Raw genomic sequence first — 57,671 nt, 5'->3', positions numbered from 1 at the left:
TCGCGCTGAGATGCCTGAGTGTCGTGCCGGCGCGCGCGAACGGGGTGCGGACTCCCTCGATGATCGCGACGCGGCGGCCGTTTCCGAAGCTGGCCATAGACCATTGAAGTTAGGCGGCGTTTTCCACCGTGGCTATCGGGGGTTAGAGCAGGCTCATTGCCCTAACCCGGATTTTTCACCACGGAGACACAGAGGACTGCTTGAGGGCCACGGAGAACTACTACAACTGGGGGTAACGACATCGCGCCACGCAGACTATCGCGTGGCGCTCGCGTTCCCCCAAGAAGTTGCAGTTCCTCCGTGGCCCTCAGGCAGTTCTCCGTGTCTCCGTGGTGAAAAAGTCCAGCGCAGGCACCGCCTTACGGCCCAAGCATCGACGCGGTAGACTCGGCAGAGATGCCGTCCACCCCTCCCCCCGCCCTCACGCGCACGGCGCAGTTCGTGCGGCTCGGTCAGCGTCGGTTCGACGTGCTCGTTGTCGGCGGCGGGATCACCGGCGCGGGCATCGCGCGCGAGGCCGCCCGGCGGGGTCTCGACGTCGCCCTCGTCGAGCGCGATGACTTCGCCAGTGGCACCTCGAGCCGGTCGTCGCGGCTCGTGCACGGCGGCGTCCGGTATCTCGAGCACGGGCACCTGCGCCTCGTCTTCGAGGCCTGCCACGAACGGCGCGTGCTCCTCCGCATTGCCCCGCATCTCGTGCGCCCGCTGCGCTTCACGTGGCCGGTGTACGAGGGCTCGCGCCTGCCGCGCTGGAAACTGCGCGCCGGCTTGCTGCTCTACGACCTGCTCGCGCTCTTCCGGAACGTAGCCCCGCACCGCGGACTCTCGGCGCGCGGCATCACGGACGCCGAGCCGATGCTGGCCCGCGATGGTCTCACGGGCGGCATGCAGTACTTCGACGCCGCCACCGACGACGCGCGACTGACGCTGTCCACCATTCTTGACGCCGCCATCGCCGGCGCCACGGTGCTGAACCACGCCGAGGTCAGCGCGCTGCTGTGGACCGAGGGCCGCGTCAGCGGCGCGCGCGTCACCGACCGGCTGGGCGGACGCTCGTTCGACATCGCCGCCGCGTGCGTCATCAACGCGACGGGACCCTGGACCGACGTGTTGCGTCGGCTGGAGAACCCGGCCGCGCAGCCGGCGGTGCTCGGCAGCAAGGGGGCCCACATCGCCGTGCCAGCCGAGCGCGTCGGTAATCATGGCGCGATCACCCTGCTCGCGCCGGATGGACGGGTGATGTTCGTCCTGCCGGCCGGCCCGTGCACGCTGATAGGCACCACGGAGACCGAGGGACGCGATTCGCCGGATGAGGTGCGGGCCACGCGCGCCGACGTCGCCTACCTACTCGGCGCGGCCAACCGCGTCTTCCCCCAGGCGGCGCTTACCAGCGATGACGTCATCGCCGCCTGGGCGGGTATCCGGCCGCTTGCCGCCGCGGCGCATTCGGGCGACGCCAACTCCGCCTCACGCGAACACCTGGTGGAGCGCGGCCCGGGAGGCATCATCACGGTGACCGGCGGCAAGCTGACCACCTATCGCGTCATCGCCCGCGACACGGTCAACGCTGCATTCCAGGCGCTGAAGCGCCGCCCGCCCCGCCTGCATCGCGATCGCCTTCCGCTCGCCGGCGGCGACGTGCGCGACCTCGACGCGGAGATCGCGGCCGCGCGCGCGGCGGCCGGCGCCGACGACATCGCGGCCTGGCTCGTGCGCGCCTACGGCGGCGCCTGGCACCACGTCTGGTCGCGGGCGCAGGACGACCCGACGCTCGCCACGCGACTCGCGCCGGATCTTCCGTATGTCGCGGCCGAAGTGGTCCATGCGGTCGAAGCCGAGCATGCATGCACCGTCGCCGACGTCCTGGTGCGACGCCTCCATCTCGCGTTCGAGACGCGTGACCACGGGCTTGCGACGGCCCCGCGCGTCGCGGCGCTCATGGCGCCACGCCTCGGCTGGACCGACCGCGGCATCGACCTCGCGCTCGCCGACTACGCCGCCACCGCCGCTCGTATCTTCACTATCGATCCCTAGCCGCCGCTTCGCCTCCACGCCTGCCGCCCCCCACATGACCAGTCTACGATTCCACCCACTGCTCCTCGCGACGCTCGTGTTGAGCGTCGCATGCCGTGACACGAGTCCCCACCTTGGCGCGCCCGTGCTCGCCGCCGAAAGCACACCAACGACCGGCACCGATGCCTCCACACCGTTTCTCACGGCGTCGGCCGACGGCACTCTCTGGATGAGTTGGATGGAGCGGAGCCAGGACTCCGTGTGGACCATGCGGGTCGCGCACCGCCTCGGTGAGGGCCACTGGTCGGAACCGCGGACCGTCGTGCGCGACAGCCTGCTTTTCGCCAACTGGGCCGACTTTCCATCGGTCGTGGTTGATGCGAAGGGACGCCTCGTCGCGCACTTCCTCCGGCGCTCGGCACCCGGCAAGTACTCGTATCACGTGTGGGTCACGTCGAGCGCCGACCAGGGCGCCACGTGGAGCGCGCCGCAGCGCCTGCACCGCGACACCAGCGCCAGCGAACATGGTTTCGTCGCGCTCGTGCCGCAGGGCGACGGCGCGACGCTCGCCGCCTGGCTCGACGGTCACGCCACCGGCGGCGAGAGCGGGGCGATGAGCCTGGCCTTTGGCGTGCTCGACGCGTCGCAGCGCGTCCGGCGCGACACGATGCTCGATACCCGCACCTGCGATTGCTGCCAGGTGGCGGGCGCCCGCACCCCGGACGGCGCGCTGTTCGCTTACCGCGACCGGTCGGCGGACGAGGTACGCGACATTGCCGTGGTGCGTCTCGCCCAGGGGCGCTGGCATGCGCCCGCCATCGTGCACACCGATGGATGGGTGACCAAGGCCTGCCCCGTCAACGGTCCGGCGCTCGCCGCGCGCGCGAACGACGTGGCGCTCGCCTGGTTCACCAACGCCCGCGACACCGCCAAGGTGCAGGTGGCATTCAGCAGCGATGCCGGTGCCACGTGGAGTGCGCCATTCCGCGTGGATGACGGGGCACCCCTCGGCCGGGTGGATGTCGAATGGCTCGCCGACAGCAGCGCGTTCGTCACGTGGATGGAGCACACCGGCAAGGGGGCCGCCGAGATCCGCGCACGCCGGCTCTGGCGCGACGGACGCGCCTCGGCGGCACTCGTGGTCCATCGCGGAAGCGACGCACGGCAAGCCGGCTTTCCGCGTCTGGCCACCCTCGACGGACGGAAAGTCTTCGTCACCTGGCGCGACATCGCCGCCCCGGCGCGGCTGCGCCTGGCGCGCATCGAGCTCGATGGACGCCGCTAGACGTCGTGGATCGTCTGGAGTTCGACCACCTTCAGCTTGCGCGTGCGGGTCGGCAGCTTGAGCGTCACGAGGTCGCCCACCGCCTTCCCCAGCAGCGAACGGCCAATGGGCGACATCATCGTCACGTGGCCATCCTCGAATTCCTCGGAATCGCCGAAGACCAGATGATAGGTCTCGTGCACCTGGGTTTCCTGGCACTGCACCACGACCTTCGATCCCAACCCGGCCTTGTCGGTCGGGATCTGGCTGGGATCGATGGTCGAAAGCTTCGACAGGCGTGAACTCAACTGGCCCAGGCGCGCCTGCACGAACTGCTGCCGTTCCAGCGCCGACTTGTACTCGCTGTTCTCGCGGAGGTCGCCCATCTCGACCGCGCGGCGAATTTCCGCCGGGAGCGTGACGTTCAGCTCATACCGGAGCTTCTCGGCCTCGGCGCCAAGCTTCGCTTTGAGGGCTTCGATCATCGGGGGACACCCTGGAAAAGACAAAAGGATTGCGCCCGGCCGTTTTCGGGCCGGGCGCTCGATGCGTACGCAATCGGTCTGCATGGAAATTACTCCGTGTTGACCCTCGGGGCAATCGGGGGCCGGCAACCTTATAGATGCAGGCATCATGTGTCAGTTGTCGCCTGGATGTAGGCCACCATGGGCGCCATCGACGCGCATCGCCCGTGGCGAGAGTGATGTGGAAATCGCGCGCCGTGCTCGGTGACGCAACGGCGTAGCTTCGCGCGGCGCACCTGCGAGGCCGCGAATCGCGGGCCGACCCTCGGCATTGATGTCTCAGGTACTTCGAACTTTGCCAGGGCCTTGTTGTAAACGGATGATTCGATGCATCGCCGCCGGCCACGCCGCTCGACGTCGGCGCAGTCCTTGCGCACGCGCCGGGAATCGTGACATTCCGTAGTCCATTATGGAGGAATCAGTACTGTGAAGCGGATCCAGCTGCTCGCCACCATCGCGGGCGTGTCACTTGCCGTGCTGGGGAGCGCAACGCCGTCCCGGGGTGTCACGCCCGATGACGCGGCGATCCTCGCGCGCTTCGATGACTTTGTCACCGCCGACCTCGCGTGCGCGCAACTCGCCGCCGAGCGCGGACACGCCAAGGAAGTGCGCGACTTCGCCAAGACCCTGGTCAGCGAACACGGGATGGCGCACCAGCTGGCCCGCGACGTCGCGGCGCTGATCAACACCACGCTGAAGACCTCCTCGGACAGTCCGCGCGCCGCCGAGCACGCGAAGATCCTCAAGGCGCTGCGCGAGCGGCCCGACATCGCGTTCGACGTGCTGTTCGTGCGGCACGAAGTCGAGTATCACAAGGACCTCGTGGCCTTCATCAACAAGGAGTGGATCCCGGCCGCGAAGAGCGCGGACCTGAGCTCACTCCTCACGCAGGCCGGGCCGGCGTTCGAGAATCATCTCGCCATGGCCACCGAACTGCAGAAGACGCGCATCCCGTAACACGCGTTGCGGGCGGGACGACAGAGGGGAGGCCATCACGGCCTCCCCTCGCGCATTGCCACCGCTCCGCTACCGGTTCGCCCGGTCGAACTCCGCCTTCAGGCGCGCCATCAGCTTCTCGCGCTTGTCGTAGAGCCGCTTCAGCTTCCGCGGCCGGCGCTTGGCCAGCGCGTAGCTCGTGAGCACCGGCAGCGCGATCGTCGAGTCAACGTAGCAGACCACGGCATCCGGCAGCCGGTCGGGGTCGATCTTCCCCCAGCTCACCGCTTCGGCCGGCGTGGCGCCGGACAGTCCCCCCGTGTCGGGGCGCGCGTCGGTGACCTGCAGGAAGAAGTCGTGCCCGCGTTCATCGATGCCGAGCACTTCCTGGATCTGCGGCTCCGTCTGGAGCGCGAAATTCTTGGGGCTGCCGCCGCCCATGATCACGAGAGCGCTCTTGCCGCCCGACCGCTTGGCGTGGAGCACGAGGCTCGCCGTCTCGTTCACGTCGCGGCTCGGGTCGATGACGCACCCGTACCCCTCGAGCTGCAGCGCGGCGACGTTCATCCCGATCGAGCTGTCGCCCGGCGAGCTGGTGTAGACCGGCACGCCGCAGGCATAAGCGGCACTTAGTAGCGATTTGTTACCAATTCCCAGCGCCCGTTCGCGCCCGGCGATGTACTTGCCGCACAGCCAGTGGAACTCGGCGCTCGACATCGGCCGCTGGAACTCCGGCGCCCGGAGGATCTTCCGGAAGAACGCGTCGGTGCTGAGCAGGACGTCGTAATCGAAGAAGATGTCGTAGATGCGCACGACCCCCTGCTCGCGCAGCAGCGTGTCGCTCGTGTTCGGCGTCCCGCGATGCATGGCGAGGCCGAGCCCGAAGTGCGCGTCGTGATACAGGTTGGCGCCCGTGCTGATGATCCAGTCCACGAAGCCGGCTTCGATGAGCGGAATCAGCGCGCTCATCCCCAGCCCCGCCGGCGTCAGCGCGCCGGTGAGCGTGAGCCCCACGGTCACGTCCTTCTTCAGCATCTTCTCGGTGAAGAGCTGGCACGCCTCGCGCAGACGCCCGCTGTTGTAGGCCTGGAACGTCCCCTCGACGAGCTGCACCACCGTCTCGGTGCCGTCGAGCACGCGCGGATTGATCCGTGCCCCCCGCAGGAACGGATTCCGCATCCGCGCCGGGGCTTGCGGCGCGCCCTTCGCCTCACGGCGGTCGGCGGCCTTCTTCTGCTTCGACTTGTCACCCGCCGGATTCGGCGTGTGTCCGTGTCGGCTGGCCTTGAAGCCGCCGCGATCCCGCTTATGCATGATTGGTCACTGGTCGTCGTTAAATGCCGCGGCGCGCCATCGCCGCCAGCCGCTTCGCTTCCCTCTCCATGCGCTCGACCTGATCCGCCAGGGCCACGCGTGCCGCGCCGGCGGCCTCCTCCAGTTGCGCGTCCCACGCCGCCTTGATCACGTCGGCCGCTTCCGTGGGATCGTCCGTGATCACCAGCAGGTTGAGGTCACTCGGCGAGATCTTCTTCTCGCCCAGCACGCGCGCCTGCATCCAGCGCACCAGCCCCGCCCAATAGTGCGTGCCGAAGAGCACCACCGGGAACTGCGAGATCTTGCCGGTCTGGATGAGCGTCAACGCCTCGAACAGCTCGTCGAGCGTGCCGAAGCCACCGGGAAAGATAACGTACCCGATGCTGTACTTGATGAACATCGTCTTGCGGACGAAGAAATACCGGAATTGCACGAGCGTGTCGACGTACGGGTTGGACCCCTGTTCGAACGGCAATTCGATGTTGCACCCGACCGAGTGACCGCCCCCCTCCTGCGCCCCCTTGTTGGCGGCCTCCATGATGCCGGGCCCGGCGCCGGTGATGATGGAGAAGCCCTGCGACGCGAGGAGCCGCGCCGTCTCGTTGGCGGCGAGGTACTGGGGATCATCCGGCGCCGTGCGCGCCGACCCGAAGAACGTCACCCCCCGCTCCACCTTGGCGAGCGTGTCAAACCCCTCGATGACCTCGCCCATGATGCGCATCACGCGCCACGGATCGGTGCGCGTGAAGTCGTCGCTGGCCCGCGGGGCAAAGTTCAGCAGCTTCTGGTCCTCGGTCACCAGCGGCCGCGCGTCGCGGATGGCGTCGTCGATGTTGAGGCGCCGCGCCTCGGCGGCCGTCACTACCGGGGCCCCCGGCGGCATTCGCCCCGCGGCCAGATGACCCAGCTGATGCCGTTCGCGCACCCCGGCCAGCGCCTCGTGTTCGGCCGTGCGACGCACGCTCGGGTCCACCGGCTTCCCGCGCGCGTTGCGCGGTGTCGTCTTCTTCTTTGGTTTCGCCATGGATTGCAGTTTACTTTCCGCCGTGATCCGCCGCGACCCGTCCCACCCGAGCGTTGTCGTCCTCGTGGCCGATGGTGCCCGCCCCGACACCCTGCGAAACGCCCTGGACGCCGGCGCCCTGCCGGCGCTCGCCCGGTTGCGCGCCGAGGGCGGGCTGCACACGGTCACCACGACCTTTCCATCGGTCACCGGCCCCGCGTATGCCCCCTTCCTGCTCGGGATCTTCCCCGGCACGGCGGGCCTGCCTGGCATTCGTTGGTGGGATCGCGCGCGGACAACGGGGAACTGGCCGCACTTCGCGCGCAGTTACGTCGGCATCCAGGCCCGGCATTCCGACCGCGACCTGACGCCGCATCATCGCACGTTGTTTGAGCACGTCCCCGATGCCCTCGGCTCGCTGACACCCATCGGCCGCGGGCTCACGAGCACGCGGCGTCTTGGCTTCGGCTGGGCGTTCGCGGCGCGCGCGGCCTGGACACATTTCCGCGGCGACCTGCCCGGCTGGCTGGTGATCGACCGCGAGATCGGCGCCATGGTGGCGGCGCGCATTCGACGCGAGCAGCCGCGCTTCGCGCTCTGCGCACACCCCGGCATCGACAAGGCCTCGCACGCCGTGGGTCATGCGCATGCCGACGTGCTCGCCGCCATGCGCATCGTGGACGATACCGCGGCGGCGATCCGCGCCGACGCCGTGCGCGACGGCCGGTGGGCGACGATGCACCTCTGGGTGGTCAGCGACCACGGGCACTCGCCGGTGGCGTGCCACGACGATCTCGCAGGGCTGTTCGCCGAGTGGGGGTTCGGCGTGCTCTCCCATCCATGGACCGTCGGCGGCGGACGGGATGTGGCGGTGATGGTCAGCGGCAACGCCATGAGCCACGTCTATCTCGAGTTGAGCCGGCGCGCGCGGCCGTTCTGGCGGGAGCTGTCGGCGCGATGGGAGCCCGTTGCCAGTCGGCTGCTGGACCGCGCGTCGGTGGACCTCCTGGTCCTTCCGCACAGCCCATGCGCGCTCGAAGTGCGTGCGCGGGCGCGCCGCGGGCGGGCGATGGTGCGCCGGACCGGAGATCGGTTCGCGTACGTCCCCGTCGACGGGGGCGATCCGCTGGGGCTTGGCGGACCCATCGAGGCCGCATCACCCGAGGCGGCGCACGCCGCATGCGCCGGCACGGACTATCCCGACGCACTCGTGCAGCTCCTCCAGCTCGCAAACTCGTCACGCGCGGGAGAGATGATCCTCTCGGCGTCGCGCGGCTGGGATTTTCGCGGACGCTATGAACCCATTCCGCATGTCTCGTCGCACGGCGCACTGCACCGCGAGCACATGGACGTGCCGCTCCTGCTCAATCGCCCCGTGGCCGGCACGCCGCGGCGCACGACGGACGTGATGCCGAGCGCGCTGGCGGCGCTCGGATTGCCGGTGCCGGCGGGACTGGACGGGGTGTCGTTCCTGTAGTGCCTCTACTGTAGCCCCAGCTCGAGCAGCTCGTTCAGATGCGCCGCGATCATCGCTTGCCGTTCGCGCATGCGCCGGAGGCGCCGGCGATGCAGGTGGCGCACGAAGAAGCGGCGCACGGTGAGCCAGCGTAGCCGGCGGCGCTCGGCCACCACCGCCGCGCCGGTCATGGTGGTCGGCAGCAGCACCAACGCGGCCAGCGCGCCCAGCCAGCCGAAGGTCCATGCCGCCACGCCACAGAGCAGCATCGTCCAGATGGTGCTCAGCAGCGCGAGCGCGAGGACATGGTAGGTGGATTGCGAATCCGGTCCTTCCTTGTTGTGTTTCGCGAACCAGCGCGCCCCGGCCAGCGGTGGCCAGTACAGCAGCAGCGCCAGCGAGGCCAGCGGAATCAGCCCGATCAGCGGCAGCCGCTTGAGCGTCCACAGCAGCGCCGACGGCGCACTCACATCTTCCTTGAGCGCCTGCGGCGACAGTCCCATGCGCTGCAGCATCCGCGCGTGCGCGCGCAGTTCGCGCGCGGTGGAGAGCCACTCGGCGTCGCCGCGCGACCGGAAGCGCTGCAGCACGTTCGCGATGAGGGCGAGTCGCGATACTGTCGCCTCGGAATCACGCGGCGAGGCGTGCTCGGCGGCCCAGATCTGCTCGGCCACGTGCGCCAAGGCCGCGTCTTCCCAGGAATCGAGGTTCAGCGTGACCCGGCGCATGGCGACGTCAATGCGCGCGGTCAGTTCGCGCACCGCGAACTTCTCCTCACTGCGCGCGGCGAGGTCGCTCCAGTCGAAGGCGTCGCCGACGACGACGCGCGCCTCGCTGCGCACGCTGTTGCGATCGCGGAAGACGAGTCCAATCGGAATGATCGGAAACGCGCCACCGATGCGCCGCGCCGCGCCCAGCGCGATGCGTGCGGCACCGGTCTTGAGCGGCGAAAGGCGCGACCCCGAGTGGCTCGTCCCCTCTGGGAAGATGCCGACCGCCGCGCCGTCGGCGAGGGCCGCATGCACGGCTACGAAGATGTCGCGGTTCTGCCCGAGGAGCTTCGGGTCGTCCTGGGCACGATAGACCGGAATGGAGCCCACCAGCTTCACCAGCCAGCCAATCTGCGGATGCGTGAAGAGCGTCGACTTGGCGAGAAAGCGCACCTCACGACCGGCCGCCACGGTCACGAAGGCCGGGTCCATCAGGCTGTTGTTGTGGTTCGCGACGATCAGCACTGGCCCATCCGCGGGAACGCGCGCGCCGCCTACCGAGAAGCGGTAGTAGCCGCGCGTCGCGAGGCGCGAGATGAAGGGCATCAGGCCGCGGATGGCCATGTGTCAGAGGTAGTGATGGCGGACGGCGGAAGGCAGATGGCGGAGGCGAACGATGGACGTTACGGGCGCGGCGGAGCGGCAGGAAGTGCCTCCCTACGCGGCGGAACCGATTCGGCCATCGGCCATCTGCCATCTGCCATCTCCCAGCCGCCCGCACCATCTTTCCCTTCATGGCATGGCTCCGTCTGCTCCTCGCCCTCAAGCTCCGCGCGCTCGCCAACCCGCGCGTGGCGGCTGACTTGACGGTGCTGTGGTGGCGCTATCGCCGGCGGCGGTGGTGGGCGCGGTTCCCGTTCATCCCGTGGCCCGACCGCGAGTACCTGCGCTGGCGGATGTACACGGCCTACGGAAATGAGGACGCCATTCCGCCGGTCGCGGACATCCTGCGCTACGCTCGCTGGGCGCGGCGCTTTCCGTGAGCCAGCCGGTTCCCGCCGGCTTCGAAGACCGCCTCAAGACGCAGGCCCGCGCGGCGGGCTTTGATCTCGCCGGCATCACCCGGTTGGGGACGCCCCACACGGTCGCGCATTTCGACGCGTGGCTCGCGGCAGGATACCACGGCGAGATGGGATATCTCGAGCGTGGCGCCGAGTTGCGCCGCGACGCCCGGCGCCCGGTGGATGGCATGATCAGTGCGCTCGTCGTTGCGCTGAACTACGGCGGCACACAGCCCGACGGTCCCATTGCCCGCTACGCGCGGTTTGCCGACTACCATCGCGTGATGTGGGACAAGCTCGACGCGCTGCTCGAGTGGGTGCGTACTGAGCTACCCGATGTGAAGGGCCGGTCGTTTGTGGACAGCGGCCCCGTGCTGGAGCGCGACCTCGCACGCCGCGCCGGACTGGGCTGGTTCGGCAAGAATACGCTGCTCATCCACCCCAAACTCGGCTCCTTCTTTTTCATCGGCGCGCTCCTCCTCGACGTGCCGCTCACGGCAGACCAGCCGTTCGCGACCGATCATTGCGGCACGTGCACTCGCTGCCTCGATGCGTGCCCGACGCAGGCGTTCGCGGAGCCCCGTGTGCTCGACGCGCGACGGTGCATCTCGTACCTGACCATCGAACTCAAGGGGCCCCATACGCCCGAGCAGTCGGCGATGGTGGGCGAGCACCTGTTTGGGTGCGATGTGTGCCAGGAGGTGTGTCCGTATAACCGTAAGTTCTCCGCCGGGGCGACCGAATCGGCCTTTTCTCCCCTGGAGCGGCTGGTTTCGCCCGACGCCCGGGAATTGGCGCGCGCGTTCCTGGCGATGACCCCGGCCGAGTTCACGGCGGAACTCAAGCACACCCCCCTGTCGCGCGCCAAGCTGTCCGGGCTCAAGCGCAACGCCTGTGCGGTGCTCGCAAACGCGGGTACTGCGGCCGATGTATCGGCGCTCACAGTTGCCCAGGAAGACGACGAACCGCTGGTCCGTTTCGCGGCCGTCGACGCCCTGGCCAGGCTGTCCTCACCGGATGACCTCGCCGCTATTCGCCGCCGCCGTGGAGTTCCCAAAGACTAGCAGGCGTCTGGGCGGCGTTAGTCCTATGGAACTGCAGATCACATCGGGCGGATGCCACCGAGGTGGCTATGACCACGATTTCCTTGGTTCCATCTCCTGGACGCTGCATCCGCAACTCCACGTAAGTGGAACTCCCGATTTCCCGAGGGTATTTATCGGATTAGATAACGTGCGTCCCCCTGAGAGTTATTCTCATGTACGGTTATCTCGCTAACTGTAAGTAGCAATGGAGCTTATGTCATCTTCACGGGCCTGTGCTCGAACATTCTTCCGCCTCGCCGGAACGATTGCCTGTCTTGCCCTGGCACCGTGGACGCCGAATCTCCTTGCTCAAACTGGCCTCATTCGCGGAATGGTGGTCGCGGGCAGCGCCCAGGAGCGATTCGGGCTTCTCGTCTCCCTCGCTGGCACGGACTACCAGACCACCACGGACAGCGGGGGACGGTTCGCGCTGACGCATGTTCCTGCCAGCCGCTACAGCCTGCGCCTGCAGGTGCCGGGACGGGCCGCACTTCAGCGTGAGGTGACCGTCGTGGCGGACTCGGCGGTGAGCATCGTGTTCGCACTCGACGAAGGCCCGACGCGCCTCGCGGCGGTGCGGATTGCGGCCGCACGCCCGTTGCACGTCATTGGGCACCTGCCCTACGTGCACGACGGAGTGATCCTGTCCGGCAAGAAGTCCGAGGTGATCGTGATGGACAGCCTGCACGCCAACCTCGCGCAGGATGTGGAACGCCAGATCCTCGGGCGCATTCCGGGGGCGCATTTCTCCGAGACGCAGGGCGCGGGCTTTCCGTCGAACGGCATCGGCTTCCGCGGCCTCAATCCCACGCAGTCGCAGGAAGTGAACACGAGGCAGAATGGCGTGAGCATTGCCGCTGACCTGTTCGGTTATCCCGAGACGTACTATACGCCTCCCGCCGAGGCGCTCGACCGCATCGAAGTCATTCGGGGGGCGGCGTCGCTGTCCCACGGGCCCCAGTTCGGCGGCGTCGTGAACTACGTGACGAAGCGCGGCACCGCGGGCGCGGCGCCGACCTTCGTGTTCGGACAGACCGCCGGCGGCGCTGGATTCCTCAACTCGTTCAACTCGGTCGCTGGCGGCACGCGGCGCTGGGCGTACTATGGCTTCCTGCACGGACGCGTCGATGCCGGCTGGCGCCCCAACTCCGACGTGCGGCAGACAACCGGGTTCCTCGGCGCGACGTACCGGGCATCGGACCGCGTGTCCATGGATCTCGAACTCACGGCATCGCGCAACCGCATTCACATGCCCGGGGGACTGTCGGATGAACAGTTCGCCGAGGGGCCGAGGCAGTCGTTCCGTGCGCGCAACTGGCTCGCCAGTCCATGGAACGTCGCCGCGATCAAGTTGCGCTACGAGCCGACGTCGGACGTCGGACTCGAGACCACGCTCTCCGTTCAGTCGAGCGATCGGCATCTGGTCTGGCGCAACGAGGACGGCGGGGCGGCGGCGGCGGACGCGATCGACCCGGCAACCGGCTCGTTCGTTCCCCGCGAGGCCGAGCGTGAGCGCTTTGCGAACGTTGCGCTCGAGTCGCGACTGCACGTGAACCACGCGACGTTTGGTCCGCACCAGACACTCGCGATGGGCGTGCGCTTCGGCGCCAACAGCCTGCGGCGCTTCGAGGGCGGCCCCGCGTCGACGGGCAGCGATTTCGACATGCGGCTCTACGGCGGCACGTGGGAACGCGCCCTGCGGTTCCGGTCGGTGAACGCGGCGGTGTACGCCGAGGATCTCGTGCATCTGTCGGCGCGCCTGTCGGTGACTCCCGGCGTGCGCCTCGAATACCTCCGATCAAGCGCGGAGGGCTACACGGAGGTCGCCTCGACATTCACGCCGCGTACCATCGCGTACCCGCTCGTGGGCGCGGGGGCAGAGTACCTCATCGGCTCGTCCACTTCGGCGTACGCGAATGTCAGCGAAGCGTATCGCCCGATTCTCTACGCGTCGCAGACGCCATTTGGGAGCATCGCGACGGTCGATCCCGGGCTGCGGTCATCGCGTGGGTACAATGCCGACCTTGGATGGCGCGGCACGGCGGGGCCGTCGTTCAAGTTCGACGTCTCGGGCTTCTACCTGCAGTACCGAGACCGCGCCGGGACGCGATCCGTGGGCAGTGGTCCCGATGCGTCGCTCGAAATCGCGAACATCGGCAACAGTCGGCACCAGGGCGTCGAATCGTACGTCGAGATTGACCTGCTGACTTTGCTCGCGCCGCGATTCCGTGCAGCGCTTGGCACGATTGACCTGTTCAACTCATTCGCGTACGTCGACGCGAGGTATCTCACCGGCGAGTTCCGCGGGAATCGCGTCGAGCAGGCGCCGCGGGTGGTCGAGCGGCTTGGTGTGAGCTGGGCCCGCGGTCCGCTGGCGATGACGGTGCAGGCCAGCCACACGGGCGATTCGTTTGGCGACGCGAACAACTCGGTGGCGTCGTCGGTGGAGGATGGCGCAACGGGATTCGTGCCCGCGTACACAGTGCTTGATCTTTCGTTGCGGTGGCGGCTTGCGCCGCGGATTGTCCTGACCGGCGGCGTCAACAACCTCGCGAACCTGCACTACTTCACGAAGCGCACGGCGGAGTACCCGGGTCCGGGCCTGCTCCCGGGCCTTGGCCGAAGCATCTATCTCGGCGTCACGACGCGGGTGGGACCTGGCAAGTGAGTGGTTCGTTCGCCCTTTCCTCGCCAGGCGTACCACGCAGTCGCGTGTTCTTGATGATGCAGAAGCGGTGCGGAACGACCGCGGCGCACCCTGACGGCGCGCCGCGACCCTTCCGTCACTTCGCGAGCGTCGCGCTGTCGATCACGAAGCGGTACTTCACGTCGCTCTTCAGCATCCGCTCGTAGGCCTCGTTGAGCTGCTGCGCGGGGATGAGTTCGATGTCCGAGACGATCCCGCGCGCCGCGCAGAAGTCGAGCATCTCCTGCGTCTCGGCGATGCCGCCGATCAGCGACCCGGCAAGTGCGCGGCGCTTCATCACGAGGGACGTGTAGTTTGGCGTCGGGTGCGGACGCGCCGGCCCACCCACCAGCACGAGCGTTCCATCGCGCTTGAGCAGGCTGATGTACGTGTCGAGCGAATGACTCGCCGAGACCGTGTCGATGATGAGGTCGAAGCTCCCGGCGTGCGTTGCCAGTTCGGCGGCGTTCGTCGAGACGACCACCTCGTCAGCTCCCAGCGCCTTGCCGGCGTCGCGCTTGCGGTCGCTTGACGTGAAGGCCACGGTGTGCGCCCCCATCGCGTGCGCGAGCTTCACGCCCATGTGCCCCAGCCCGCCGATGCCAACGATTCCCACCTTCCTGCCCGGACCGGCCTTCCAGTGGCGCAGCGGCGAGAAGGTGGTGATGCCGGCGCAGAGGAGCGGGGCCACTGCGGCCAGCTGCTCGGGCGCGTGCGTGATGCGCAGCACGAAATCGTCCTTCACCACGATGCGCTGCGAGTACCCGCCCAGCGTGTGCCCGGGCGCGTCGGGCGTCGGGCCGTTGTAGGTGCCGACCATGCCGCTCTCGCAGAACTGCTCGAGTCCCTCCTTGCAGGAGCCGCAGTGCCCGCAGCTGTCCACCATGCATCCAACGCCGACCGTCTCGCCAACCTTGAAACGGGTCACCTTCGCGCCGACGGCGCTCACGTGCCCCACGATTTCGTGACCGGGAACGCAGGGATAGAGGGTGCCGGGCCACTCCGCGCGCACGGTGTGGAGGTCCGAGTGGCAGATGCCGCAGTACGCGATGTCGATCTGGACGTCGTGCGCGCCGGGGATGCGGCGCTCGATGTTGAGCGCTTCGAGTGGCTTGTCGGCGGCGTGGGCGCCGTAGGCCTTGATGGTCATTGTCTGCTCCGGGTAGATGGACGAAGAATAACTCCTGTCATCTCGTCCAGGCCGGCCCGCTCGCCCGCTCGATCGCTCGCCTGGTACTCTTGTCGCCCGGATCGATGGCGCTCGCCGAGCGCCACTCGGCCCACGCCTTGTCCGTCATGCCAAGCGCATAGTAGATGTCGCCCTTGAAGCTGTGCTGCGTCGCCTGATACCGGCGCTCCACGCTGTCGGCCATGGCCGCGGCCGCCGACGGTGTGGCTCCCTGGTTGGTCAGCAGCGGCGCGACGCTCGTTCGCATTGCCTGGAAGACGGTCAGATTGCCGAGCCCGTATCGCTGGCCGAGGAAGAATGACCAGGCCGGCGTGAACTCGAGGTACGGACGGTTGTCCGTGTTCAGTTTCGCGCTGCCCACGTACCGCCGCAGGTCGGCTTCGCCCATCACGAAGCCCGACAGGAAATCGAGCGGCTCCGTTGCGTCCACCGTGGCCATCTCCTGCCGGACCCCCGGCCGCTGCAGCTTGCGCCGCAGGGCCTGCACATCGATCTGCAGCGGCTTGCGCGAACCCACGAGCAGGCCGTGGAACTTGAGCGGCGACAGCCATAGCGTCGTGTGCGGGAAGACCTGCATGAAGGTCTGCGCCGTCATCTTCATCTCGGCGTCCGACAGCAGGTGGAACGGCAGCCACTGCACGGCCACGCCATCCTCCGACAGGCGCCTCTCCAGCAGCTGATAGAACTCCAGCGTGTAGAGGCTCCCGTTGCCGGCCATCTTGGGCGACGTGGCATCCACCGAGATGACATCGTACCGCTGGTCCGTCATCAGGGCGTAATTCCGCCCGTCGTTCATGATGAGGCGGTACTCAGGTCGTTGCACGACGTCGTGATTCACCTCGGCAAACCAGGGCGACGCGTCGATGACGCCCTGCACCAGTTCCACGCAGTCCACCGCCGACACGTCGTACTGCAGCGCCTCCCACGACGCGCCGCCGGCCCCGAAACCAATCAGGTTCACGCGCGGCGACGGCACCGCGCTGAGCAGCATCGGGTAATTGCCCAGCGTCTCCTGCGCGTCGCGCATCCCCGGTGTCGTCCCGGCGACCGGGAAGCCGTCGATGCTCAGCACCTTGTCGCCTCGCTTGTCGCGAAAGACCTTCACCGTCGAGCCGATCCCCTCCTGATAGAACAGGACTCCGGTCCCGTCGGCTCGCTCGCGATACGAAGCCAGGACCAGGCGGTGCGCGCTCAGTTGGGAGAGCACGACGAAGACGAGCCCGCCCCCCGCGCCGATCATCGCGCGCGCACGGCGCCGGCCCTGCACGACGGGGTCGGCCAGCAGCACCACGAGACCCAGTGCCGTGCTCGCCGTCGCGACGGCGAAGATTCCGCCACTCACGCCGAGCATGGGAATGAGCACGAAACCCGCGACGACCGACCCGATGACTCCACCAATGGTGTTGGCGGAGTACACGCGGCCAAGTGATCCGCCGAGGCGGGACAGGTGCGCGGCGAGGATCTTCACGACGAGCGGCACCGTCATGCCCATGAGCACGGTGGGCACCAGCATGACCGCCAGGCTGCGAACGAATCGTAGCCCGCTCCATTTCCACCAGAGCATGGCGTCCACGGCCTGTCCTTCCATGCCCGTGAGCACGGGGGTGGACGCGGCCAGGATGGGAATGGCGAGCAGGGCCGTGATGCCGATCAGCAGCTCCACGACGCCAAACACCATGATCGGGCGCAGCCGCCGATCCGCGAACTGCGCCACCACCGCGCTGCCGAGCGCGATGCCCAGCAGGAACGCCGTCAACACCGTGGTGAACGCGTGCGTGGAGTTGTCCAGGTAATAGACCAGCGCCCGCGTCCACAGCACCTCGAGCGCCAGCGCGGCGGCCCCGGAGACGCCGATGGACCAGAGCAGGAGGCGAGCCAGCGACGGTGAGAGTCCCTGGCTGGCGACGTCGTGAACCGTCCGCGTCACCGACGGCTCATCGCCCGGCGACGGTGTGACGGATGACGAAGTCATCTCACGACTGAGGGTGAAGGCAATGCCGGCGACGAGCAGGTTCACCACACCGGCGAGGTACGCGGTTTCGCGGACGCCGAGCAGCAGGATGAGGAAGAATCCGCTCGCGAGCGCGCCGACGACGCCGCCCAGCGTGTTGAGGGCATAGAGCCGGCCGACGTCGAGTCCCAGCCGATCCATGCTCCGCGCGAGGCACTTCACGATCACCGGGAGCGTCCCGCCCATCAGCGTCGCGGGAACGATGAGCACCGCCGTTGACAGGACGAGTCGCACCAGGCTCAGCGGATAGAAGCTCAGGTCGACGCGGCGTGCCAGCGCGACGTAGGCAGCTGTGACACCGGTGAGCAGGAGCGGCATCAGAACGGCGAAGAGCCCGACCCCGGCCTCCAGGGCCGCGTAGAGCGCCAGCGGGTTGCGGCTCCGGTCGGCGGCCTTGCCGAACAGGAAGCTGCCGAGGGCCAGCCCGGCGAAGAACACGGCGAGAATGACGCTCGTGGCCAGCGCGGTGGCGCCAAACACGAGCGTGAGCATCCGCATCCAGACGATTTCGTACACCAGGCCGCACGCGCCCGACAGGAAGAACAGCGTCAGGACGATCGGGCGGATGCCGCGCTCAGTCGAGAGTCCCAAGTCGCCTCACCGGTACATTCGGGATGGAAATCGGTTCGCGGCCGCAGGGAACATGCGCCGCGCCGCGAAGCACAGCAACCGATCGCGTCGCGCGGTGCAAGCCGCCCAGATGCACGCCTCCCCTCGCGCGGAAGGCTGCACGAGGGGAGGCGCGACCGCTCCGGTCAGCGCCGGTTCAAGGGGTTGTCCGTCCGCGCAGGTTCGGGTTGGTCTGGAGTTCGTTCAGGCTGATCGGGATGCACTTGTCCCGGCTATCCAGGAACGTGTTCTTCGCCGGACCGGTTTCCGCATTCCAGCGCCGCAGGTCACCCAGGCGTCGCCCCTCAAGCCAGAGCACGGCTCCCTTCTCCTTCTCCAGCGTCGTCCACGCGGTCGCCACGTCGGCCGGAGCGGTGAGCGGCGCGAGCGCGTAGACGGCCCGCTGCTGGTTGATGAAGCCGAACGCACCGGCAATGTCGCCGCCGCGCAGCGCATTCTCGGCGCGGATCATCAGCATCTCGGCCCCCTTGGTGATCGGGATGTCGGAGCCGAGGTCCTTGTACTTCGCCTGCCGGAAGAACGGGGTGAGCCCGTCCTGCGCCTTCTGGATCGACCCGGAGGACGTCTTGATGGTATCCCACGGCACGCGCGGATCCTTGAACACCTGCGCCCACTGCGAGCCGTAGACGGAGAACTCGCGTCGCACGTAGGTCTCCTGCACCAGCGAATTGTTCTCGCGCGTCGAGCCGGTGGAGTAGTACGCCAGGTACACGAAGTTCGACGGCACGAGCGCCGCGTCGGCCACGGCGCCGCTCCAGTTCCCCTGCGACACGCGCACGGCGGCGCGGCCCGCGTACGAGGCGTTCAGCACGTCCGTCGCGCTCGCTCCCGCCGCCTGGGCAATGCGAATCGCCTCGGTGAAGTACGTCTCGGCGCGCGCGAAGAAGGTCTTGTAGTCCTGCGCCGGCCCGTTGTCGAACACCGCCTCGCACGAGGTCTCTCCGAGCTGCCGGTTGGCGAACCCCGCAAACATGTTGGCGCGCGCGGACAGCGCGCTGTTGTCGTAGCTGAAGCCCGTCATCGCCTTGATGCGGGCCACGCCTGATTCGGATTCGAACCGGACCTGGTGCATCCCTGCCCAGAGGCCGTTCACGTCCTCGGGCCGGATCACGCCTTTCACCCAGATCTGTTCCGACGTGTAGCTGCCGCCGTGTCCGCTCTCGTCGCCCGCGATCGACGTGATGCGGGTGATCTCGTCGAGGATATTGGAGTAGTCCGACGACATGCCGACCACGAGGCTCGGCACGGCGTCCGGCGTATAGAGGGCCGAGTCGTTGATCGGACCCGGATTGGTCACTTCCAGGAACCCGTTGCACCCAACCGACGAAAGCACGCCGGCGAGGGCAACCAGGAGAACTCTCTTGGTCTTCATCGTGATATCCTCGCGGTAGGTCAGAAGGTGAGGCGAAGGGTCGCCAGGAAGGTCCTGAACGGAGGCAACTGGTAGTACTCGCGACGACCCAGCCCTGCCCCCGCGTCACTCGCGTCGTTGGCCTCGGGATCTGCCCCATCGTACTTGGTGCTCGTCCACAGGTTGCGCCCGGACAGCGTGAACGTCGCCCCCTTCGCCGTGCCGCGCAGATAGCGCGCGGGAATCTGGTACGAGAGCGAAACCGAGCGCAGCTTGAAGAAATCGGTCTTCGACACCCAGAAATCGGAGCTGCGAACCGTTGGGTCGATCGCGCAGCGCCCCCGATCGCGTGCCGTCACGCCGGCGAGCGCATCCAGCACGTCATCGGCCGTTCCCTTCTTTCCATCCACGCCGTTGTAGGCACGAAGTTTCGCCTGCACGGCGTAGCACGGCTGCCAGATGTTGCGCACGATGCCCTGGTAGCCGATGAAGTTCGTCAGGTGTCCGCCAGCCTGGAACTCGCCGAGCACATCCAGCGTCAGGTTCTGCCAGAACGTGAGGGTCGTGCCGATGCTCGTGATGTGCGTCGGGTAGAGCGCCCCGAGGTACTGGTCCGGCTTGATGACCGGGTCGGCGATGGCGTCGGGATTCATGATCTTGTAGCCGAACAGCCCGGGCACCGGGTAACCGGCGCGAACGTAACTGCCCAGTCCGGTCGAGATCGGCACGCCGCCCACGTTGACGGTGTTGCTCGCCAGCGACGTGATGCTGACGCGCCCAGACCAATTGACGCGCGTAGTCTGGAGGATCTCCCCGTTGACCTGCACCTCCAGGCCCTTGTTCTCGAGCGTGCCAACGTTGGTGAGCTGGGTTCGCGAGAAGCCTTCCGAGGGCGGATAGACCACGCCGATCAGCGCGCCAAGCGTGCGCGCGTGGAATCCCGTCACCTCCAGCGACAGCCGGTTGTCGAAGGCCGCGGCGTCAAAACCGACCTCGGTCTCGCGCGTGCGCTCGGGGCCGAGATCGGGATTGCCGCGCTGCTGCACCACCACGCCCGGCTTGCCTTCATCGCCCGACACCGGGTCCCACGTGCGCACGGCGTCGAACGCGCCCGGCGCCTTGCCCGACTCGCCGACCGCGGCGCGCAGCTTCAACGTCTGCACCCACCGGGACGGCCACCACTTCTCCTCGGAGAGCACGTAGGCGGCGCTGATCTTCGGGTACGTCTGCAGCCCGAAGGCCGAGCCGAACGCGCTGTTGCCGTCCACGCGCAGGCCGCCCGTGACGAACAGGCGATCGTTCCAGCCCACCATCTCCTGTACGAAGAAGCCGGCGTTGACCACCCGCGGCTGGGTGGCGACCCCGAGCGTCCGTATCGCGAACGATTCGAGCGTCGGCTCGCCCGGACCCGACAGCCCGGTGCCCGTCATCGTCGTGTACCGCTCGCGGTCGTCGAACAGCTGTCCGCCCCACGAGAACGTCGACGCATACTGCTTGAACAGCGTGTTCTGGAACGACCCCGCGTAGTCGAGCGACAGCTTCGTGTGGTTCCACATCGTGCTGTTGAGCGAACCGGTGGGGAGGTTCAGGAACCCGAACGGCTGGAGGTAGCTGTTGTTGCTGTTGTTGTAGTCGAAGCCGACGTTGAACCGGTTGCTCAACCCATTCAACGGATTCCACGAGATCGACGCGCCGGTGATGAAGTGGTCGGCGTCGTTCGTGATGTTCTCGTCCAGGATGTACTTGTTGGTGAGGCAGGTCACGCCGGCCGGAACGTTGGCGCAATCGGCCCCCTTGCCGCCCTTGAAGTTGCCGCTCGACCCGCGAAACACGTTCAGCGTGAATCCGTTCGCGAGGTTGCCGTCACCAATCCAGCGGATCGACTTCTTGTTGTAGGCGCTGTTGACGCCGATCACCAGCTTCTTGGCCGGCATGAAGGTGAAGTTCGCGCGGAACCCGCCGTCCTTCTGCGCCCCGGTGCGGATGACGCCCTCGTTGTTGCCGTAGTTGCCGGAGAGGAAGTACGTCATGTTCTCGCCGCCGCCCTTGACCTCCAGGTCCAGGCGCTGCACCGGTCCCTTGCGGAGCCACGTGCCGTTGGCCGGGCAGGTCGGATCCATGTACCGCTGGCCCACGCCGTCCGTGTGGATGCCGCTGCACTTCAGGCCAAGGTCCGTCGGGTCCGATTTCGGGCCCACCTGCCCCAGGACGTTCGCGCCGGCGGTCATCGACGCACTCCACTGCGGGGCGCCGGCGGCGCCCCGCTTGGTGAAGATCTGGATCACTCCGCCCGATGCCTCGGTGCCGTACAACGTCGTGGCCGCCGCGCCCTTCACGATCTCCACGCGCTCGATTTCATCCGCCTTGATGTCGTTGAAGGCCGCGGCGCTCTGGCGCGCCGCCGGCGTCACCGGGCCGCTCTGGCTGTAGATGCGAATGCCGTCGACGTAGATGATCGGGTTGTTCCCCTGCGTCACGCTGTTGCTGCCGCGCAGCCGGATGGTGCCGCCCGCCCCGGGCTGGCCCGAGTTTCCGAGCACCGTGATGCCCGGCGCTCGGGCGCCGATCATGTCCTGCGCGTCCTTGATCTGTGGCGACGCCGCCAGTTTCATGTCGATGGTCGCCATCGCGTTGCCGACTTCCTTCTTGCGTGCCTCGGCGGCCGTGCCGGTGACCACCACGGCATCCAGCGAGAGCGCCGCCGCCTTGAGCACGAAGTTCACCGTGAGCGTACCGCTGCTCACGACGGTGATCGACCGCGTCTGTGAGGCGTAGCCGAAACTCAGCGCGCGCAGCGTGCTCGTGCCGATCGGGACGGCCGCCAGCCGGTACTTGCCGGTCTCGTCGGTGCGGACGTAACGCGGATTGCCGACGATCGAGATGGTCACGTTCGCCAGGGGATTGTTCGATCCCTCGGCGGTGACCGTCCCCTGCACGATCCCGGTGGCCTGCGCCTTGAGGGTCCCGGGTGGCGCCGCGGCCAGGACGATGGCGAGAGCCGGCGCGGCGAGTCGACGAAGACGACGGGCGAACGGCGCGTTCATGTTGTTCTCCATCAGCATGATGATGGGATGCACCAACGATCCCCTGAGAAAAGGGCGGCGAGCGAGGTCAGACTTTCCAACGCGGGGGGCGTATTTATGCGGATGGTGGGGTCCGTGGACCCGCGCACCATCCGGAGACGCTCAGTTCGTCGTGGCCGGGAAAACTCAGGTTTCCCCGCTCTATATGCAGATGTTTGTCCCGAGTGTCAACATTCGTCGGACACGACGGTCAGCGCATCTACTTCGTCCAGAATAGAATCGCCCCACACCCCGATCGGTTCCGCTGAAACTGCGGCGGCACGGTCGCTTCCGAGTAGATCTCGATGGCGGCCAGTCGCTCGGGCCGCACCCAGCCGTCGATGGCATCCACGCTCAGTTCAGGAATCAGCGTTCCGTCGAACCAGAGCGCCGGCTCGCACCAGTTGCCGCTGATCCCCCGCATCAGCAGCCGGCGGTCGCTGAGCTGGTTCATGTCGACAAGCACGTCCGGGTTGGCGTCGGTCTCGAGCGTGTCGTAGTCGTAGCCGATCCGCACGCCGCTCTGCTGCCGGAAGATGTCCGACGTGGTGAACGCGCCGCGGCGCGCAATCTGCTGCGCCGTGAGAAACATCCCTGCGCCCGAACGACGCCGGTCCTCGAATCCGCTCGCGTGCCGATCCGCCGCGTTCGCCACGATCACTTTCACCGTGTCGAGCATCGCTTTCGCGGAGCTCAGCGCGATGGTGACTGGCGCCGCGCCGGTGACCAGGTCCACCGCGACGCGCGCCTGTCCGTATCCGACCGCGCGCGCCTCCAGCATCCACGTCCCGTGCGGCGCGTCCACCAGCGTGAACGCACCACGTTCATCGGCCCGCGCGGGCGGATTGTCGCCGACGCGTACCATGGCGCCGGCCAGCGGCCGACCGCTCGCGCTGCTGACGACGATGCCCTGCAACTGCGCCGCGCCCACGCGGGCGCGGCGCGCCGGCACTAGCGTATCCGTGACGGGCGCGCTGTCGCTCAGCAGGACCAGGCGCGACGGACCAATGAAAAGTTCGCGCCGCACCAATCCCTCGGGTGGCACCTGCACGTCGATGCGGTCGGTGCTGTCGGCGCCGTTGGTCGCCCGCAGGAACATCATGCCGCGCGCCGGCACGTTGCAGAGCGCGAACCATCCGTTTGCCGCGGTCGTGGCGGAGACCCGTCCGCGAAGGCGTCCCACGCGCCCGCCGCGACTGAACGTGATCTCGAGCCACTCGCCGGTCACGGATGCGCCGTCGATCGGCGCGCGTGAACGTGCGTCGCGCACGGCGCCCAGCACCGCCCCGCCAGCCGTCGGGGCCATGAGGTCCCGGCACAGCGCGGCCCGCAGCCGCACCGCGGAGGGCGTAGTCAGGTCGATGCGCGCCGGGCGCCGCCGTGACACCGAAACCTGCCGCAGCAGGGGCTCCACGCCGAGCGAGTCGAGCACGGGATGGAAGAAGCCGATGAGGTATCGGCCGTCGGGGAGTCCGTCGAACGCGAAGCGCCCGAGCGAATCGGTGACGACCGTGCGCGCCCGCGTCGCCTGTCGGCCGGCTTCCACGAGCTGCACCCAGGCCCCGGCGAGCGGCACTCGCGCGATGCTGTCGCGCACCACGCCGCTCAAGACCGCGCCCGTCGCCTGGGCGCGCGCCGACCCGGCGGTGGCCGCCACCACACACAGGGTCCGGAGGATCGATTGCATGGGTGCCCGCGTCGCTACTTGGTCCAGATCAGGATGGTGCCGCACCCGGTCAGGGCGCGCTGATACTCGGCCGGCGTTGTCGCTTCGTTGTAGACCTCAATCCCCTTCACGTACCGCAGCGCCACCATTCCGTCGATGTCGTCGGCAGTGAGGTTCCACAGGTGGAGACCGTCGATGTGCACGGAAGGCTCACACCACTCCCCGAACGCGCTGCGCACGTAGATGCGGCGCGCCCCCATCTCGTCGCGTTCCAGGCGAGTCCCCGGCAAGTTACGGAAGGCATCGGACGTGAAGAGCGCGCCTCGGCGCTCCAGCTCGGCCGCGGTGAGATACCTGCCCAGCCCGGTGCGGCGACGGTCCTCGTAGCCGCTGTTGTGCCGGTCCGGCACGCCCTGCGCAATGATCTTCACCGTGTCGAGCACCGACTTGAACGTCGAGAGCGCCACCTCCACGGGCGGCATGCCCGCGACGACATGCACCGGACGCCGGTCGGGGTAATAGCCGACCGATCGCACCTCCAGCGTACGTGTCCCCAGCGGGGCGTTCACGAGCGTGAAGGCGCCGCGTTCATCGGCGCGCGCCGATGGGCCGTCGCTCAGGTGCACGATCGCCCCGGCCAGGGGCCGCCGGGAGTCCGCGTTCATCACGGTCCCCGTCAGCCGCCCATCTCCGGAGCGCACGATGCGGGGCGGGAGCGCCAGCGAATCGGGGCGACGTATCGTGTCTCGCACGAGGACGGTCTTTGCATCGCCCAGATACAGGTCGCGCCGCAGGAAACCATCGCGGGGCACGGCGGCCTCGATCAGATCGGTGCTGTCCGCCCCGCGACTCGCCGTCAGGAACATCGTCCCGCCCACCGGCGCATTGCAGAGCGCAAACCAGCCGTTCGCGCCGGTGGTCACCGCGAGGCGCGGGCGACGACGTTCGATCCCGGTCGGGCGAAACGAGATCTCCAGCCATTCACCGCTGACGGCTACGTTCGCCGCCGGCGCGCCGCCGCGCGCCGCGCGCACGACGCCGATGACGGCAGCCCCGGTCACCACGATCCCCGAATCGCGCGCCGAACGCACCCCGCACACGAGCGCCCGCAGCGTGGCGCCGGACGGGATGGCGAGGTCAGCCCGCACCGCGCGCCCCCTGACGAGGAGATCATGCGCCGGGACATCCACGCCCAGCGAATCGAGCACCGCGTGAAAGAAGCCGAGTCGGTAGTGTCCGTCGGGCACATCGTCGAACGCGTACCGGCCGAGTGAGTCGGAGACCGCCGTCCGCGCGTGCTGCGCCGTGCCCGCTGCATCGACCAGCTGCACCCACGCGCCGGCGAGGGACGCGCGCGCAATGCTGTCGTGCACGATTCCCGAGACGCGCACGCCAGCGCTTCGTTCGCCCGCCGCCGGCGCCTGCGCGGCCAAACGGGGAGCGAGAACGCTTACGAGAAGTGCAACGGGAACCAGTGCGAGACGCATAGGCGGGGAGTAGGTGTCACCCTGTTAGACAACCTAGGCCCACGGTTGTTTCCCGCCAGCAGGTATGCCCCACCCGCACCGTGCCCTTGCACCGCACCGTGCCCTTGCACCACACCGTGCCTGTGCCCCTGCACCCGCCTTTAGGTGCGGAGCGTCCGCAAAGCTCCCGCCCACTTGTACAACTCGTCGAGCATCGCCTGCGCCTTCTTCGGATGCCCTTCATCCGGAAGGAACGCGCCGGTCGCCGCATCGATCCGCTTGGCCACATGGTGGATCGAGACCGCCTCGAGCATCGCCACCACCTTGAACGTGCTCAGCACCTGCCGCGTCATCTGCACGCTGCGCAGGCCGCCCGACTCGCCGCCGTAACTCGCGAAGGCGGCCGGCTTGTACGTCCACTCCTGGTAGGTGCACTGCAGCGCGTTGAGGAGCGACGCCGGCATCGAGAAGTCGTACTCGGGGAGCACGAAGACGTAGGCGTCGGCCCGCTTCACCGACTCGCTCCACCGCTTGGTGTGCTCGTGCTCGTACTGGCCGAGCCGCGGATGCGCCACCTCGTCGAGGATGGGCAGGTTGAAGTCGGCGAGGTCCACGAGTTCCACGGTGAATTGGCCGTGTGCCTTGGCCTGCTCGGTCATCCATGCGGCGACGGCCGGCCCTTTGCGGCCGGGGCGCGTGCTGCAGATGATCACCTGCAGGCGGAGTTGCTGGTCGGTCATTGAAGTGCCCTTCGCACCGCCGGTGCCACCACGGTGCCGTAGAGTTCGATGGCCCGCATCATCTGCGCATGCGGCATGGTGCCGACGCTCAGCTGAATCAGGAAACGGTCCATGCCGAAGAGTTCGTGCTCGTACAGGATCTTGTCCGTCACCTGCTGTGGACTGCCCACCAGCAGCGCGCCGTGCGGCGACCGTTCCCGGTCGAAGTGGGCGCGGGACGGGGGCGGCCATCCGCGCTCCCGGCCGATGCGCCCCATCACGTCGGCGTAGCGGGGCCAGAAACTCTCGGCCGCGTCCGCCGCCGACTCCGCCAGGAAGCCGTGCGAGTTGATGCTCACGCGCGCCTTCGCCGGATCGTGCCCGGCGCGCGCCCACGCGTCGCGGTAGATCTGCACGAACGGCGTGAAGCGCGCCGGCTCGCCGCCGATGATCGCGATGGCCAGCGGCAACCCCAGCGTCCCCGCGCGCGCCGCCGACTGCGGCGTGCCACCGATGGCAATCCAGACGGGAAGCGGGTCCTGCACCGGTCGCGGATAGACCGGCTGGTCCTTCATCGCCGCGCGAAAGCGCCCCTGCCACGTCACGCGCTCGTTCGCGCGCAGGGCGAGCAAGAGGTCGAGCTTTTCGGTGAACAGGTCGTGATAGTCATCGAGGTCGTAGCCGAACAGCGGGAACGACTCGATGAACGACCCGCGGCCGGCCATGATCTCGGCGCGGCCATTCGAGAGCAGGTCCAGCGTGCTGAATTCCTGGAAGACCCGCACCGGATCGTCCGAACTGAGCACGCTCACCGCGCTCGTCAGCCGAATGTGCTTCGTGCGTGCGGCGGCCGCCGCCAGCACCACCGCCGGCGTGGAGACGGCATAATCGGGACGGTGGTGCTCACCCACGCCGTAGACGTCCAGCCCCACCTGGTCGGCGATTTCGATCTCCTCGATCAGGTCCTGCAGGCGCTGGGCCGTGCTGGCGCGCTGGCCCGTCGCCGGGTCGAACGTCGTTTCCGCGAAGCTGTAGATGCCAAGTTCCAGGTGTGCCGTCCATTTATCTTTGTACTGAGATATATGCTGAATGACCGGACGGGGCAAGGGCACGGGCACGGACCTGATGCCCGTCAAACATGACCAGGCGTAGCTTTCAGGCAGCTGCCATGGCCTCCATCCTCCGCCTCAACTCCTGCCGCGCATCGCGCGGCGCGTCGTGAACGCCCGCGAACGCTTTCTCGCCTACCGGCGGTCGGCGCCGCGCGCGCCGCACCTGGAACCGTGCACCGTCCGCGCGCGCGGGCTCGATTTTGCCGTCTACCGCACTCCGGACGTGCCGGGCACGCTCCCGCTGGCCTGCATCAACGGCGGGATGGTCTACTCGCACATCCTGCTCTGGCCGGCCCTCGCGCCGCTTGCGGCGCGGCGCCAGCTGATCTTCTACGACCAGCGCGGTCGCGGGCACAGTCAGGTGCCACCCGGCGCGCGCGCCGCCCGCATCGAGCACGATGCCCTGGACGTGCGCGCCCTGCGCGAATCGCTCGGCTTCGCGCAGTGGGACGTGCTGGGACACTCGTGGGGCGGCGGCATCGCGATGCTCGGCGCCGCGGAAGATCCCGATGGAATTCGCAACCTCGTGCTCGTCGACGCGGTTGGCCTGACCCCCGAGTGGCTTGTCGCGCTGCACGACGCCGCACTGTCGCGCCTGACCGGTGACGCCCGGTCGAGACTTGCCGCGTTCGACCCGGCCTCGCTGCACGATCCCGAACCCGGCCGCCAGGCGGAGTACAACCGCGCGCTCTATCCCGCCTGGTTCCACGATGGGGAGCTGGGATCGATGTTCTCGCCGCCGCTGGCCCGCAGTGAAACGGGAGCGGCCGTCGTCGCGCGCCTGCGTCGCGAGGGCTTCGATTGGCGCGCCGCCGCCGCACGCATTCGCGCCCGCACGCTGCTGGTGCACGGCGGCTCCGACATGATCCCCGTGTCGCAGGCCGAGCGCACCGCCGCGACGATTCCCGGTGCGCAACTGCGCGTGATCCCGGAGGCCGGGCACATGCCGTTCTGGGAGCAGCCGCAACTTTTCTTTGCCACCGTCGAGGAGTTTCTCGCGTGAAGCGCCTCGTCGCCCTGCTGGCGGTACTGTTGGCCGCGATGGCCGTTTTCATCGTGGCGCAGGCGCGCCGCCTGCCCGCACGTCCGGCATCGGTGGCCGGCGCATCGGCCGACACCGCAACGGTCGTGCCACCCGTCGGCGAGAATGCGGCGGTGCCGGCCGCGGGCGAGGCCGGGCTCCTCAGCGTGGCGACATCATCGCTCGCCGCACCGCGCCGCGACCTCGCCGAGATCCAGCGGCGTCTCAGCGACGGGGAGTCCGGCACCTACATTCGCGAGATCCTGCTCCAGCGCAGCGACAACAACGCGCGGTGGCCCGATCGCCAGCTCGAGCCGCTGCGCGTCTGGGTGCAGCCACAGACCGCGCTGCCCGACTTCCAGCCCGACTACCCCGAGCGCGTGCGAAAGGCCTTCGAGCGCTGGACGCACGCCGGCGTGCCGATGGCGTTCACTTTCGTCGTCGATTCCGCGCGCAGCGACATTCCGGTCGTCTGGGTGGATAAGTTCGACATGCCCATCTCCGGGCGCACGCGATGGACGCGCGACCAGCATTGGTGGATCGTCGGCTCATCCATCGAGCTGGCCCTGCACCACCAAAGCGGCACGCCCCTCGGCGCCGAGGCGGTTTACGCCATCGCCCTGCACGAGGTCGGCCACGTGCTCGGACTTGACCACACGATGGATGAGCGGAGCATCATGTCGGCGCGCGTGCGTGTCAGCGACCTGAGCGCCGCGGACGAGCATACGGTGCAACTCATCTACAGCCTTCCGCCGGGATCGGTTCTGCGACCGTAGGTCGCAGAGGGCGACAGAGTACGACAGAGTACGACAGAGTACGACAGAGTACCACGGAATACGGCAGTGCTGTCGTACTCTGTCGTACTCCGTCGTATTCTGTCGTATTCTGAACCTCGCCCTTCAACGCACCGTCGCCGAGAGCCGCAGCAGGCGCGGGGTACCCGGTTGCAGGTTGTTGTTGCCGCTGGCTGACGGGTAGTAGCGCACGTTGGCCAGGTTCTCGACGTTCGCCTGAAGAAGCAGGTGCGCTCCGGACGAGAGGTAGAGCGCGGCGTCGAGCCTGGTGAAAGCCGGCAGCACCACGTGGTTGTCGATCGCCGCGTACATGCGCGCCTGTCGAACGGCGCCAAGGGCCAGCGCCAGTGGGCGCGCGACCTGCACGCGATTCCAGAGCGCCAGCGACTGGGCCGGCACGAGGGGAATGGTGGCACCCGCCGGCGCCGACGTCGTGCGACTCGCAATGCGCGCGCGCTGCACGGTGTACGCCGCCGACAGCATCCACGCCGTCGTGATCTGCCCCTGCGCCTCCAGTTCCACCCCGCGCGATTCCTGCTTCCCCGTCTGCACCACGACACCGGGACGCAGCGGATCGGGAGCACTCGACCGGCTGCGCGTGAGCAGGTAGGCCGCGCCGCTCAGTCGCAGGTTGGCGTTCGGCTCCCACTTGGCGCCCGCCTCGCGCGTCTCGAAGCGCTCCGGCTTCAGCGTGCTGTTCGTCGCCGTCAGCGACCCGAACTGGTCGCCCGCGCTCGGCAGCGCCGACGTCGCCAGGCTGGCGTAGAGGGAAGCCGAGGGATGCGGCTTGAAGACGAGCCCCGCGCGGGGAGTGATCATCACGTCCGTGCGGTCCAGCGTCTGCCCGTTCCGGTGATTCTCGAACGCGATCGCCATCCGCTCCACCCGCGCGCCCAGCGTCGTCTGCCACACGCGTCCGAAGCTGCCCCGATGCTGCGCGAACGCTGCCGCGACGTTGGCCTGCGTGCCATTGTCCGCATCCGTCGCCGACTGGCGGAAGTTCACCGTCGGCCACTTGTCCGGCCCGGCGGTCGGCACCGAGGTGCTCGTCACGTCGCCGGCGAAGTACCCGGTTTCACGGAAGTTCGTGGTCCGCTGTCGGCCGAACTCCACGCCGGTGAGGAGTTCGTGCTCAACGCCCCCGGTGTGCGCCTTCCAGATGAGATCGGTCTGGCTGAAGAGATTCCGTCGTTCCGTCTCGTTGCTGTACCCACTCAGCGCCACCGTGGTCCCCGTGGCGTTCATCGCGCCCGGCACGAGGTTCCGGTACATCTTCTCGTACGCGGACCACGCGAATACCGTGCGCAGTTGCAGCGCGGACCCCGCACCGCGCTCGTACTCCAGCCGTCCATGGTCCACGACGGCCCGCGCGCGATTCACGGCACGATCGCCGTAGAAGATGGACTCATCGATCGGCGCCGGCGCGCCGTGAAACGAGGGGATGCCGCGATCCACGCCGCGGCGGTCCTCAAAGTGCTCGTAGCTCGCGCGCAGCGTTCCACCACCGACGACGAGCGTACCCGTCGGGTTGACGCCCGCGCGGGAGAGCGGCACGCCGCGGAATGAATTGCTCGACTCGGCCATCGCGGTCACCCGCCCGGCTGCCGCCGCGCCGAGGGCGTGGCCCAGATCGAGCGTTCCTCGGCTCTGGTCGTGACTCCCGCTGGCCAACACGACCTCTCGGTGCGCACCGAAGTCGGCCTGCCGCAGCACCCGGTTCAGCACACCACCGCCGCCGCCCCGGCCGAACGCCAGCGCATTCGGCCCGCGCACTGCCTCCACGCGCTCGACGTTGTAGAGATCGCGCAGGTACTGTACGTCGTCGCGCACGCCATCGACGAAGAGATCGGCGGTCGAGGAAATGCCGCGCGTGGTAGGCTGGTCGCGGTGCCCTTCGCCTTGCCCCATCGTGATCCCTGGGAGATAGCGCACCACGTCGGCCATCGACCGCATGGCTTGATCCTGCAGCTGGCCACGCGAGAGCACGGAGAGCGACATCGGGAGATCCACCAGCTTGACCGTCGTGCGTGTGACGCTCCGCGTGGCTACGGTGGAGTAGCTATTCGAGCGAGAAGCGCGAACCCGGACCGTATCGAGGCGCGCTGACGAATCGTTGGATGCGGTGTGCTGGCCGAGGGCGAGCGCCGGAAGGAGCAGCGTTAGGGCACCGATCGGCAGGAGGCGAGAAATCTGCATAAGGGATATGTTTTATGGGAATTAGCTGCACGACAGATCGTGAAGGCACCTTAACTTTGTTGAGGTTGGTCCTAATCGCAACTACCAGATCACCTTAAGGTTTGTAGGTGTTTCCCTTAGACAAGAATGGGGCGGGAGACCAATCGTCTCCCGCCCCACATTTCACTCAAGTGTTTGCTATACCGCGTGTTAGCCTACCATCGTAGCCAGACCGTCCGCGCCTTCCCCTTCCGAACTACCTTCAGCTTCAGGTTGCGGTCATCGTCGTCGCCAATGATTCGCTGCAGCATGCGGGCGTTCGTGACGAGCCGATCTCCGGCTTCGACGATGACGTCACCGCCCTTCAATCCCGCCGCCGCCGCCGGCGTTTCGGGTAGGACACGCTGAACCAACACGCCGCCCTCCGCGCCGGTCAGGTCCTTGAAGTCGTCGGTCAGCGTTGTCAGCTGCGCCCCGGCCACGATGCTCGAGAAGCCGGAGATCGCCACCGGCGGCGGCGCCTCGAATGTCCACACGCTCGGCGTGGGCAGAGCGTCGGGAGCGGGCACGACTGTCGGCGGCGCCTTCGGCGTGCGCGGTGTCGTCGGCCGCACGAACGTGAACGCCCGGCCCTCGGGCATGCCGTGCCCCTGCAACTGCGGACGCATCGGCGCCAATGCGAGCTCGATGTCGCTGCACTCGTCGCCGAATCCTTCGGGCCGTTTCTGCACCTGAACGGTGAACGACTGCTCGCGCCCCTCGCGCGCGATGCGCACGGGAAGCTTGCGTCCCGGCGACAGCATCTGCGCGAGGATCACGTCGCGCCCAACCACGTCCCGACCGTCCAGCGCGATGATGTGGTCGCCGCGACGAAGTCCGGCGCGAGCGGCCGGTGAACCGGTTTCCACTGAAATGATCTCGGGCGGTTCGTCGAAGCGATAGACCTCCGGACCGCTGCCCTCGCGCTTGACCGTGCCCGTGATGTTGAACGTGACGCCGAGATAGCCCTCCGGCGCCCGATCCGCCGGCTTCCGGCTGCTGCAGGCCATCTGGATCTTCGAGAGCAGCTTCAGGTTGCTCTCCGTGATCTTCTGGAGCTGCTCCTCGAGCGCCTGGCGTCGCGTCAGGTTCTGCTGCGCCGAGCTGTACTCGCGCAGCGCCATCCCGATGCGCTCCTCGAGCACACGCGACTGCGCCAGTGACCGCATCAGGCTGTCTAGCCCTTCCAGGACGACGGTGACTTTCGTGTTGTCGCTGGTATCGACGCGCACGGTCAGCGTGCGGCCAGCGCGCGGCGACGTCGCCTGCTGCGCCCCCGCCGCACCCGCCGTCGCGCCAAAGATCGCGCCCGCCATCAGCGCCACCGGCGCCACTCGCCACTTGAGATTCAGGAACTGCCTCATCGTATCAACCTTACGTGGGAAACTGTTGTCGCTCTGTTGTATTTCTGTTGTCTCTCTGTTGTCTCTCTGTTGTCTCTCTGTTGTTTCTCTGCCCTCGTGCGCTAATAGCGCTCAAGGGCCTGCTTCGCCGGCAATGCCGCCTGGTACTGCTTGAGCGTCGCCTCGCGCGCCGCCATCGCCGAGAGGTAGTACTGGTTCAGCACGGGATCCTGCGGCGCCTGGTAGAGCGCGGTGCGCGTGGAGGCGACGATGTTGTCGAGCGCGGTGAGCCGCGCGCGATAGGTGTTGACGTTCAGGCCGATGAAGTGTGACGTGGTGTCCTGCGCCGCGAGATAGGCCGCCGCGTCGGAGTACTGCTGCTGCGCCGACGTCAGCACCTGCATGGCCGCCTGTGGTGAATCGAAGACCGGAGCGGCCGCGGCCGGCGTCGACGCCCCGTTGGTCGCGACCGGCGCTGGCGGACTCGCAAGCTCGACGCCCGCGCTCCACCGCCCGGCCAGCGCGCTTCCGGCGACGAGCACGAATCCCGCGGCGATCCGCATCATCCACTGCCGGCGCGAGGCCGTGGACGCCGCCCGCGGAACCGTCGAGATGATCCCTTCGGCCTTGAGGGCGGCGCCCAGCGCCGCCCAGTCATTCAACGGCGCGCGCTCGCGTGGCGTCTCGGTGAGGGAGAAACGAACGAGCCGACGGTGCGCATCCAGTTCAGCGGTGCACGGCGCGCACGCGGCAAGGTGCAACGCCTCCTCGGGCGTCGCCGTCTCGTCGACCAGGGCGGCCAGTCGTTCAGGAGAGATGTGCGGCATGTGACGATTCCTGCGAAATGGGAGCATCCACCAGGTGCTTGAGCAGCGTGCGCAGCTTGGCGCGCGCCTTGAACAGTTGCGACTTCGATCCGCCGGACGTGATGCCCAGCTCGGCGGCGATTTCCTCGTGCGTGTATCCCTCGACGTCGTGCAGCACGAAGACCGCGCGCGCGCCGGGTGAGAGCTTCTGCACCGCCTCATCGATGGTCTGCGCGAGCAGCGAGCGGTCGCCCTCGTGCTCCACCGACACGGTGTCCTCCTCGATCTCCGTCTCCGCCTTCCCCAGCCGGCGCAGCGAGCGCTGCGCGTTCAGCGTGCGGTTCACCGCAATGCGGTGCGCCCACGTGCCGAACTGGGAATCACCGCGATAGGTGGGGAGGGCGCGGAAAATCTGGATCCAGACTTCCTGCGCCACGTCAGCGGCCTGGTCGGGATCGCCAACCAGGCGCCTCACGACGGCGTCAATACGCGGCGCGTATTGCACCCAGAGGGAGCGCAACGCCGCTTCGTCGCCATGAATGGCGCGTCGGATCGTCAGCTGATCAGCCATGAACGTTCGGTAATTGGGTCACCCCGCCCGCCCGAATGGTTGCCGGGGTGACTGTCGGAGAAAGTACTCGTCTTGCGAGTAGAGGGTGGAGCCGCTAGTCCTTCCCCCTGGCCCGTTCCCTACCGACTCGACCCACGGGTTGATTCGGCGTGTTTTCTTTCTGTGCCCGTGCCCCCTCCCCGATGATCCTCTATCTCGTTGCCGCACTGGCGTTTGGCGATACCTTGGGGCGGTTGCCCATCCAGAAGCCAGAAAGCGTGGGCATGTCCCCTGAGCGACTCGAGGTCATTGACCGCGTCGTGCAGGAAGGGATTCGCGCGGGGGGATATCCGGGCGCGGCGGTGATCATTGGCCGGCAGGGTGCGGCCGTCTGGCGCAAGGGCTTCGGCACGATGGGCTGGGAATTCGAGAGCGCCCCCGTCACCGCAGATCAGACGATCTACGATCTGGCCTCCCTCACCAAGGTGGTCGCCACGACCACGGCCGCGATGATCCTCTTTGACGAAGGGCGGCTGCCGCTCGACGCCAAGGTGGCCGACTACCTGCCCGACTTCCAGGGGAAGTGGAAGGACGAAGTCACGATTCGTCAGCTGCTCACCCACCGCAGCGGCCTGCCGGCGGGCCGCGAACTCTGGCGCGTCGCCAGCACGCCCGGTGAGGCGCGGGCAGCGGTCATCACGACCAGGCTTCGCTTTCGCCCCGGCCAGTCCTTCATCTACTCCGACCTCGGTGCCGACGTGCTTGGCTGGGTGGTTGAGGCCATCGCCGGCATGCCACTCGACGCGTTCGTGCAGCAGCGGGTCTTCGCGCCGCTCGGGATGCACGACACCTTCTTCCTGCCGCCGGATTCCGTGAAGACGCGCGTCGCCCCAACCATCACGCAGGGTCTCGTGCACGACGAGAACGCGCAGGTGCTGGGCGGTGTCGCCGGACACGCGGGCCTCTTCTCGACCGCCGACGATCTCGCCGTGTTCGCGCAGATGATGCTGAACGGCGGTGTCTACGACGGAACGCGCATCGTCAGCGATTCGGTCGTCCGTCAGTTCACGCAGCGCGCGGCCGGCTCGCGCGCGCTTGGCTGGGAGATCGCCGAGGGCAAGCACGGGGCGGGTTCGTATCTCAGCACGGCGGCGTACGGCCACGTCGGATACACCGGCACGTCCATGTGGATCGACCCGCAGCGCAACATGTTCATCATCCTGCTCACCAATCGCGTCCACGACGCGCGGGTGAAGCGCCCGTCCACGGTCATCGCCGACATTCGCGCCGACCTGGCCGATGCGGCGGCGCTCGCCGTGACGGACGAGGACATGCGGATCGAGACGATGCCGGCGTCGTTCCGCGCCGATCGGGCAATGAACTGGAACAAGCCGCTGCGCACGCGTCGCTCGCGGCACAAGAGAACCCGATCGCGCCCAGCCGTCACGACGGTGAAACCGGCGGCCGGGAAAGCGGCGGCGGCGAAGAGCGCCCGCGCGGCAGGCAAGACCGCCGCGTCGAGCGCGAAGTCGAAAGCAACGGCCACCTCTAGCAAGCACTCGAAGTCGAAGGCCAGGGCAACGTCTGGCGCATCGAAGAAGAGTGGGGCGGCCGCCAAGACAGGCGCCGCGAAGACAGGTGCCGCCAAATCAGCCGCCGCGCGGGCAAAGAAAGCCGACAGCAAGAGCGGACGCTGAGCGCTTGAATTCCCGCGCGACACGCAGCCATACTGCGATGTCCCCCGGGAGGTATCGATGACCGATCCACTCAATCCAGCTGCGGCGCCATCCGCCGATGCCGTGTCGCCGACCGCCGGCGGCGAAGTCACCGAGGAGCTCATCAAGCTCGCCCTGCGGCGCGTCAAGGATCCCGAGCTGAATCTCAACATCGTGGACCTCGGACTCGTCTACGGGATCCACGTGGACGGCACGAATGTCATCGTCGACATGTCGCTGACGTCGCCGGCCTGTCCGTCAGGACCGGAGCTCGTGCACGACGCCACCACGCAGGTGCAGGCGGTGCCGGGCGTCACGAACGCCGAGGTGAACATCGTCTGGTCACCTCCGTGGACGCCCGACCGCATCGAGCCGCGCGTGCGCGTGTATCTCGGATTCTGACTGGCGACGCTGAAGGCGACAGATGACAGAGGGGCGCGAAGACCATTCTTCGCGCCCCTTGCTCACACCCGCGTTTCCGGCGTCAGTGTTCGCTACGATTCCAGATACGGCGAGTCGGCCGCGGGTGCTGCCGGCTTGTGCTTGGGCTTGAAGCTTTGGAGCGCCTTCACGAAGGCCGCACCCATCTCCGCCACCTGCCAGCGGCGCAGCTCCGGAATGGTCGCCAGCTCCTCCACCGAGCGGGGAACGAGTCGCGCCACCGCCTCGAGCCGCTCGCGTGATCCCAGCACGCCCGGATCGAGCTCCAGCCGCTTCGCCGCCTCGTCGCGCACGGCCTTCAGGCGGCCGACCTTGTCGTCGAACTCCGGGTCCTTGTCCCAGCGTGCAGATCGCGGAAAGCGCGGCAGCTGTCCCTCGTGGACCGCCAGGCCACGCTGCACGGCCGCGAGCACGTCGGCGGCGGCCCGTTCCACCATTCCGCGCGGCATCCCCTTGATCTTGCCGAGCGCATCGGCGTCGGCTGGCTGCAGCCGCGCGATTTCGAGCAGCACCTCGTTGGCCACCACCCGGAACGTCGAGCGATCGAGCGCCTTGGCCGTCGCGTCGCGCCACTGCGTCACTTCGCGCAAGACGGCGAGTTCACGGCGGGTGAGGTCGCGCGCCCCCTTGATGCGCAGGAAGGCATCGCCCGACTCCTCCGGCGCCCAGCGCGTCCCCTCGAGCCGCTCGAATTCCTCGCGCGCCCAGGCCCAGCGTCCCTTCGCTTCCAACTGCGCCTTCAGCACGTCACGCAGCTGCAGCAGGTGCATGGTGTCCTGGGCCGCGTAGTCGAGCATCCCTTTCGTGAGGGGACGCATGGACCAGTCGGCCCGCTGGTGCTTCTTGTCCAGCTTCACGTCAAAGTGCTGCTCGAGCAGCGCGGCGAGCCCAAACGCCTTCACGCCAAGGAGCTGGGCGGCGACGCGCGTGTCGAAGATCGTGCGCACGTTCCAGCCATAGTCCTGATGGAGCAGGCGGAGGTCGTAGTCGGCGTCGTGAAAGACCACCTCGACCTTGGGATCTTCAAGCAGCGCACCCAGCCCGGCCGGGGGCGCAATCGGCAGCGGATCGATGATCGCGTGCACGTCGCGCGTCGAGAGCTGCAGCAGGTAGATGCGGTCGATGAACCGGTGGAAGCTCGCCCCTTCGGTATCGAGCGCGAGGATCGGCGTGCCGCCAATCCCCTCGAGGAATTGCCCGACGGCGCCGTCCGAATCGAGGTACCGCACCGTGGGTGCCGTGCTCCTGGGATTCACTCGCTTCCTTCCTCTCCGGTGTCGCGTGTGGTAGAAATGTAGCGAGGACCCTCACCGAACACCCGCACCCCTCGTCATGGCCTCCGACTCGACGCCCCCAGCCATCCCCGGGACACCCGACGCCCGGCCTCTCCCCACCGGTCCCCGCCGGATCGCGGGGCGGTTGACCACGGAGCACAGCGACCTGGTCAAGGCGGCGCTCATCATCGTCTTTGTGCTGGTGGGCCTTCAGCTGCTCTGGGCGGCGCGGATCCTGGCGCTGACCGCCTTCCTCGGGGTGCTGTTCGGGCTGGGCGCCGCCCCGGCGGTCGACGCGCTCGAGCGGCGTGGGTTCCGCCGGGGGATTGCCTCACCCCTCGTCGTCTTTGGAACCGTCGGCCTCATTCTCGCGCTCCTCGGGTGGTCGGCGCCGACGCTCGTGGATCAGTCGCAGGAACTCCGGGTCCGCATCCCGGCGGCGGTGCAGAAGATGGAAACGTGGCTGGCCACCAGGCAGCCGCGCCTCCTCGATGCCATCGCCGGGCCCGAGAAGCCAGCGGCGTCCCCCGTCGCCGATAGCGCCGCCGCGCCGGCGGCCGCGCGCACGCCGGCTACGATGGACGAGGCGCCAGCAGCAGGACGCCTGGTTGAGGCCTTCTATCGTCAGGCCGGCCGGCTGAAGACAGTCGCGATGGGCATTCTCACGTCAACGCTCGCCGTCGTCGGCGGCTTCGTGCTGGTGCTCTTCCTCGCGGTCTACATCGCCGCCGAACCCGAGGTCTACAAGCGCGGATTGCTGCTGCTGTTTCGGCCAGCCACGCGGCAGCGGTTCGCCCCGGTGCTCGACGCGATTGCCGTGAAGCTGCGCCGGTGGCTGGGCACGCAGGCCATCGCGATGCTGGTCATCGGCACCGTCACCACGATCGTGCTGATGATCATCGGGGTGCGCGCGGCGCTGCCACTCGGCCTGCTCGCCGGCATCCTCGAGTTCATCCCCAATATCGGTCCCACGCTGAGCGCCATTCCAGCGATCATCGTCGCCTTCGCCGATTCGCCGGAAAAGGCATTGGCCGTGGCGATCGCATACTGGGGCATCCAGTTCCTCGAGAATAACCTGCTCATTCCCTACCTCATGAAGGAGCAGCTCGACCTGCCGCCGGCCCTGACGATGATGACGCAGGTCGTCATGGCCTACGTGTTCGGGCTGATGGGACTTTTCGTGGCCACCCCGCTTCTCGCTGCGATCTTCGTGACGGTGCAGATGCTGCATGTGGAACCGGACCCCGTGTCGGAGGAAGGAGTGCCCGACGGCAGCGGGACGGCCGCGTGATCACCTACCTGGATGGCCGTGCCATCGGCTACGACGACGTCGGCTCGGGCGTTCCCGTGCTCTTCGTGCACGGCTTTCCGCACAATCGTTCACTCTGGGCGCCGCAGCTTGGGGCCCTGGCGGCGCCAGCGCGAACCATCTGCATGGACCTGCGCGGCTTCGGCGAAAGCGCCGGGGGTGCATCGGAAGGGGTGGATGGCTATGCCGACGATGCCGCCGTCCTGCTCGACACCCTCGGCATCGATCGCGTCGTGCTCGCGGGACTCTCCATGGGCGGTTATGCCGCGTTCGCGTTCTGGCGCCGCCACCGCCAGCGCGTGCGCGCGCTGGTGCTCTGCGACACGCGAGCGACGGCGGACAACGAGACCGGTCAGCAGGCGCGCCGCGAGATGCAGGCGCTCGCGCGGGAGCGGGGAAGCATGGCCGTCGCCAACCAGATGATCACCGGCATGGTCGGCCGCACCACGCGGGAGAAGAACCCCGAACTGGTGGACGAACTGCATCGCATGATGTCGCTCGCCCCCGTGCAGGGGATCGTGGATGCGCTCGACGCGTTGCGGACGCGGCCAGACTCGACACCGACGCTCGCCACCATTGACGTGCCGACGCTGATCGTCGTCGGCGACGAGGACGTGCTCACGCCGGCCAAGGATGCCCGCACGATGCATCTCGCCATTGCCGGCAGCCGGATGGAAGTGATCGCAGGCGCCGGGCACGTGAGCAACATGGAGCGCCCGGCGACGTTCAATCACGTGCTCAGCGAGTTCCTGGTCGCACTCACCGCGCAGTGAGCGGCATCATTATCATTCTGCCATCCGCCATCGGCCATCTGCCATCGTTCCCTTGACCACCATCTCAGCTTCCGAATCCTCCCGCCCCGCCCGTATCGGCGCCGTGATCTTCCGCAACCGCGGCTGGCTCCCGGTCCCGTTCCTCGCGGTTCCCCTGATCGCCCCGGGCGGCATCACTCGGCTCGGCGTGGTCATCGGCGCGATGCTCATCGTGCTTGGCGAGGCCTGGCGACTCTGGGGCGTGGCCACCGCCGGAACCGTGACGCGCCGGCGCTCGCGCAACGTCCAGAAACTCGTCACGCATGGGCCCTTCGCGCTGAGCCGCAACCCACTCTACAACGGCAACTTCCTGATCTGGATGGGTTTCGTCGCCCTGAGCGGCGTCTGGTGGTTCCTCCCTGTCGCCATTGCGCTCTTTGCCGTCGAGTACTTCTTCATCGTGCGGTATGAGGAGGGCGTGCTCGAGTCGATCTTCGGCGACGAGTACCTCGCATACAAGCAGCACACGCCGCGCTGGATCCCGGGCTTGTCCTCGACTCAGACGGACGGCGAGTTCTTCTGGGCCGAAGCGTGGAAGAGCGAGATCAGCACGTTTCTGCAGTATGCGGCGCTGCTGATCGTGTTCGTCGGGAAGGATCGCTACTTTCCGCGGGGGTTGTTCTAGGGACAGTGATGGCGGATGGCGGATGGCAGAGAAAAAGCCCGGCATGCTGTGCCGGGCTTCGTCCTTTCAGCCATCCGATGTCCGCCATCCGCCATCACTCTCCGTCTGCACCGAACTCCGCCCTACCGCGTCGGTTTCCCCGGCGGATTCGGCCCCGCAAAGACGTCCTTGTTCTTGGCGATGTACGACTTGAGGTTCGCCGGCACGTCTTCCTCCGGGAAGATCGCCGTCACCGGGCACTCGGGCTCGCAGGCACCGCAGTCGATGCACTCGTCAGGATGGATGTAGAGCTGGTCCGGTCCCTCGTAGATGCAGTCCACGGGGCAGACATCGACACACGCCTTGTCCTTGGTGCCGATGCAGGCTTCGGTGATCACGTACGGCATGGCTGCTCCTCAGGGTGGAATCGTCCGGCAACAATGGGAAGATAAGCGCCGTGTGGAGGCCGCTCAACCGCCACGGCTCGCGTCCCCCTCCCGCCTCAGCGGCCGTCTTCTGTCGTAATCTGTGGAATTCTGTCGTATTCTTTCCGTATGGAACTGACCGTAAACGGCTCCCCCCGCGAGGTCGATCCCGCGCGCTTCCCGACCCTGCTCGCCGCCCTGCGCGATCAGTTGGGACTGACCGGCCCGAAGCTCAGCTGCGACCACGGTGAGTGCGGCGCTTGTACCGTGCGCCTCGATGGCGACCTGGTCTACGCCTGCCTCACGCTGACGGCGACCTGCGGAGGCGCCGAGGTCCGCACGGTCGAGGGCCTCGCCGAGGGCAGCGCGCTGCATCCGTTGCAGCAGGCCTTCATCACGCATGACGCCGCGCAATGCGGGTTCTGCACGCCGGGCCAGTTGCTCGCGGCTGAGGCGCTTCTTGAACGCAACGCACATCCGACGGACGCGGAGATCCGCACGGCGATGAGCGGCAATCTCTGCCGCTGCGGCACCTACCCGAAGATCATCACCGCCATTCGTGCGGTGGCCGACGCCGGGAAGACGCCGTGAGCGACTCGAACGGCGGCCGACGCGCCCGGTTCGTGCAGACGACGGTCGAGGTGGAGGGACGCACCGAGACGCGCGTCGTCGAACTCCCGGCGTTCGAGCCGGACGCGTGGACGGCAGAAACGCCGCTGTCGATCGTGGGCACGAGTCCGTTGCGGGTGGATGCGCACGAAAAGGTCACCGGGCGGGCGCGCTACACGGCTGACGTCGTCCGTCCGGGCATGCTCTACGCGGTCATCGTGCGTGCGCCCATCGCCAAGGGGACGCTGACGTCGCTTGACCTCGACCACGCGCGTGCCATGGCCGGTGTGCGCGCCGTGATGGGCCCGGGCGACGCCCCCGCCGCGACACGCCTTTTCCGTCGCCAGGTCTCGTACGCCGGCCAGCCGCTTGCCGCGGTCTGTGCGGAGTCGCTGCTCAACGCGGAGCGCGCCGCGCGCGCCATTGCCGGTTCGCTCGTCATCGAGCCGGCCCCGCACGTCGTGACGGTGGACGATGCCATCGCCCCCGACGCACCGCGGGTGCGCGACACCGGCAACAGCACGGCGCCCGATGTCGTCGAGCGCGGCGATGTCGCGCGCGGCCTCGCCGAAGCCGACGTCACGATTGCACGCGAGTACCGCACGCCGGTCGCCTTGCATTCCGCGCTCGAGCCGCACGGTGCCGTCTGTGAATGGAACGGCGATCAGTTGACTGTGTGGGAATCCACCCAGGGCATCTTCCGTGTGCGCAGCGACGTGGCCAAGGCGCTCGGCGTGCCGCAGGCAAAGGTGCGCGTCCTCAAGGACTACATGGGCGGCGGCTTCGGGGCCAAGAATGGCGCGGGCGCGCATACCTACACCGCCGCGCTCTTTGCCCAGAAGCTGGGCCTGCCCGTGCGTTGCATCAATGATCGACGCGGCGAACAGACCGACACGGGCAACCGGCCGGCGACCGTGCAGAAGGTGACGATTGCCGCCAGGAGCGACGGCACGCTCACCGCGCTGCTGCTCGACGCGCTCATCCCGCTCGGCGTCGCGGGCTGGGAGGGCGGCCCCGCCCAGATCTTCCACGAGCTCTACCACTGCCCGAACGTCCGGACGACCGAGACATCGGTCTACATCAACGCTGGCGGCATGCAGGCGTTCCGGGGGCCCGGCTACGTCGAAGGCGCCTTCGCGCTCGAAGGTGCGATGAACGCGCTTGCGCGCGCGCTGCAGATGGACCCGGTGCAACTGCGGCTCAAGAACCTCGCCACGCACGACGAACGCACCGGCCGCCCCTTCAGCGGCAACCGCCTGGACGAATGCTACGCCGAGGGGATGAAGCGCTTCGGTTGGTCCTCCGCCATCCGCCATCAGCCATCCGCCATCGCTCAGCCCCGGCGCGGCGTAGGCTGCGCCGCGCAGACCTGGCCCACCGGCGGCGGCCCGCCTTCCTACGCGAACGTCCGCATCAACAGCGATGGCTCGGTTGACGTGCTCGCCGGCACGCAGGACCTCGGCACCGGCTCGCGCACGATCCTCGCGCAGATCGCCGCCGAGGCGCTCGGCGCCCGCCTCGACACCGTGCGCGCCGTCATCGGCGACACCGAGCGCCTTCCGTATACCGGCAACTCGTGGGGCTCGATGACGACGCCGAGTGTCGGCCCCGCCGTGCGCATGGCGGCGGAAGAGGCCAAGCGACACCTGCTCGAAGCCGCCGCGCAGATGCTCAACCTGCCCGTTGAGTCGCTCACCACGCGAGACTCGCAGATCCTGCCGTCCTCTGCCGTTTCTCTGCCGTCCTCTGCCGTTCCGCTGCCGTTCTCGGAGGTCTGCCGCCGGCTGGGCAACGTCCAGATCGTCGGTCACGGATCGCGCGGCCCCAATCCGGAACTCGCGGTGGTGACAGTCGGTGCGCAGTTCGCCGAGGTGGAAGTGGACCCGGAGACCGGCGTGGTGAAGGTGCTGCGACTGGTGGCGGTGCACGACGCCGGCCGCATCATCAACCCGGCGCTCGCCGAGAGCCAGCTGCACGGCGGGATCATCCAGGGCATCGGTTACGCACTTTTCGAGGAACGGCACATCGACCGCGCGAGCGGGATGACGCTCAATGCCAACCTGCACGACTACAAGGTGCCGACGATGGCCGACATTCCGGACATCGACGCGTCGTTCCTCGACGGCGCCGATCCGGCCGCCAATCACATCGGCGCGCGCGGCATCGCCGAGCCGCCCATCATCCCGACGGCGCCCGCCATCGCCGCGGCGGTGGCCGACGCGCTCGGCGTGGAAGTCTGCTCGCTCCCGCTCACGCCGTGGCGCGTGCTCGGCGCGCTTGCCGGCTGATCACCCCGCGCGGCGCCGCGCCGCGCGATTTCCGGCCTGGTCATGATTCCTCCCAAGGTGGTTCTCGCCGAGAAGCTCGCGCAGTTCAGCGAGCACTGGAGCCCGCGCATCGTCGGCGAGCTCAACGGCCAGCAGGTGAAGCTCGCCAAGCTGCAGGGCGAGTTCGTCTGGCATCATCACGAGCACGAGGACGAACTCTTCCTCGTCTTGCGCGGCGTGCTCGAGATGCAGTTTCGCGGCCAGTCGGTGATGCTGCGCGAAGGCGAGTTTCTCATCGTGCCGCGCGGCGTCGAGCACCGTCCCGTGGCGGCCCAGGAAGTTTCGCTGCTGCTGTTCGAACCGGCCGGCACCCTGAACACCGGCAACGCCGGCGGTGATCGTACCGTACCTCATCCGGAGCGCCTCTAGCGGGCGCACGCCGTGCCCCGCCAGCCGCGTTCACCGTTCATCCCTGTCTGCGGCATCACTCTTCAGCATCCCAGGCCATGAAGCGACTTCTCCTTCTCGCTCTCCCTGCCGCACTCGGCGCGCAGGATCTCACCGCCACGGCGGACCGGATCTTCGCCCAGTGGAACAGCACGCACATGCCCGGGTGTGCGGTCGGCGTGGCGCGCAACGGCACGCCCATTCTCGCCCGCGGTTATGGCATGGCCGATCTCGAGAACGGCACGCCCATCACGGCGCAGACCATTCTCGAAAGCGGATCCGTCGCCAAGCAGTTCACGGCCACCGCCGTGCTGCTCCTCGTCGGCGAGGGCAAGCTCCGGCTCGATGACGACGTCCGGAAATACGTCCCCGAGCTCCCCGCGTACGGGCGGACGATCACCATTCGCCACCTGTTGTCACACACGAGCGGCCTGCGCGAGTGGAGCAACCTGGTGGCCGACCAGGGCTATCCGCGCGGAACCCGGGTGACCACGCAGGCGGACCTCGTGGACATCATCGTCCGACAGAAGGCGCTGAACTATCCGGTTGGTGACTATTACTCGTACACGAACTCCGGCTTCGCGCTGCTCCCGACCATCGTCGAACGGGTGAGCGGCATGCCGTTCGCCCGGTTCAGCAACGAGCGGGTCTTCAGGCCGGCGGGGATGACCGACACCCAGTGGCGCGACGACTACACGGCCATCGTGCCGCGCCGCGGACTGGCCTATGCGCGCCGCGCGGACGGCTGGCATCTCGAGATGCCGTTCGAGAATGTCCACGGTCCGGGCGGCCTGCTGACGACGGTGGGCGACTGGCTCAAGTGGAACGACGCGCTCGACAAGCGCGTCTTCGGCGCGGTCAGCGATTCGCTGCTCAGCCAGGCCACGCTCACCAGCGGGCGGAAGATCCCGTACGCGATGGGGATGATCAACGGCACGTATCGTGGCACCACGGAATGGGCCCACAGCGGGAGCACGGCCGGTTACAGCACCTATCTCGCCCGCTATCCAAGGGCCGGGCTCTCGATTGCCGTGATGTGCAATGCCGCCGGCGCGTCGGCCACGTCCTACGTGCGCCAGCTTGCCGACGCGCTGATTCCCGACCTCGCACCGCCGCCAGCCTTCGACACCACGATGGCCGACCCCAACCGCGTCGCACGCCTCACCGGCATCTACACCGATGATCGCACGCACGACGTGTCCGAGCTCTTTCTCGATCGCGGTGCGCTCCGCGTGCGCGGCGGGGCCGCGCTGCGTGCGCTTCGCGACGGCGACTTCCTGATGGGCGCCGCGTCGCGCCTGCGCTTCATCACCGCCGCCGACGGCACGCCGACCGGCGCGCGCATCTTCGCCCCGGATGGCGACACCCTCAGCTGGACCTACGCCGCGCCCGGACGTTGGCTGCCCACCGAAGCGCAGCTGCAGGCCTTCGTCGGCGCGTGGTACCAGCCCGAAATCGATGTCACCTGGACGATCCGGTACGAGAAGGGCGCGCTGATCGTGCAGTTGCGGCCCGGCACGCAGTTCGCGCTCATCCCCGCGTATATCGATGGTTTTGAAGGCGGCGCGTACGGCACCGTCTGGTTCAGCCGCGACAAGAAGGGAGCGGTGAACGCGATGCATCTTGGCGCGGGGCGAGTGTGGGATTTGGCCTTCGGCAGAAAGACAACAGAGAAACAACAGAGAGACAACAGATAAACAACAGGCAGAGAACGACAGAGAGGGCGTCGCTACCGCGGCGCCCTCTGTTGTCTCTCTGTTGTTTCTCTGTTGCTTTTCTGTTGCTTCTCTACCGCCGCCAAGGCGGCAAGTCTCCCTTCTTGCCCTTGATCTCCGGATTCTGCCGGTAAAGGGTCGCCGTCTTGCCGATCGCCTGGATCACCTCGGCGCCCACCGCCTCCGCGAGGTCGTGGGCGGCGGCCTTCGCGCTCACGTTCACGGTGCGGTTGAGCGCCACCTTGACCAGTTCACGCGTGCGCAGCGCGTCGTCGAGGGACTGCACGACGGCCGGCGTGACGCCTTCCTTGCCCACGTGCACCGTGGCCGCCAGCTGATTGCACTCGGCGCGCAGCGAGGCGCGCATCTTGCCTGTCATCGTCATGGTGAGCCCTTTCTCCAGGTCGTCGCGCGTCGTGTCGAGGGACACCGCGCGCCGGTCACTTCGATTGCGGCATGGCCGCCGTTGATCGCACCGCTCCACCGCGGACGCCCGCCTGCACGAGGAACGGGCGCGGATCCAGCGGCGGACCATTCCACCAGGTGCGGGCATCCACGTAGCGCATCACCTGAAAGTGCAGGTGCGGCGTGTTCTTGGGGGCATTGCCCGTCGTGCCAACGTAGCCGATCACCTCGCCCTGCGCGATGGGCTTCCCTTCAAAGAGCCCGTCGGCGTAGCGATCGAGGTGCGCATAGTAGAAGACGAACCGCCGCTCGCTGTCGATCGAGTAGATGGTGATGCCACCCAGCGTGTTCCTGGTCAGCCGCAGGACCGTGCCACTGTCGGCCGACAACACGGGCGTGCCCCGCTTGGCGAGAATGTCCACCGCTTGATGGGTCCGCGCACCGCCGTCCCGGACCTGCCAGTACGTGTCGGACACCTGTTCGGGACGGATGCCGTCCACCGGCACCATCAGCGTCCGCGCCACCAGGTACTCCTCGTCGCTCAGCGCGAGGGGGGCGGCCGGCGGCGGCGACTCGGCCGGTGGCTCCGGCAAGTCCTCGAGCGGCACCCGCACCGGAGGCAACGGCCCGAACGGACGCAGCGCGGGGGCGCACGCGGCGGAGAACAGGGCCAGCGCGAGGAGAACGGGCGATGGACGCATTTCAATTCACTAACGAATACCGCCGCCGGGCGTCACGCGAGAAGTCCCCGGTGCGTGCCACCCGTGCGCCCCCTGCGGTTTCGCCTGGCCCTTGCGTTTCACTATATGCGTATGTAGTATTATAGCAATATGAAGACCTCCCACGACTACTTCACGGACGCGGCGACGTTTGACGCGATGGCGGCGGCCTCCCCGGAATACGGCCCCCTCTGGAACGCGCAGCGCCAGCGCGCCGTCGTTCCCGCCGACCTGCTCGCTCGCGTCGAAGCCCTCGGCGGCACGTGGCGCCTGCTCGCCATCTCCGAAGACTGGTGCATCGACTCGCAGAGCCTGATTCCCGTGGTCAGCGCGCTCGCCGACGCGGCGAACAACGTCGAACTGCGCCTGGTGAGCCGCGACGCGGTGCCGGAATTGATGGATGCGCACCTGACCAATGGCACCTCGCGTTCCATTCCGGTCGTGATCGTCCTCGATGCCGACGCTCAGGAGCGCGGTTGGTGGGGTTCGCGCCCACAGCCCCTGAAGGAGCGCGTGGCCGGCGAGTGGAAAGCACTCGAGAAGGCCGAACGCAACAAGGAAGTCCGCCGCTGGTACGCGATGGACAAGGGGCGCACGACCCTCGAGGAAATCGTCACCCTTCTCGAGCGCGCCGCCGCCGCTCAGCCGGCCAGCGTCACCGCCGGCGTGTAGACGAAGACCCGGTCGCGGGCGCGGCCGGTGATCTCCCGCAGCACCTCGATCTGCATCAGGCGCTCCACCGCCGCGCCGGCGGTGGGCACCGTGAGTCCGAGCGCCGCCGCCGCGCCGGCTACCGTCAGTGCGGGTCGCCCGGCAAGCAGCCCGACCAGTGCGGCCGCCGATGGCCCGCCTCGCCCCAACGCCAGGCTCCGCTTGAGTGCCTGCGCGGTTTCGTCGCGATACGTATTCACCCGCCGGCGCATCGTGCGCGCCTCCCCGGCGATCCCATGCAGCGCCCCTGCCAGTTCCTCCGCCACGGGCGCCACCACGAAGACATCCGCCGTGTGCCCGCCCGCCAGCGGCGCCACGGCCCGGGCGATGGACGAACTGATTGCCCGCGCCCGACCACACGCCCCCGCGGAAAGATCGGCAGCCACCAGCAATGCTGGCCACGACTCGTGCGCCGCGACGCTGAGTGACGCATCCAGCAGATCGGGAAGCGGATCGGTCGCCAGCTCGGCCGTCGCACACGCATCGTCAATGACGCCGGTGGTCAGCACACTCCCGCCGCGCACCCGCTCCGCGGCGGCCTGAAGCGCCAACGCCACACGACGCAAATGCGGATCGTCCACGATGAACTCGCGTGCGTCGGACGCGTAGATCCAGCCGAGGAGCGCGGCGAAGGCCGCGTCTCCGTCCGGCACTGCAGGGCGCGACCGGTGTGCCCGGTGGTCACTTTCAGCGGAGTCGCGTTCCGCGGACTCGCCTTCTAAGGAGTCGCCCTCAAGTGGCCGATCATTCGCGGCCACGATAGCTTGAGCGCTTCGTAGGCGCAGTAAAGTGGACAGACCGGCCGTACCGGTGCCCACCCGCTCGTCGAGACGTGAGAGGGCGTCAACGGCATCCTCGATGGCCCGTAGTATTTCGATGTTCAGCTGCAACCGGACTCCATCTATTTGCCTTTAATAGCTTATCTTTATTTTGTGCAAATACAAGCCTGATTCGAGGCGAAATCAACAGGGACGCTATTAATGTTTCTAACAGCAACTTTGCTTTTCGCCATTCAGGTGCCGACCCAGCAGCCTGCACAGGCGCCGGATTCCGCCATTTCGCGTCACATCGCCTCGGTCTCCTCGTACACGCCGCACCGCGCGTACAAATCCAGCAAGAAGCGCTTCACCGACTTCGAGTCAGTGCTCGCCGAGGTCGCGAAGCAGGACCTCGTCTTCCTCGGCGAACAGCACGACGACCCGGGAACCCACCGGCTCGAGCGTGCCGCGCTCGAGGGGATCGGCCGGCGCCATCCGCAGGTCGTTCTCTCGCTCGAAATGTTCGAACGAGACGTGCAGGGGCAGGTCGACAGCTACCTCGCGGGGAAGACGGACGAAGCCGAGTTCCTCAAGACGGCGCGTCCGTGGCCGAAGTACATGACGGATTACCGCCCGCTGGTTGAGTTTGCCAAGGCCAAGGGATGGCCGGTTGTCGCCGCCAATGTGCCGCGCCGCCTTGCATCGCTGGTGGGCCGGAAGGGACTCAAGGCCGTCGATTCGCTGTCCGCGGCGGATCGCAGCTTCATCGCCGCGGAGTTGGTCTGCCCCAACGACAAGTACTTCGACCGCTTCAAGGAATCGATGGGCGACATGAGCGGCCACGGCCAGTCGAAGATCTCCGCCGACTCTGCCGCCGCGATGGTCACGCGGTTCTACGAAGCCCAGTGCGTGAAGGACGAGACGATGGCCGAGGCCATCGCCGCGGCGCGCACCAAGTACCCTGCGGCCGTCATCGTGCACGTCAACGGGGCGTTCCACTCCGAGTACGGCCAGGGAACGGTCAACCGCGTGGCGCGGCGTGTCCCTGGCGTGAAGATCGGGCTCGTCGAGTTCGTCCCCGTGGTGGACCTCGACACCGCCGATGGCAAGAAGCTCCGCAAGCAGGCGGACTACCTTGTCTTCACGCTGAAGCCGCCGCCCGTGCCCAAGGCGCCGGCGCCGACATCCATTCCTGCCGCTCCGGCCAAGCCACCCGTCAACGACTGATCGTGTGACGCGACGCGCATCGATGATGCGCGCCGCGTTGTTCCCACACCTCGACTGGATCTGATCTCATGCGCATTTCCGGGCTCCGCTTCACGGTCTCCGCGTTGCTTGCCCTCGCGGCGCTCCCGCTCCTCGCCCAGGACCGGCTCAAGACGATGCCGGGGTACGATCGCTACACCCTGATGGCGCCGAAGCTCGTCACCGCCTTCAAGTCCGGCGCGGTGACCGCACAGTGGAGCGACGACGGCAAGACGTTTGACTTCATGCGCAACGGCAAGCGGATGCGCTTCGACGTGGCGACTCGGCAGGTGGCCGACGCGCCGTCGGGTGGCGCCATCACACCCGGCATGCGCCGAGCCGGGGGCCCGGCCCGCGGCCGCCAGTCCACTGAGGCATGGACGGCCGACTCGTCCAAGAAGGCCTTCTATCGCGACCGCAATCTCTTCCTTTCGTATCGCGACGGCTCCACCGAGCGGCAGTTGACCACGGACGGCAGCGAGAAGGAGCGCATCAAGTACGGCACCGCCAGCTGGGTCTACGGCGAGGAACTCGACCAGACCACCGCCATGTGGTGGTCGCCCGACGGGACGAAACTGGCGTACTACCGCTTCGATGAGAAGCCGGTGAAGGACTACTACCTGCAGACCGACCAGACGACGGTGCAGGGATCGCTGATGACGGAGGGATACCCGAAGGCGGGGACGGCCAATCCGGTCGTCGACGTGATCGTCTACAATGAACGCACCGAGCAGACGCGCCGCCTCGAGGTGCGTGACGGCGCGCCGTTCACCGACGCGGCCGTCGGTCACTACGTGTACGGCATCGAGTGGACCAGGGACGGCGGCGAACTGCTGATCCACCGGACCAATCGGCGGCAGAACGTCATGGAGCTCGCGGCCTGTCACCCGATCAGCGGCGTCTGCCGCACGGTCGTGCGCGAGGAGTGGCTCCCGAGCTGGACGGAGAACCATCCCGCGCTGCGCTGGCTCAACGACGGCAAGCGCTTCATCTGGGAGTCCGAGCGCAACGGCTTCAAGAACTACTATCTGTACGATGTCGCGGGGAAGCTGCTCGCCACGCTGACGCAGCATCCGTTTGAAGTCGCCGGCATCGTGAAGGTGGACGAGCAGGCGAAGGTGCTGTGGTACTACGCGCGCAGCGGCGACAACTACATGAAGCTGCAGCTCCACCGCGTGGGCCTCGACGGCAAGGGCGACACGCGCCTCACCGATCCAGCGTTCAACCACACGGTCAGCGTTTCGCCCGACGGCAAGTTCTTCACCGACGTCGCCCAGACGCACGCCATCGCGCCGGTCACGACGCTGCGGGATGCCAAGGGGAAGCCGGTGGCGATGATCGCCGAGAGCGATATCAGCGGCCTGACGGCGGAGGGCTTCAAGCCGGTCGAGATGTTCACGTACACGGCCGCCGACGGCGCCACCAGGCACTTCGGCATGATCAACAAGCCGTCGAACTTCGACCCGGCGAAGAAGTACCCGGTGCTCTTCTCCGTCTACAACGGTCCGGCCACCAACGGCGCGCGCGAGGCCTACGCGCCGCCGTCGGCGATGGCGGAGTACGGGTTCATCGTCGTGACGCTCGATACGCGCAGTGCGGCGGGCGTGGGCAAGAAGGCGCTCGATGCGATCTACCTGAAACTTGGCCAGACGGAGATCGACGATCTCGCCGAGGCCGCGAAGTACCTGGGCACCCTGCCGTACGTGGACGCCCGGCGCATTGGCATCTTCGGCACCTCATACGGCGGCTTCGCGTCGGCGATGGCGATCCTGCGCTACCCCGACCTATTCGCCGCCGCGTCGGCGCAGTCGGCAGTGACCAGCTGGCACCATTACGACACGATCTACACCGAGCGGTACATGTACACGCCGCAGGAAAACGAGGCCGGCTACCAGAAGGGGAGCGCGATGGCGTACGCGTCGAAGCTCAAGGGGCGGCTGATGATCTACTACGGCACCGCCGATGACAACGTGCACCCCAACAATGCCATGCAGCTCATCCAGGCGCTGCAGCGCGCCGGGAAGAGCTTCGAGGTGCAAGTGGGGCCGGACGCGGGGCACAGCGCGCTCAACATGCAGCGGATGATGGAGTTCTTCATCCAGAACCTGGTGCTCGAGGCGAAGGCGCCCTAGAACACTTCCCACGCGAAACCCGCCGCCAGGCGCTCCGCGAGTTTCCTGGTCAGATCCACGCGCAAGATGGACGTGCCGCCGGCGCGCTGCGTCGTGCCGCGCGCCGCCAGGTCGTCCACGCCGTCGCCATCGGCGTCGAACGCCGTCAGCAGGTCGTGCGCGCGGAACCGGCCGTCGTTCACGCGCAGCGCCATCACGGCACCGTCGGGACTGATGAGCACGAGCCGCTCGCGCACCCACTCCGCGTCGCCGGCGCGCAGGCTCACCACCAGCGCCCGGCGCGCGCTGCCAAAACACCCGCGCACCTGGCTCCACGCGAGCTTCGTGCGGCGTTGCAGGCGCTCGTACGGCGGCCGTTCGAGGCGCAGCACACCTTCCAGCGAGTCGCGCACGAAGAGCACCCGCGCGCTGAACGCGCTGTCGGTCGACTTGCCGGCGGCGCGCGCCCGGCGCTCCGCCGGCGTGAGCGCGGCCAGCGTGGCGAGCGTCGCGCTGTCCGGTGCGGCACGCAGGTCGCACGTCGTGGGCACAGGCGCACGGGCGCTGTCGGCGCGCACGGCGAGCGCCGCAAAGTTTCCCGGACCGCGCGCCGCGCTGTCGAGCGCCGCCGAGCCAAGGACGCCCCGCACGATGCGCCCGTTGTAGACCGCGAAGGAATCCACGACGACATCTTCCGCCCCCTGCGCCCACCACAGGCGAAGGACGCCGCGTGCCGGCACGGGACTCAAAACGGGCGCCGCCTCACGGAACGCGCGCATCTTCGCACTGTCCTTTCGTACATCGACGTCAATGCGCCCCTCGTCGAGCAGCCAGCGCTTGTTGCGCACCGCGGCCACGAACAGGCGTTCCTCGGCCGGCGTGAAAACGAGGTACGGCGCGAGCGACTCCGCTGTGGGCGAGAGCCGGCGGGCGAGTGCGGTGTCACGCACGGCCGCCATCGCCGCCGCCGAGTCGGCGCGGTGCCGGGCGGCGCTGTCGGCCACGGGTGGCGCTGCGCCCGCGTCGCCGCTCGCACTACGCGTCGCGTCGCGTGCGCATCCGGCCACGACGGCAAGGCACGCCACGCCCGACACGATGAGGTGGCGACGCGACGCGTAATCGGCCAGCTTGTTCAGGAATCGCCGGGTCACGATAGACAAAGTACCTTCGGCGTACCGCCCCCCGACACCCTGCGGCCATGCATCCCTTCACCGTCCATCAGGCTGCCTCTCCCGACGATGCCGTCCGGGCGCTCAGCGCGCCGCACGCGGCGCCGCTGGGCGGCGGCACTGATCTGGTGGTCGCGATGAAGGAAGGGGTGATGCAGCCGGAGACGCTGGTGGACCTGCGGCGCCTGCCGGGGGCGCGCGAGGTCCAGCTGAACGAGGACGGCTCCGCGCGCATCGGATGCGCGGTGCGATTGGCGGATCTCGCGTCGCACGCCGGCATCCTCGAGCGCTATGCCGCGCTCGCGCAGGCCGCAGCATCGGTGGGCACGCCGCAGCTGCGGACGATGGGCACGATTGGCGGGAACCTCGCGCAGCGTCCGCGCTGCTGGTATTTCCGCGGCGGTCTGCCCTGCTTCAAGAACGGCGGCACCGATTGCCTCGCCGAGACGGGCGAGAACCACTTTCATGCCCTCTTCACCCCGGGGCCGTGCCACGCGGTGCATCCGAGCGATCCACTGGTAGCGCTGACGGCGCTCGAGGCGACGGTCGAGGTGACCGGCCCGTCGGGGACCCGCACGGTGAGCGTGCAGTCGCTCTTCGACGGGGCGGCGCGCCGGGCACAGGGCGAGACCACGCTCGCCATCGGCGAGTTCATCGCCGCCGTGCTGCTCCCGGCCTCCGCGGCGCACGGCACGCAGTTCTACGAGAAGCTGATGCAGCGCGGCGCGTGGGATTTCGCCACGGTGTCGCTCGCCGCGCACCGGCGCGCCGATGGTGGCGTTCGCGTGGCCCTGGGCGGCGTCTCCCTCGAGCCGTATCGCATCAATTCGTCGGTCGAGGAGGATGTCGCGACGGGCGGGCTGGACGACGACAGCATTGACGCGCTGGCCGAGCGTGCGATGTACGATGCGAAGCCGCTCGAACACAACGGGTACAAGGTTTGGCAGGCACAGGCGCTGCTGCGGCGCGCGCTGCGGCAGCTGGACCCGAGGAGATGATGAGCCTTTACAAGGAGCATCCCTTCGCCGCCATCGTACTGGCGGCCGGCGCCGGCACGCGCTTCGGTGAACCCAAGGTGAACGCCGTGCTCCCGGACGGCCGACGGTTTGTCGACGTCGTGATCGAGCACTGCCTGACGTCCGGCGCCGATCCGGTGGTGGTCGTCGTCCCGCCGGACGTCACCGTCCCGGGTGGCGTGCGGACGGTTGTGAATCCGCGCGCCACGGACGAGCAGATCACCAGCCTGCGGCTTGGCCTCGCGCAATTGGCCAATACCACGGCCGAAGGCGTCCTCGTCTGGCCCGTGGATCACCCGTTCGCGCACGCCACGAGCGCGATGGCGGTGCTGGACGCCGCGCGACGGACGAACGCGCCGATTGTGGTCCCCGTGCACGAAGGACGGCGCGGGCATCCCGTCTGGTTCTCCCGCGAGTCGTGGCGCGAGTTGATGACCGTGACCGATGGCGGCGCCCGCGCGGTGGTGCACGCCTACGGCGCGCGCGTGCATGAGGTCCCAGTCGACGATCCCGGCGTGCGGCGGGACATCGACGCCAAGTCAGATCTGACTTGATCGACGGGACCCAGCCGCTGGCCGCGCCCTGCCAGGGCGCTGTGCTGCGACGTCGGGAGATCTTTTTGGAACGCCCTAGGGAACGACCTGCACGTCGACCCGCGACGCCTGCGTCGGCGTGCGCCAGACACGGTGTGTTTGCGCCGTGAAGTCGCTCTCCTTCGCCTCGAAGATGTTCGGCACGTAGCGCTGCGGATTGCGGTCGATGAGGGGGAACCAGGTGCTCTGCACCTGCACCATCACGCGATGCCCCTTCTGGAACCGGTAACTCTGCGTATGCAGGTCAATGGTGACCGGCGTGACCTGATTGGGCACCATCGCCCTCGGCGTCTCGAACGACTCACGGTAGCGCGACCGGAAGACATCGTTGGCCACCATCAATTCGTAGCCGCCCAGCTTTCCGTTCTTTGCGTAGTCTTCGGGATAGACGTCGATCAGCTTCACGATCCAGTCGGCATCGCTGCCGGTGGTGGAGACGTAGAGCCGGGCCGTGACATCACCGGCCAGCACCAGGTCCTCGCTCAGCGTCGGTGATTCCCACGTCAGCACGTCGGGACGGTCCTTCACGAAGCGCTGATCCTCGGTGAGCCACGCGCCCCACCCCGAACCCTTTGCATAGTACGTCGGCTCGATCGGCCGGCTGCGATACGGCACCGGATGCGCGGGATCGCTCACGAACGAGTCGTTGCCGGTGGTGGTGGGCGCTTTCAGCGAAAGCTCGCCGTTGGCCTGGAAGTACAGCGACCGGGTTACCGCCTCGCGGGGCGGCCACGCGCTGAACGTGCGCCACGTGTTGCTGCCGCTCTCGAAGACGGTCGCCTCGGCGGGCACGTAGTCGCCTTTCCCCTTGAGGAACTTCGCGAAGAACGGCGCCTCGATCTTGGCGCGGTACTCCACGCCCGTCGCGGCGCCAAAATCGATCTTGCCGAGCGTGCGTCCCTCGCGACGCCAGCCGCCGTGGTTCCAGGGGCCGACGACGAGGAAGTTGTTGGCCTTCACGTCCTTCTTCTCGAGCGTGCGGTAGATGTGCACGGGCCCGTAGAAGTCCTCCTGGTCCCACCAGCCGGCGACGTTGAGGGTGGGCACCGTGACCCGCGTCAGGTACGACTGCATCGCCTGCCGCTGCCAGAAACCGTCATAGTCGGGATGCGCCACGTAGTCGTTCCACGTGGGGATCTTCCCCTTGAGGTACTTGGCGTTGACGTTCGCGAGCGAGCCGAGCTTGAGGTACCAGTCGAAGGTGTCGTAGCGGTCGAAAGCGAACTGCTCGCTTTCCTTGGACGTCTCCATCATCGCGGCGTACTCGAAGCCGTAGCTCAGGCGGAACGCGCCGTTGTGGTGGAAGTCGTCGCCAATCCACATGTCGGCCGGTGACGCCTGCGGGCTGACCGCCGCGAGAGCGGGATGCGGGTCGAGCATGGCCATCGCGGTCAGCCAGCCCGGGTACGAGACGCCCATCATCCCCACCTTGCCGTTGTGGCTGGCGACGTTCTTCAGCAGCCAGTCGATGGTGTCCCACGCGTCGGTCGATTCATCCACACGCGGCCCTGGGCCGTCGACGATGCGTGGCGGCCGCTGCATCACGAACTGTCCCTCGCTCTTGTAGCGTCCGCGGATGTCCTGCATCACGAAGATGTATCGCTCGGCCGCAAGTTCGGGGTACGCGCCGGCGATCGGGAACCGCTCCTGCGGCGCGCCGTACGGCGTGCGGATGAACATGAACGGCAGCGGCTCGCGCTGATCCCGGGGTGCGAAGATGACGGTATTGAGCTTCACTCCGTCGCGCATGGGAATCATCACCTGACGGAACGTGTATTCCGGTGCGGCGGCGACGGTGTCCTGCGCCGCGATGGCGGGCGCGATCAAGCTGAGCGCCGCAAGCGCAAGGAGCGCGACGGCGAGGGTCGGGCGCGCCAGGCGGCGCGAGCGGACGGTGACCATGGAGTCCCCCTGTGATGGGCAGAAGGTACGGCGCCCTCGGTCACGCGGGAACACCGCGAAACCCTTTGCTCCGTGAATGTGTCGAAGGGTGGGGCGTGCGCCTGGCGTTGCGCGCAGAAACCTGAACGTTGCCGGGATCGTAAGGCCCAGATCACCACCCGTCTCCACCCCAGGACGAGAGCTGTTCCATGCGTCTCCAGACTGCCATCGCGTTCGCGCTTGTCGCCGTCACGATCCCCGCACTGGCGCAGGACGCCTCGAGTGCGCGCCCGGTGCGCCACGGCCTCTCCATCGGCAACTACCCGAATGTCGCCGGGCTGCGCCTCAACTTCCGCGACCGTGACCTGCAGTCCGTGAAGGGTGCCAACGTCACCATCTGGACCCCCTACGAACCGATGAGCGGTGAGGTCCGCGGCTTTGCCGTCGGCCTGCCGATGACTGGCGCAGGATCGGTGCACGGTATCGCCGCCAGCCTCTTTGGCATCGGAGTCGCGAAAGAGCTGAAGGGCATTGCCGTCGCCCCAGTCGGCGTCGGGAGCGGCGGCCGCGTGCGCGGGATCACCGTTGCCGGTGTCGGCGTGGGCACGGGCGGTGACCTCGACGGCCTCGCCCTGGGCGGCATCGGCGCCGGCGCTGGCGGCGACGTGCACGGCATCCTGCTCGGCGGCGTGGGCGCGGGCGTAGGCGGCAGCATCCGCGGCGCCGCCGCCGGATTGGTGGGCGTGGGCGCGGGCGGTAGCGGCCGTGGCCTGCTGCTGGGCGGCATCGGCGCCGGCGTGGGCGGCGACTTCAGCGGGATCGCGGCGGGTGGCATCGGCGTGGGCGCCGGCGGCAACGGGCGTGGCGTGCTCGTCGGCGGCATTGGCGCCGGCGTCGGCGGTGATTTCCGCGGCGTTGGATTCGGCGGCGTCGGGTTTGGCGTCGGCGGTGACCTGCGCGGCGTGGCCATCGGAGCGATTGGCGTCGGCGCCGGCCGGAGCGTGGACGGTATCGCCATCGCGGGTGTGGGCATTGGCTCGCCGACCATCAGGAAGTTCGCCATGGCACCGATGATCGGCGCCAACCACATGAACGGCCTGATGGTGGCGCCGGTGCTCGCCCGCCTCGAGAAGGGCGGCAGCATGCGCGGTGTTTCCGTCTCGGCGGTGAACGCCATGCGCGGCCAGCAGACCGGCCTCACGATTGGCCTGGTGAACTACGCCCGCGAACTCAACGGCATGCAGATCGGCGTGATCAACATCGCGCGGAATGCGAATGTGAAGTTCTTGCCGATCGTCAATTACCACAGGAAGTGACAGACTGAGGATTGGGAATCCGGAACGGGATCCAGGATACCGATTGAGGAGAGCGATTTGCGACCAAGGGCCGGCGAAAGCCGGCCCTTCATCGTCCGTCGGGAGGGACGGAAACGACCAACGCCGCAGCGCTGTGTGAGCCG

Annotated in this window: 48 protein-coding genes (1 of these 48 only partly in view); 24 read left to right on the top strand and 24 right to left on the bottom strand. The window is 67.9% G+C overall.

Annotated elements, in window-relative coordinates; translation table 11 throughout:
- Nucleotides 1–97, bottom strand: the 5' portion of a protein-coding gene (gene fadI / locus VGJ96_12145) for an acetyl-CoA C-acyltransferase FadI (protein HEY3287859.1). The gene continues 1,199 nt to the left of window position 1, outside the view; 97 of the gene's 1,296 nt are visible here — the first part of the coding sequence; it begins with the start codon at nt 95–97; the stop codon falls past the left edge of the window.
- A gap of 299 nt (nt 98–396) precedes the next feature.
- On the opposite strand from fadI, the gene VGJ96_12140 reads away from it, so the two are divergent.
- Both VGJ96_12140 and VGJ96_12135 read left to right on the top strand, forming a co-directional pair.
- The gene (locus VGJ96_12140) at nt 397–2,034 is read left to right on the top strand and encodes a glycerol-3-phosphate dehydrogenase/oxidase (protein HEY3287858.1); all 1,638 of its coding nucleotides are present in this window, start codon (nt 397–399) and stop codon (nt 2,032–2,034) included.
- 34 nt (nt 2,035–2,068) lie between these two features.
- Nucleotides 2,069–3,298, top strand: coding sequence for a sialidase family protein (locus VGJ96_12135; protein HEY3287857.1), 1,230 nt, complete (start codon nt 2,069–2,071; stop codon nt 3,296–3,298).
- Here the strand turns inward: VGJ96_12135 and VGJ96_12130 are convergent.
- Nucleotides 3,295–3,762, bottom strand: a complete 468-nt coding sequence (locus VGJ96_12130) for a GreA/GreB family elongation factor (protein HEY3287856.1) — start codon at nt 3,760–3,762, stop codon at nt 3,295–3,297. The two genes, VGJ96_12135 and VGJ96_12130, sit on opposite strands and share 4 nt — an antisense overlap.
- Before the next feature lie 465 nt (nt 3,763–4,227).
- Between VGJ96_12130 and VGJ96_12125 the strand changes: the two genes are divergently transcribed.
- Nucleotides 4,228–4,758: a DUF4142 domain-containing protein gene (locus VGJ96_12125; GenBank protein HEY3287855.1), complete on the top strand. Its 531-nt coding sequence runs from the start codon at nt 4,228–4,230 to the stop codon at nt 4,756–4,758.
- A 69-nt stretch (nt 4,759–4,827) separates the two neighbouring features.
- On the opposite strand, the gene speY is transcribed toward VGJ96_12125, so the two are convergent.
- Both speY and VGJ96_12115 read right to left on the bottom strand, forming a co-directional pair.
- A complete protein-coding gene (gene speY / locus VGJ96_12120; protein HEY3287854.1) occupies nt 4,828–6,051 on the bottom strand; it encodes a deoxyhypusine synthase in 1,224 nt (407 codons plus the stop codon).
- A gap of 19 nt (nt 6,052–6,070) precedes the next feature.
- The gene (locus VGJ96_12115) at nt 6,071–7,012 is read right to left on the bottom strand and encodes a TIGR00730 family Rossman fold protein (GenBank protein ID HEY3287853.1); all 942 of its coding nucleotides are present in this window, start codon (nt 7,010–7,012) and stop codon (nt 6,071–6,073) included.
- Here VGJ96_12115 and VGJ96_12110 point away from each other — a divergent pair.
- Nucleotides 7,002–8,531, top strand: a complete 1,530-nt coding sequence (locus tag VGJ96_12110; GenBank protein HEY3287852.1) for an alkaline phosphatase family protein — start codon at nt 7,002–7,004, stop codon at nt 8,529–8,531. The genes VGJ96_12115 and VGJ96_12110 overlap by 11 nt on opposite strands.
- 5 nt (nt 8,532–8,536) lie before the next feature.
- Here VGJ96_12110 and VGJ96_12105 read toward each other — a convergent pair whose 3' ends face one another.
- Nucleotides 8,537–9,844, bottom strand: coding sequence for a lysophospholipid acyltransferase family protein (locus tag VGJ96_12105; protein HEY3287851.1), 1,308 nt, complete (start codon nt 9,842–9,844; stop codon nt 8,537–8,539).
- 170 nt (nt 9,845–10,014) lie between these two features.
- On the opposite strand from VGJ96_12105, the gene VGJ96_12100 reads away from it, so the two are divergent.
- The 3 genes from VGJ96_12100 to VGJ96_12090 all read left to right on the top strand — a co-directional run bounded on the left by VGJ96_12100 (nt 10,015) and on the right by VGJ96_12090 (nt 14,034).
- A complete protein-coding gene (locus VGJ96_12100; protein ID HEY3287850.1) occupies nt 10,015–10,263 on the top strand; it encodes a hypothetical protein in 249 nt (82 codons plus the stop codon).
- Nucleotides 10,260–11,345 (top strand): tRNA epoxyqueuosine(34) reductase QueG, encoded by a 1,086-nt coding sequence (gene queG / locus VGJ96_12095; GenBank protein ID HEY3287849.1) that lies wholly within the window; start codon nt 10,260–10,262, stop codon nt 11,343–11,345. The genes VGJ96_12100 and queG overlap by 4 nt, the downstream gene beginning before the upstream one ends.
- Nucleotides 11,346–11,697: 352 nt before the next feature.
- The gene (locus VGJ96_12090) at nt 11,698–14,034 is read left to right on the top strand and encodes a TonB-dependent receptor (protein ID HEY3287848.1); all 2,337 of its coding nucleotides are present in this window, start codon (nt 11,698–11,700) and stop codon (nt 14,032–14,034) included.
- 115 nt (nt 14,035–14,149) lie between these two features.
- Here VGJ96_12090 and VGJ96_12085 read toward each other — a convergent pair whose 3' ends face one another.
- From VGJ96_12085 to VGJ96_12050, 8 genes are all read right to left on the bottom strand, one after another.
- A complete protein-coding gene (locus tag VGJ96_12085; GenBank protein HEY3287847.1) occupies nt 14,150–15,202 on the bottom strand; it encodes an NAD(P)-dependent alcohol dehydrogenase in 1,053 nt (350 codons plus the stop codon).
- Nucleotides 15,203–15,239: 37 nt separating this feature from the next.
- The gene (locus tag VGJ96_12080) at nt 15,240–17,843 is read right to left on the bottom strand and encodes a fused MFS/spermidine synthase (protein ID HEY3287846.1); all 2,604 of its coding nucleotides are present in this window, start codon (nt 17,841–17,843) and stop codon (nt 15,240–15,242) included.
- Nucleotides 17,844–18,018: 175 nt separating this feature from the next.
- Nucleotides 18,019–19,254 (bottom strand): RagB/SusD family nutrient uptake outer membrane protein, encoded by a 1,236-nt coding sequence (locus VGJ96_12075; protein HEY3287845.1) that lies wholly within the window; start codon nt 19,252–19,254, stop codon nt 18,019–18,021.
- A 20-nt stretch (nt 19,255–19,274) separates the two neighbouring features.
- The gene (locus VGJ96_12070) at nt 19,275–22,310 is read right to left on the bottom strand and encodes a TonB-dependent receptor (GenBank protein ID HEY3287844.1); all 3,036 of its coding nucleotides are present in this window, start codon (nt 22,308–22,310) and stop codon (nt 19,275–19,277) included.
- Between the two features lie 205 nt (nt 22,311–22,515).
- A complete protein-coding gene (locus VGJ96_12065; GenBank protein HEY3287843.1) occupies nt 22,516–23,982 on the bottom strand; it encodes a carboxypeptidase regulatory-like domain-containing protein in 1,467 nt (488 codons plus the stop codon).
- Between the two features lie 14 nt (nt 23,983–23,996).
- A complete protein-coding gene (locus tag VGJ96_12060; protein HEY3287842.1) occupies nt 23,997–25,352 on the bottom strand; it encodes a carboxypeptidase regulatory-like domain-containing protein in 1,356 nt (451 codons plus the stop codon).
- A gap of 236 nt (nt 25,353–25,588) precedes the next feature.
- Nucleotides 25,589–26,167 (bottom strand): NAD(P)H-dependent oxidoreductase, encoded by a 579-nt coding sequence (locus VGJ96_12055; protein ID HEY3287841.1) that lies wholly within the window; start codon nt 26,165–26,167, stop codon nt 25,589–25,591.
- A complete protein-coding gene (locus tag VGJ96_12050) occupies nt 26,164–27,258 on the bottom strand; it encodes an LLM class flavin-dependent oxidoreductase (GenBank protein HEY3287840.1) in 1,095 nt (364 codons plus the stop codon). Before VGJ96_12050 ends, VGJ96_12055 begins: the two co-directional genes overlap by 4 nt.
- Nucleotides 27,259–27,364: 106 nt before the next feature.
- Here VGJ96_12050 and VGJ96_12045 point away from each other — a divergent pair, with 106 nt between their 5' ends.
- Together VGJ96_12045 and VGJ96_12040 are read left to right on the top strand one after the other, a co-directional pair.
- Nucleotides 27,365–28,261: an alpha/beta hydrolase gene (locus VGJ96_12045; protein HEY3287839.1), complete on the top strand. Its 897-nt coding sequence runs from the start codon at nt 27,365–27,367 to the stop codon at nt 28,259–28,261.
- A complete protein-coding gene (locus VGJ96_12040; GenBank protein ID HEY3287838.1) occupies nt 28,258–29,055 on the top strand; it encodes a matrixin family metalloprotease in 798 nt (265 codons plus the stop codon). The genes VGJ96_12045 and VGJ96_12040 overlap by 4 nt, the downstream gene beginning before the upstream one ends.
- A 123-nt stretch (nt 29,056–29,178) precedes the next feature.
- Here the strand turns inward: VGJ96_12040 and VGJ96_12035 are convergent, their stop codons facing one another.
- The 4 genes from VGJ96_12035 to VGJ96_12020 form a co-directional block, all read right to left on the bottom strand.
- The gene (locus VGJ96_12035; GenBank protein ID HEY3287837.1) at nt 29,179–31,269 is read right to left on the bottom strand and encodes a TonB-dependent siderophore receptor; all 2,091 of its coding nucleotides are present in this window, start codon (nt 31,267–31,269) and stop codon (nt 29,179–29,181) included.
- Nucleotides 31,270–31,463: 194 nt separating this feature from the next.
- A complete protein-coding gene (locus VGJ96_12030; protein HEY3287836.1) occupies nt 31,464–32,651 on the bottom strand; it encodes a PDZ domain-containing protein in 1,188 nt (395 codons plus the stop codon).
- Between the two features lie 101 nt (nt 32,652–32,752).
- On the bottom strand, nt 32,753–33,457 hold the full coding sequence (locus tag VGJ96_12025; GenBank protein HEY3287835.1) for a hypothetical protein: 705 nt from the start codon (nt 33,455–33,457) through the stop codon (nt 32,753–32,755).
- Entirely contained in the window at nt 33,438–34,007 is a 570-nt protein-coding gene (locus VGJ96_12020; protein HEY3287834.1) for a sigma-70 family RNA polymerase sigma factor, read from the bottom strand. Before VGJ96_12020 ends, VGJ96_12025 begins: the two co-directional genes overlap by 20 nt.
- Nucleotides 34,008–34,189: 182 nt before the next feature.
- Here VGJ96_12020 and VGJ96_12015 point away from each other — a divergent pair, with 182 nt between their 5' ends.
- On the top strand, nt 34,190–35,683 hold the full coding sequence (locus tag VGJ96_12015; protein HEY3287833.1) for a serine hydrolase: 1,494 nt from the start codon (nt 34,190–34,192) through the stop codon (nt 35,681–35,683).
- A 57-nt stretch (nt 35,684–35,740) separates the two neighbouring features.
- Nucleotides 35,741–36,103 carry a metal-sulfur cluster assembly factor gene (locus tag VGJ96_12010; protein ID HEY3287832.1) on the top strand — a complete coding sequence of 121 codons (363 nt, stop codon included), beginning with the start codon at nt 35,741–35,743 and terminating at the stop codon, nt 36,101–36,103.
- Nucleotides 36,104–36,195: 92 nt separating this feature from the next.
- On the opposite strand, the gene VGJ96_12005 is transcribed toward VGJ96_12010, so the two are convergent.
- Nucleotides 36,196–37,398: an HRDC domain-containing protein gene (locus VGJ96_12005; GenBank protein ID HEY3287831.1), complete on the bottom strand. Its 1,203-nt coding sequence runs from the start codon at nt 37,396–37,398 to the stop codon at nt 36,196–36,198.
- A 163-nt stretch (nt 37,399–37,561) separates the two neighbouring features.
- Between VGJ96_12005 and VGJ96_12000 the strand changes: the two genes are divergently transcribed.
- Genes VGJ96_12000 through VGJ96_11990 form a run of 3 tightly spaced genes read left to right on the top strand, consistent with a single transcriptional unit; the run spans nt 37,562 to nt 40,162 of the window.
- Nucleotides 37,562–38,707 (top strand): AI-2E family transporter, encoded by a 1,146-nt coding sequence (locus tag VGJ96_12000; protein ID HEY3287830.1) that lies wholly within the window; start codon nt 37,562–37,564, stop codon nt 38,705–38,707.
- Complete coding sequence (locus tag VGJ96_11995) at nt 38,704–39,498, top strand: alpha/beta fold hydrolase (protein ID HEY3287829.1); 795 nt, start codon at nt 38,704–38,706, stop codon at nt 39,496–39,498. The genes VGJ96_12000 and VGJ96_11995 overlap by 4 nt, the downstream gene beginning before the upstream one ends.
- Before the next feature lie 52 nt (nt 39,499–39,550).
- Nucleotides 39,551–40,162 (top strand): isoprenylcysteine carboxylmethyltransferase family protein, encoded by a 612-nt coding sequence (locus VGJ96_11990; protein HEY3287828.1) that lies wholly within the window; start codon nt 39,551–39,553, stop codon nt 40,160–40,162.
- A gap of 122 nt (nt 40,163–40,284) precedes the next feature.
- Here the strand turns inward: VGJ96_11990 and VGJ96_11985 are convergent, their stop codons facing one another.
- Complete coding sequence (locus VGJ96_11985; GenBank protein ID HEY3287827.1) at nt 40,285–40,548, bottom strand: ferredoxin family protein; 264 nt, start codon at nt 40,546–40,548, stop codon at nt 40,285–40,287.
- A gap of 147 nt (nt 40,549–40,695) precedes the next feature.
- Between VGJ96_11985 and VGJ96_11980 the strand changes: the two genes are divergently transcribed.
- The 4 genes from VGJ96_11980 (at nt 40,696) to VGJ96_11965 (ending at nt 45,586) form a co-directional block, all read left to right on the top strand.
- Nucleotides 40,696–41,157, top strand: a complete 462-nt coding sequence (locus tag VGJ96_11980) for a (2Fe-2S)-binding protein (protein HEY3287826.1) — start codon at nt 40,696–40,698, stop codon at nt 41,155–41,157.
- Nucleotides 41,154–43,463, top strand: a complete 2,310-nt coding sequence (locus VGJ96_11975) for a xanthine dehydrogenase family protein molybdopterin-binding subunit (GenBank protein HEY3287825.1) — start codon at nt 41,154–41,156, stop codon at nt 43,461–43,463. Before VGJ96_11980 ends, VGJ96_11975 begins: the two co-directional genes overlap by 4 nt.
- A gap of 42 nt (nt 43,464–43,505) precedes the next feature.
- A complete protein-coding gene (locus tag VGJ96_11970; GenBank protein HEY3287824.1) occupies nt 43,506–43,871 on the top strand; it encodes a cupin domain-containing protein in 366 nt (121 codons plus the stop codon).
- Between the two features lie 77 nt (nt 43,872–43,948).
- Complete coding sequence (locus tag VGJ96_11965; protein ID HEY3287823.1) at nt 43,949–45,586, top strand: serine hydrolase domain-containing protein; 1,638 nt, start codon at nt 43,949–43,951, stop codon at nt 45,584–45,586.
- A 91-nt stretch (nt 45,587–45,677) separates the two neighbouring features.
- Here VGJ96_11965 and VGJ96_11960 read toward each other — a convergent pair whose 3' ends face one another.
- Nucleotides 45,678–46,034, bottom strand: coding sequence for a YhbY family RNA-binding protein (locus VGJ96_11960; GenBank protein ID HEY3287822.1), 357 nt, complete (start codon nt 46,032–46,034; stop codon nt 45,678–45,680).
- Nucleotides 46,035–46,044: 10 nt separating this feature from the next.
- Nucleotides 46,045–46,710: a M23 family metallopeptidase gene (locus VGJ96_11955; GenBank protein HEY3287821.1), complete on the bottom strand. Its 666-nt coding sequence runs from the start codon at nt 46,708–46,710 to the stop codon at nt 46,045–46,047.
- Between the two features lie 129 nt (nt 46,711–46,839).
- On the opposite strand from VGJ96_11955, the gene VGJ96_11950 reads away from it, so the two are divergent.
- On the top strand, nt 46,840–47,400 hold the full coding sequence (locus VGJ96_11950) for a thioredoxin family protein (GenBank protein HEY3287820.1): 561 nt from the start codon (nt 46,840–46,842) through the stop codon (nt 47,398–47,400).
- On the opposite strand, the gene VGJ96_11945 is transcribed toward VGJ96_11950, so the two are convergent.
- Nucleotides 47,370–48,092, bottom strand: a complete 723-nt coding sequence (locus VGJ96_11945) for a hypothetical protein (protein ID HEY3287819.1) — start codon at nt 48,090–48,092, stop codon at nt 47,370–47,372. The genes VGJ96_11950 and VGJ96_11945 overlap by 31 nt on opposite strands.
- Before the next feature lie 345 nt (nt 48,093–48,437).
- On the opposite strand from VGJ96_11945, the gene VGJ96_11940 reads away from it, so the two are divergent.
- Nucleotides 48,438–49,424 carry a ChaN family lipoprotein gene (locus VGJ96_11940; protein ID HEY3287818.1) on the top strand — a complete coding sequence of 329 codons (987 nt, stop codon included), beginning with the start codon at nt 48,438–48,440 and terminating at the stop codon, nt 49,422–49,424.
- A 68-nt stretch (nt 49,425–49,492) separates the two neighbouring features.
- Nucleotides 49,493–51,574 (top strand): DPP IV N-terminal domain-containing protein, encoded by a 2,082-nt coding sequence (locus VGJ96_11935; GenBank protein HEY3287817.1) that lies wholly within the window; start codon nt 49,493–49,495, stop codon nt 51,572–51,574.
- Here VGJ96_11935 and VGJ96_11930 read toward each other — a convergent pair.
- On the bottom strand, nt 51,571–52,704 hold the full coding sequence (locus VGJ96_11930; protein ID HEY3287816.1) for a hypothetical protein: 1,134 nt from the start codon (nt 52,702–52,704) through the stop codon (nt 51,571–51,573). The two genes, VGJ96_11935 and VGJ96_11930, sit on opposite strands and share 4 nt — an antisense overlap.
- Before the next feature lie 47 nt (nt 52,705–52,751).
- Here VGJ96_11930 and VGJ96_11925 point away from each other — a divergent pair, with 47 nt between their 5' ends.
- Both VGJ96_11925 and VGJ96_11920 read left to right on the top strand, forming a co-directional pair.
- The gene (locus tag VGJ96_11925) at nt 52,752–53,720 is read left to right on the top strand and encodes an FAD binding domain-containing protein (protein ID HEY3287815.1); all 969 of its coding nucleotides are present in this window, start codon (nt 52,752–52,754) and stop codon (nt 53,718–53,720) included.
- Entirely contained in the window at nt 53,720–54,292 is a 573-nt protein-coding gene (locus VGJ96_11920) for a nucleotidyltransferase family protein (GenBank protein ID HEY3287814.1), read from the top strand. The genes VGJ96_11925 and VGJ96_11920 overlap by 1 nt, the downstream gene beginning before the upstream one ends.
- Nucleotides 54,293–54,367: 75 nt before the next feature.
- On the opposite strand, the gene VGJ96_11915 is transcribed toward VGJ96_11920, so the two are convergent.
- Complete coding sequence (locus VGJ96_11915) at nt 54,368–56,233, bottom strand: CocE/NonD family hydrolase (GenBank protein HEY3287813.1); 1,866 nt, start codon at nt 56,231–56,233, stop codon at nt 54,368–54,370.
- Nucleotides 56,234–56,421: 188 nt separating this feature from the next.
- On the opposite strand from VGJ96_11915, the gene VGJ96_11910 reads away from it, so the two are divergent.
- Nucleotides 56,422–57,528 carry a hypothetical protein gene (locus VGJ96_11910; GenBank protein HEY3287812.1) on the top strand — a complete coding sequence of 369 codons (1,107 nt, stop codon included), beginning with the start codon at nt 56,422–56,424 and terminating at the stop codon, nt 57,526–57,528.
- Nucleotides 57,529–57,671: the final 143 nt, after the last annotated feature.

It is taken from the genome of Gemmatimonadaceae bacterium, assembly GCA_036504815.1.
In the GTDB taxonomy this organism is placed as follows: domain Bacteria; phylum Gemmatimonadota; class Gemmatimonadetes; order Gemmatimonadales; family Gemmatimonadaceae; genus PNKL01.
This window is presented reverse-complemented; position numbering and strand designations above follow the sequence as displayed.

Bases quoted from the DNA above. Each gene is read 5' to 3' on its own strand.
- VGJ96_12140 (HEY3287858.1), top strand. From the start codon at position 397: ATGCCGTCCACCCCTCCCCCCGCCCTCACGCGCACGGCGCAGTTCGTG.
- VGJ96_12135 (HEY3287857.1), top strand. From the start codon at position 2,069: ATGACCAGTCTACGATTCCACCCACTGCTCCTCGCGACGCTCGTGTTG.
- VGJ96_12130 (HEY3287856.1), bottom strand. From the start codon at position 3,762: ATGATCGAAGCCCTCAAAGCGAAGCTTGGCGCCGAGGCCGAGAAGCTC.
- speY (HEY3287854.1), bottom strand. From the start codon at position 6,051: ATGCATAAGCGGGATCGCGGCGGCTTCAAGGCCAGCCGACACGGACAC.
- VGJ96_12105 (HEY3287851.1), bottom strand. From the start codon at position 9,844: ATGGCCATCCGCGGCCTGATGCCCTTCATCTCGCGCCTCGCGACGCGC.
- VGJ96_12100 (HEY3287850.1), top strand. From the start codon at position 10,015: ATGGCATGGCTCCGTCTGCTCCTCGCCCTCAAGCTCCGCGCGCTCGCC.
- VGJ96_12090 (HEY3287848.1), top strand. From the start codon at position 11,698: ATGGTGGTCGCGGGCAGCGCCCAGGAGCGATTCGGGCTTCTCGTCTCC.
- VGJ96_12085 (HEY3287847.1), bottom strand. From the start codon at position 15,202: ATGACCATCAAGGCCTACGGCGCCCACGCCGCCGACAAGCCACTCGAA.
- VGJ96_12075 (HEY3287845.1), bottom strand. From the start codon at position 19,254: ATGAAGACCAAGAGAGTTCTCCTGGTTGCCCTCGCCGGCGTGCTTTCG.
- VGJ96_12065 (HEY3287843.1), bottom strand. From the start codon at position 23,982: ATGCAATCGATCCTCCGGACCCTGTGTGTGGTGGCGGCCACCGCCGGG.
- VGJ96_12055 (HEY3287841.1), bottom strand. From the start codon at position 26,167: ATGACCGACCAGCAACTCCGCCTGCAGGTGATCATCTGCAGCACGCGC.
- VGJ96_12035 (HEY3287837.1), bottom strand. From the start codon at position 31,269: ATGCAGATTTCTCGCCTCCTGCCGATCGGTGCCCTAACGCTGCTCCTT.
- VGJ96_12030 (HEY3287836.1), bottom strand. From the start codon at position 32,651: ATGAGGCAGTTCCTGAATCTCAAGTGGCGAGTGGCGCCGGTGGCGCTG.
- VGJ96_12025 (HEY3287835.1), bottom strand. From the start codon at position 33,457: ATGCCGCACATCTCTCCTGAACGACTGGCCGCCCTGGTCGACGAGACG.
- VGJ96_12020 (HEY3287834.1), bottom strand. From the start codon at position 34,007: ATGGCTGATCAGCTGACGATCCGACGCGCCATTCATGGCGACGAAGCG.
- VGJ96_12015 (HEY3287833.1), top strand. From the start codon at position 34,190: ATGATCCTCTATCTCGTTGCCGCACTGGCGTTTGGCGATACCTTGGGG.
- VGJ96_12010 (HEY3287832.1), top strand. From the start codon at position 35,741: ATGACCGATCCACTCAATCCAGCTGCGGCGCCATCCGCCGATGCCGTG.
- VGJ96_11985 (HEY3287827.1), bottom strand. From the start codon at position 40,548: ATGCCGTACGTGATCACCGAAGCCTGCATCGGCACCAAGGACAAGGCG.
- VGJ96_11980 (HEY3287826.1), top strand. From the start codon at position 40,696: ATGGAACTGACCGTAAACGGCTCCCCCCGCGAGGTCGATCCCGCGCGC.
- VGJ96_11970 (HEY3287824.1), top strand. From the start codon at position 43,506: ATGATTCCTCCCAAGGTGGTTCTCGCCGAGAAGCTCGCGCAGTTCAGC.
- VGJ96_11965 (HEY3287823.1), top strand. From the start codon at position 43,949: ATGAAGCGACTTCTCCTTCTCGCTCTCCCTGCCGCACTCGGCGCGCAG.
- VGJ96_11955 (HEY3287821.1), bottom strand. From the start codon at position 46,710: ATGCGTCCATCGCCCGTTCTCCTCGCGCTGGCCCTGTTCTCCGCCGCG.
- VGJ96_11950 (HEY3287820.1), top strand. From the start codon at position 46,840: ATGAAGACCTCCCACGACTACTTCACGGACGCGGCGACGTTTGACGCG.
- VGJ96_11935 (HEY3287817.1), top strand. From the start codon at position 49,493: ATGCGCATTTCCGGGCTCCGCTTCACGGTCTCCGCGTTGCTTGCCCTC.
- VGJ96_11925 (HEY3287815.1), top strand. From the start codon at position 52,752: ATGCATCCCTTCACCGTCCATCAGGCTGCCTCTCCCGACGATGCCGTC.
- VGJ96_11920 (HEY3287814.1), top strand. From the start codon at position 53,720: ATGAGCCTTTACAAGGAGCATCCCTTCGCCGCCATCGTACTGGCGGCC.
- VGJ96_11915 (HEY3287813.1), bottom strand. From the start codon at position 56,233: ATGGTCACCGTCCGCTCGCGCCGCCTGGCGCGCCCGACCCTCGCCGTC.
- VGJ96_11910 (HEY3287812.1), top strand. From the start codon at position 56,422: ATGCGTCTCCAGACTGCCATCGCGTTCGCGCTTGTCGCCGTCACGATC.